We start from the raw sequence: 57,671 nt of genomic DNA, 5'->3' as shown, positions 1-57,671 counted from the left end.
GGCTCCGTCATGCCAAGCAGACGCTTGCCGCGACGGATAAAAATCTCTATTCCCAGTTCTTCTTCCAGCTCGCGGATATGGCGACTGACGCCGGACTGAGAGGTATAAAGCATATTGGCGACCTCGGTCAGGTTGTAGTCCCGCCTGGCCGCCTCACGGATAATTTTAAGTTGCTGGAAATTCACGATTCACTCCGGCGCATCTGACATAACGCTATTGTTAGAGTCAGCCGACCTGCAGAACAAATAATAAAAACCAGCATCTTATGCTTTTATGGAATATCAACTCACCAGCTGCAGCTCACGATTCTCCAGAGACGGTTTGCTGACCAGCGACATCAGAATCTCTTTTACCGCCTGCGCCTGAGGTGACAGCGATCCGCGCGCGGACATATTCAGCGACAGCGGTAAGCTCATGGAAGGCGTGGTGATGCGCGCCATCCAGCCGTTGGCTGCGCTGCACAACGAACGTGCTGCGGATTCTGGCAGAACGGTCACACCCATACCGCTGGCTATAGCGGCGGTTAGCGTGGAGATGGAATCAATTTCACCGATAATCTTTGCCGTCAGGCGGCGCAGGGAGAACGCTTCATCTACACGCACGCGCACCGCGCTGTAGTCACGCGGCAGGAACAGATTCATTTCTGCTACGACCGTCAGATCGACGCTCTGCCCCGGACAGTCGCGGGTGCCCACAAGGTAGAGATCTTCTTTCAGCAGCGGCTGGCTGGTGATCCCGGCCACCGGTGAGCGGTCGTACAGCACCGCCATATCCAGCTGGCCGCTAAGAAGTTTGTCATTCAGCACAGAACCGCTGTTCTCATGCAGGTAAACCAGTACTTCTGGCAGCTCTGCGCGGACGGCCTGCAGCAGCGGCATGGTAATAGAGGACGCGGCCGTTCCCGGAGCCAGCCCAATGGATACGTGGCCGCTCAGCGTCTGGCCCACGTTATTCACCGCCAGCTGCGCCTGTTCGCACTGGCGAAGGATGGTGCGCGCATGGGTATAAAGGATTTTGCCTGCTTCCGTTGGCGTCACGCCACGTTTGGTGCGGATCAACAGCTGTTGATCCATCTCGCCTTCCAGAGTAGCCACCTGCTGGCTCAGCGCAGGCTGCGCGATATGCAGCACTTCCGCCGCTTGAGTCAGGCTGCCGATATCGACGATTTTTACGAAGTATTTCAGTCGTCTTAAGTTCATTTTGCCCCCTGTTCGAAATGCTGTGCCGGTACTGGCTTTTCATTGTTGATAGGGTTTTGCAATATGAATGCCAGTTTTACGAAGAGGTCTGATTTGTCGCTAAGCGGCTGAAAATAAGGAAAGCTAATCATAAGCAGCGGTTTTATTACTGAAACAGCAGTTTATGATCTGCCCCATTAGGGGTATGTGCGCACCATTACGGTGCATTCCGGCGTCAAAAACGCCATTTTGCTGATTTTGTCAGCAAACGATCAAAAGGCGTTGATCCACCCTTTGACAAGGCCGGCTGACGTCGATAATATGCGCCCCGTTCACACGATTCCTCTGTAGTTCAGTCGGTAGAACGGCGGACTGTTAATCCGTATGTCACTGGTTCGAGTCCAGTCAGAGGAGCCAAATTTAAAAAGCCTGCTTTTATAGCAGGCTTTTTGCTTTTCTGCGGCTGGTAAAATTGCCCTCAGTTGCTGAGCTTAACCGGCATCCCTGACCGACGTTCCAGTTCCGCGCCCACCCCCTCGTTGACAAGCTCGGTTCGCAGCGAGGCAGATATCGGCAAAGGCACTTTCCGGGTCGATTCAAATTCCGCCCGGTTCCGTGATAACGGCTCATGCACCTCTACCCAGCGGCTGCCGTCCGGCTCTGTCGTCACTTTAACGGGCTGATCGATAAGCTGCACACGGGTGCCTACCGGGACGTTATCGAAAAGATATTTAATGTCGTTATTGCGCAGACGAATACACCCCTGGCTCACCCGCAGTCCGATGCCAAAATTGGAGTTTGTCCCGTGAATGGCATACAGCCTGCCAATATAAATCGCATACAGTCCCATTGGGTTATCGGGCCCGGCGGGCACGAATGCAGGCAGCGTTTTCCCCTCTGCCGCATAGGCACGGCGCGTATTCGGCGTAGGAGACCAGGTGGGGCCTTCCTGCTTACGTTCTACCGCTGTGACCCAGTTTCGCGGGGTTTCGCGCCCGGCCTGACCAATGCCGATGGGTAACACTTCAACAGTGTTGCTTCCCGGTGGGTAATAGTAGAGGCGCATTTCTGCCGCATTAACGATAATTCCCTCGCGGACGGTGTCAGGCAAAATCAGCTGCTGGGGTATCACCAGTTGCGTACCGGATTTAGGCAAAAAAGGATCCACGCCCGGGTTCGCTTCCAGCATATTGCTCAGACCCTGCCCGTATTGCGCGGCAAACGCTTCGAGCGGTAGCGTATTGTGATCCGGCACGGTAATGGTTTGCGAAGTGCCCACCAGCCGACTGCCTGTCGGCGGTAAAGGATAACTTACCGCCTGAACGCTCTGGCTGATAAGTAATGCAGCAAGACAACTCAACACATTTATACGACACATATTCCCTTCCTCAGTCGCACCTTGATTTGCTAAGCATAGCGTAGCCGCTTTGCATTACCCATCAGGAAATAAAATCAGTTTGCACACGCGCCCTGGCGCGGTAGTCTCATACGTTCCGTTTATATGACGGTGGCTATGTGAGTGACCTTTTCTTATACCAATAATTAGAAATACGTGCAGACAGGACAACTATGGACTCCACTCTCACCTCCACACATCCCAACGAGGAGACACCTTCGCTCAATCGTGCCCGCCGCGCAGCCCTCGGCAGCTTCGCGGGTGCCGTCGTCGACTGGTATGATTTTCTGCTTTACGGCATTACTGCCGCGCTGGTGTTTAACCGCGAATTCTTCCCCCAGATTAGCCCGGCAATGGGTACGCTCGCCGCGTTTGCTACCTTTGGCGTCGGCTTCCTGTTTCGTCCACTGGGCGGAGTGATCTTCGGCCACTTCGGTGACCGTCTCGGTCGCAAACGCATGCTGATGCTCACCGTCTGGATGATGGGCATCGCCACCGCGCTGATTGGCATTCTCCCTTCATTTTCCACCATTGGCTGGTGGGCGCCGGTGCTGCTGGTTACGCTTCGCGCCATTCAGGGCTTCGCGGTAGGCGGCGAATGGGGTGGCGCGGCGCTGTTATCCGTTGAGAGTGCCCCGAAGAACAAGAAAGCGTTTTACAGCAGCGGCGTGCAGGTGGGCTATGGCGTAGGTCTGCTGCTCTCCACCGGGCTGGTATCACTGATGAGCCACTTCACCACCGATGAACAATTCCTGAGCTGGGGCTGGCGTATTCCGTTTATCTTCAGCATCGTGCTGGTTGTCGCCGCCCTGTGGATCCGCAACGGCATGGAAGAATCTGCTGAGTTCGAACAACAGCGGCAAGAACCGCCCGTTGCCAGAAAACGGCTGCCGGTGATGGAGGCGCTTGTCCGGCATCCTGGCGCTTTTCTGAAAATTATCGCCCTGCGCCTGTGCGAACTGCTGACGATGTATATCGTGACCGCGTTTGCCCTCAATTATTCAACGCAAAATCTCGGTCTGCCCCGCGAGCTGTTCCTGAACATTGGCCTGCTGGTCGGCGGGATCAGCTGCCTGACTATCCCCAGCTTCGCCTGGCTGGCGGACAGGTTTGGTCGCCGTCGCGTCTATATCACCGGGGCGCTGATTGGCACCCTCAGCGCCTGGCCGTTCTTCATGGCGCTGGAGGCACAGTCGATCTTCTGGATTGTCTTCTTTGCCATCATGCTCGCTAACATCGCCCACGATATGGTGGTCTGCGTGCAGCAGCCCATGTTTACCGAACTGTTCGGGGCGAGCTATCGCTACAGCGGCGCGGGCGTAGGCTATCAGGTGGCAAGCGTGGTCGGCGGCGGGTTTACGCCATTTATTGCCGCCGCGCTGGTGACCTTCTCCGGCGGCAACTGGCACAGTGTGGCACTTTATCTGCTGGCCGGTTGCCTGCTGTCAGCGGCGACGGCGCTCTTGATGAAAGAGACGAGCCACACCTGATCTCACTTTTGTTTCACAGGCGTGTGACATACTATCGGGTAGAGTCGCACACCTGTGGAACAAGGAGACAGAGATGAATAATAAGGGCTCCAGCCTGACCCCGGCTCAGGCACTGGAAAAACTCGATGCACTGTATGAACAGTCCGTCAACGCGCTGCGCAGCGCCATCAGTGAGTATATCGAAACAGGGAAACTCCCCGACGAAAAGGCCAGAAGTAAGGGCCTTTTTGTTTATCCATCGCTTTCCGTCACCTGGGACGGCAGCGCGACTAACACGCCGAAAACGCGCGCCTACGCACGCTTTACCCACTCCGGCTGCTACAGCACCACCGTCACCCGCCCTGCACTGTTCCGCCCTTATCTTGAAGAGCAACTCACGCTGTTGTATCAGGATTACGGCGCGCACATTGCCGTTGAACCCTCACAGCATGAGATCCCGTATCCGTATGTGATTGACGGTTCGGCATTAACCCTTGACCGCTCCATGAGCGCGGGGCTGACGCGCCATTTCCCGACCACCGAGCTGTCGCAGATTGGCGATGAGACGGCGGATGGTATCTACCACCCGGCAGAATTTTCACCGCTGTCGCACTTTGATGCCCGCCGCGTGGATTTCTCTCTGGCGCGCCTGCGACACTACACCGGGACGCCCGTCGACCATTTCCAGCCCTTTGTACTGTTTACCAACTACACCCGCTATGTCGACGAGTTTGTCCGTTGGGGCTGTAGCCAGATCCTCGACCCGGATAGCCCTTACATCGCGCTGTCCTGCGCCGGCGGGATCTGGATCACCGCGGAAACCGAGGCACCCGAGCAGGCCATCTCCGACCTGGCGTGGAAAAAACACCAGATGCCTGCCTGGCACCTGATCACCGCTGACGGCCAGGGGATCACCTTAATTAACATCGGGGTTGGTCCGTCAAATGCCAAAACCATCTGCGACCATCTGGCGGTATTGCGCCCGGACGTGTGGCTGATGATTGGACACTGCGGCGGCCTGCGTGAAAGCCAGCTGATTGGCGACTACGTGCTGGCCCACGCCTATCTGCGAGATGACCATGTGCTTGACGCTGTGCTTCCACCGGATATTCCTATCCCGAGCATCGCCGAAGTGCAGCGTGCGCTGTATGACGCCACCAAAGAGGTGAGCGGTATGCCGGGTGAAGAGGTTAAACAGCGTCTGCGTACCGGTACGGTAGTGACGACGGATGACCGCAACTGGGAACTGCGTTACTCCGCCTCCGCGCTGCGTTTCAACCTCAGCCGTGCCGTCGCGATTGATATGGAAAGCGCCACCATCGCCGCACAGGGATATCGCTTCCGTGTCCCTTACGGCACGCTGCTGTGCGTTTCCGACAAACCGCTGCATGGCGAAATTAAGCTTCCGGGTCAGGCCAACCGTTTCTATGAAGGGGCAATCTCCGAACATCTGCAAATCGGCATTCGCGCCATTGATTTGCTGCGTGCGGAAGGTGACAGGCTGCATTCCCGTAAATTACGTACCTTCAACGAGCCGCCATTCCGCTAACCAGAACAAGGAATAACCATGCACACCCCATCGCGCTTATCGGCCCTGCGCCGATGGCTACAGGAAAACAATCTTGATGGCATGATCGTGCCGCGCGCGGATGCCTGGCAGAGTGAGTACTGCGCGCCGTACGATGAAAAGCTGGCCTGGCTGACGGGCTTTGATGGCTCCGCAGGTCTGGCGCTGATACTGAAAAACACAGCGCTGCTGTTTGTCGATGGCCGCTATCAGGTTCAGGCTCGCCTTCAGGTCAATATGGATGAAATTGAAATCCACCATCTGCACAATGAACCGCTGGCCGAATGGCTCACAGCCAACGTCGGGTCTGGCATGCGTATTGGGTTTGAAGCACTGCTGATGACCAATACGGAGTTCGGGCAACTGTCTGCAACACCCTGTGAACTGGTTCCGCTCAGTCAGTCGCCGTTTGATACCTTATGGCACGATCGCCCTGCCGCGCCGGCGGGACGTATTCGAGAAATGCCGGTGGAGGTCAGTGGCGAAAGCAGCCTCGCCAAACGCCAGCGCGTTGCCGCCGTGCTGGCCACACACGATGCCGATTATCTGGCCGTGACTCTGCCGGATAACATCGCCTGGCTGTTGAACGTGCGTGGCACTGACATTCCATCCAGTCCTGTTCCCCTCTCCTTTGCCCTTCTTGACCGTGACGGTAGCGTGGAGTGGTTTGTTAACGACAATAAGCTCAGCGAGCTACCCGAGAGCGTGAGAAACGCGTTCAGGATTGCGCCACAGGATGCCTTTATCGAACGCTGCCAGCGCCTGTCACAAGGCAAGCGGGTGATGGTTGATGCCGATTCCGCACCGGTCGCCCTGCGCTTTGCCATTGAGCCAGAGGGCGAAATAGTCTGGCGAACCGATCCCATCACTCTGATGAAATCCACTAAAAACCCGGTCGAACTTGCCGGGTATCGCGAGTGTCATCACCAGGACGGTGCTGCCTGGGTGAATTTCCTGGCCTGGCTAAGCCGTGAAGTCCCCCTGCGTGAGGCGGCGGGAAAACCGCTGACGGAGCTGGAAGCGCAGGCGCAGCAGCTTGCGTTCCGTAAACAGCAGCCTGGATTTATTGAGCAAAGTTTTGCCACCATCTCCGCCTCCTCCAGTAATGCGGCGATGTGCCACTATCACTCAAGCGAAGCCAGCAATAAGCCCATCGGTCATCATCATTTTTACCTTAATGATTCCGGCGGTCAGTACCATAACGGCACCACTGACGCCACGCGTACGCTGGCATGGGGTAGCGTGCCGCCACAGCAGAAGTTGCACTATACCGCCGTACTGAGAGGGTTCCTGTCGTTGATAACCTTACAGTTCCCCTCCGGCAGCCAGGGCCATCAGCTTGATGCCTTCGCGCGTCGCCCGCTGTGGGAAATGGGGCTGGATTACGATCACGGGACAGGGCATGGGGTAGGACATCAGTTGCTTATCCATGAGAACCCGCATCGTCTCGCCAAAAAGGTTAACCCGTGGCCCCTGGTGGCCGGCACCATCATGACTATCGAGCCTGGATATTATCTGGCGGACAGCCATGGGATCCGCATTGAAAACCAGGTGGAGATTGTCGAAAGCCGTCCGGGATTCTGCACGTTTTCCTCACTGACGCTGATCCCGATCGACCTGAGCCAGGTCGAGTTACAGCTGTTGAACGAACAGGAAAAACAGTGGCTGGATGAGTATCATCAGCAGGTGCGTGAGGCCCTGTTACCGTTGGTCGATAGCGACGCGCGGCAATGGTTGCTTGAGGCGACGAAGCCGGTTGGGGTTAACCACTAGAAATATCAGGTGGGTGCCGGGCGGCGGTTTCGCCTGACCCGGCTGTAAGCCCGTCGCATCGGACCTTTTCAGAACGCAGAAAAGCAAAAAGCCTGCTATAAAAGCAGGCTTTTTAAATTTGGCTCCTCTGACTGGACTCGAACCAGTGACATACGGATTAACAGTCCGCCGTTCTACCGACTGAACTACAGAGGAATCGTGTGAACGGGGCGCATATTATCGATGCTCCCCGATGATGTCAAAGGCAGAATGCATATTTCTGACTGTTTGCCGAATTATTCTCCACTTCGCGCATTTGTCAGGCATTCTGTTGATTCTGTGATCGTTGGTTCCTGTTTTATTCGCGGGTATTTCCAGAGCCAGCGCCCACTGACCATACGCCAGTAGAACAACGCCCCACGCACCGCCCAGTCAAGGAACATCCCCAGCCAGACGCCGACTACCCCCATGCCAAGCATGACCCCGAGCGTGTAACCCACCACCACACGGCAACCCCACATGCCGAGCATAGACACCCACATCGCGAAGCGTGCATCGCGTGCCCCTTTCAGTCCGGCAGGCAGAACCCATGAAGCCGCCCAGATGGGCATAAAGGCCGCATTCAGCCAGATCAGGATCTTAACGACCTCTTTGACATCATCTTCGTGGGTATAAAAAGAGGCCATAAGCCCGGCAAAGGGGGCGCTTCCCCAGGCGATCAGCGTCAGGCCAATGGTTGACAGCCAGAAGACGTGCCGCAACTGCCGTTCCGCCTGCCCTATCTGCCCTTTCCCCAGCCGTTTACCGGTGATAATGGTCGACGCCGAACCGAGGGCGTTGCCCGGCAGGTTTATCAGGGAGGCGATGGAGAAGGCAATAAAGTTACCGGCGATAACGTCAGTCCCCATCCCGGCGACAAACATTTGCGTTAGCAGCTTGCCCCCGTTAAACAACACGGATTCAATACTGGCGGGAATACCAATTCCCATCACTTCCCAGATAATGGCGAAGTTAAAGGGGCGGAAATAGCTCTTCAGCGTAAGGCGCAGTGACGGCGTGATCCCCGCCATCAGCACCCCAAGAATGGCGGCCGCACCGATATAACGTGAAATCGTTAACCCCAGCCCGGCACCCACGAACCCGAGCCCGTCCCAGGAGAAGACGCCGTAGATCAGCACGCTGCTGATAATAATATTCAGGATGTTCATCCCGCCGTTTATCAGCAACGGAATTTTGGTGTTGCCCGCCCCGCGCAGCGCGCCGCTACCAATCAGCGCGATGGCTGCAGCCGGATAACTCAGAACCGTCATTTCCAGGTAGGTCAGCGCCAGGTCTTTAACTTCATTTGTGGCCTCACCGGCGACAAAATCGATAATTTCCCTGCCGAAATAGTGGATCACCGCCGCCAGCACGATCGAGAAAATGGTCATGATCATCAGCGACTGTCGGGCAGCCTCGCGCGCACGTTTAGGATCGAGCTTGCCGAGGCTAAAGGCGACGACAACCGTCGTCCCGAGGTCAATGGCGGCAAAAAAAGAAATAACCACCATGTTAAAGCTTTCCGCCAGCCCGACACCGGCCATCGCCTCTTTACCCAGCCAGCTGACCAGGAAGGTACTCAGTACCCCCATCAACAGAACGCAGGTGTTTTCCAGGAAAATAGGCACGGCAAGGGGGGTGATTTCACGCCAGAACAGAACACGATAGCTTTTACGCTTTGCATACCATGGCGTGCGCATAATCGCCTGGCGTAGGGGGGCAGTGACGTTCAAAATGGACCTTAACGAGAAAGTTGAAACTCCATTTCAAATGATGGGGGAGAAATGCTAAACCTGCAAAGTATTTTCCATAAAAAGATGTGTGGATTTACAACAAACTGTCGACAGAATCATCAATCGATCGCCAATCGCTAAGATCAGGTTTGACAAAACTTTTTTCGCCGCTAAGATAAGCCTCCACAACGATTCCTCTGTAGTTCAGTCGGTAGAACGGCGGACTGTTAATCCGTATGTCACTGGTTCGAGTCCAGTCAGAGGAGCCAAATTTAAAAAGCCTGCTTTTATAGCAGGCTTTTTGCTTTGCTGGTGAGGGAAAATGAACGCTCTGTTTGTCTACGGCACGCTACGCCCGGGTCACGCGAATGCACATATTCTTGAAAACATCGGTGGCGAATGGCAGGCCGGTTTTGTCACCGGGACGTTTTACGAACGTGCCTGGGGCGCGGCGGCAGATTTTCCGGGAATAGTGCTGCACCCGGACGGCCCACGCGTGGAGGGCTTTCTGTTTATCTCTGATAGCCTGAGTGCACACTGGCCAATGCTGGACGAATTTGAAGACGGCTACGATCGGGTTGAGGTCAATGTGACCACGCCGGATGGAACACAGGTCAACGCCTGGATTTATCAGCTACAGCCGCGTACTGCGTAATAAAAAAGGCTCTCTGTCACCAGAGAGCCTTTTTTGTATTCATCGGCGATTACTCGCTTTTGGCTTCACCGTTTTTGATTTCGCCCATTACTTTCAGTTTCTTGGAGATATCACGGCGTTCTTTAGACAGCTCAGCGTTTTTGATGATGTAGTCATCAACGCGGTCTTCATAGTCGCTCTTCATGCTGGCGATGATGCCCTGAATAGCCTCAACGCTCATGCCTGGCTTGATGTAGTCGCTCAGGTTATCGAGCAGCAGGACACGTTTCTGGTTGTCACGGATCTTCTTCTCAACGTCCTGGATTTCACGCTGCAGTTTGTTTTTGCGGCGGAACAGGCGGACGAATTCCAGAACATCCTGGAACGAAGGCTTGGTAGTTTCCATTTTTACACCCCTGATAATGTGAGATTCGGATTCGTTAAAGCAACCGTTGTAACAATAACCTTACTGACAGCGGCTGCGAATGACAATGAGTATATCGTTTAAAGCTATCATAACCCCAATTGATGCTGAATCGAAGCAGCAGGCGTCACATATGGAGATAGCTGCTCTTTATTTGCGCAGCGCCCGGCAAATGAGATGCGACAGTAGCTCCAGCTGCCGCGCCAGCTCCATGCTCAGCCAGACATAACCATGAATAGGCGTTTCCGCGACGTTATCGCTCTGACGCTCATTCATTAACTGCTTCAACTCCGCAACGATCTCATTCAGACGTTCACTGTTCGCCAGGATGGGCTGCGGGTTACCTTCATAAAGCGCGTGGGCGATGGTGAGCAGCGTTTGCTGCGTCATCTGCTGCGTCTCTTTTAAGGTATGGGCGTTGAGCATTAAAAGGTGGCTGGGACGAGAAGCCCAGTGCGCGTTGATTTGCAGCTCAAGCATGCATACCAGATTGCGGCTTACCGTCTGAATGGCTTCAAAAATGGATTTCTGGATATGGGTTTCTTTGCTGGCCGGAGTAATCAGCCCGCGCATCCTGACCACATCGTTGAGGATCGTTTGCAGGTGTTTTTCCAGCCGGGGGCGCTCAACCAGGTTAGGGGAAAATCCGGCCTGATAGACGCGGTTGAACGCGGTGACATAGTTAGCCATCTGAATACGCCAGTGCAGAAAAGCACGCTGTGGCCAGATGCCGGTAAAAAGCATAGCCAGCAGTGAGCCGAGGATCACGTCCCCGCTTCGCCACAAGGCGGTCGTCATATCCCCCGCCGGTGCACCGACCACCACCGACAGCGTGATACCAATCAGCAGCGCCTGATAGGGCCTTTTGCCTAATGCCAGCCAGCCGCAAAGGAACATCGCGACACCGCACCAGATCAACATAACCGGAAACGAGATAAGCTCAAGCTTCAGCGCGATAAGCCCCAGGGCAGAGCCTAAAACGGTACCGCCAATGCGCTCGAAGGCGCGTGGAACAACGTTCCCCCAGAACGAAATAGGCCCCATCACGACCACCAGCGTGATAAGCGGCCATGTTCCCTCAGGAACATCCAGCAAACGAACCAGCACAAACGTCAACACAAAGGCCAGCGCGATACGGCACCCATGTACCACGCGGTAGTGTTTGTACAGACGAATTTCAAAAGGGGTTAATGATTTGTCGGGACGCACACCCGCTCTCCAGCTACACGGCAAATCACAATTGTACTGTGTTTTCAGCCGGGCGGATCACACCCGGCTGAAAAACCCTGTAATAACCAGGCTTAACCCGCTTTGTGCTCTACACCAATATACATTTCGATGTCCCAGTAACCGTCCGCGTTACCATCATTAAGGTAGCGCTCGAAGCAGGGTTTAGGGGCCATCTGGTAGCTGTTGTCCTGCAAGAGGGAATTAAAGAACTGGTTCCATGGGGTCGCGAAGTCATGGTTTTCAACGCGCGCCGTCGCCACCGCATACTCTCCAGCGGCGATTTCCGTCATCATGACGCCTTCGCTGTTTTCAGGAATGACAAAATCGTCCGGGACCGTTACGGCCGTATCACAGCGCAATTTTTCTGCCGGGACCTCGTCCGGATTATCGTAGTAAACCGCAACCCACTCCAGCGGCTGAATGTGACGTCCATCCACCCACATGACTAACTGTTCGAAGCCCTGTTTAACCGTTTTGTCCCACGGCCCGACCAGATGAAAGCCGGCGATTTTACGTTTCTGTTGCTGCTTGATGCTGTAGTCCATGCTGCCTCCTTTTATTACTGTATATTTATACACTATAAAGCAGGTTTTAACTGTTCAGCAAACGAGGAGTGTTTATTATGTGAGCAGACTCGCAACCGCGCCAGTCTGCTCATGTGCTTTAACGCAGGCCGTTACAGCGTGTGATGCAGATAATCGCTCAGACGGGAGAAGAGGCCGCCTTTATTTACCGCTTCAAGCGTCACCAGCGGCCAGTGCGCCACGACTTTGTCACGGTCGTAAAGCTGGATCTCCCCTACCCGCTGATGAGCCGCAATCGGCGCTTCCAGCTCTTTTTTATCCAGCACGTACTTGGCTTTGATGTTAGGAACTTCTGTTTTAGGCAAGGCCAGCCAGAAATCCTGGTCGGTGCCCAGTTCAACCTGCTCTTTATCGCCGTACCAGATACGCTCTGTTCCCACTTTTTTGCCGTTATGCAGGATCTGCACCGTATCAAAGTTCTGCTGTCCCCAGTGCAGCAGCTTCCGGGCCTGTTCCTCACGCCCTTTCGGGCTGTCAGCGCCCATCACCACCGCGATTAAACGACGCTGACCGTCAACCGCTGACGCAATCAGGTTAAAGCCCGCTCCCGACGTGTGCCCCGTTTTCAGGCCATCAACGTTCATGGTTTTATCCCACAGCAGGCCGTTACGGTTTTGTTGGGTGATCCCGTTCCAGGTAAGGCTCTTTTCGCTGTACATGTGGTAGAACTCTGGCTCGCCGTGAATGATAGCCCGGGAGAGCACGGCCAGGTCATAGGCAGAGCTGTGCTGGCCCGGCGCGTCCAGACCGTGGACGGTTTCAAAGTGGGTATCGCGCAGATTCAGCTTTTGTACATAGTCGTTCATCATCTTCACAAACTGCGGCTGACCACCCGCTACGTGATCCGCCAGCGCCACGCAGGCGTCGTTACCGGAATCCACAATCAGACCACGGCTCAGGTCGCGCACCGAGACGCGATCGCCCTCTTTCAGGAACATCAGCGACGATCCTTCAAACACCGGGTTCCCTTTTGCCCACGCGTCGCGGCCAACGGTAACGATGTCATCCGGGGTAATGCGGTGGCTGTCGATGGCCCGATCGACAACGTAGCCCGTCATCAGCTTGGTCAGGCTCGCCGGATTACGTTGTTGATGTTCGTTGCCCGCCGTTAAGATCTGACCAGTCGTGTAATCCATTAGCACCCAGGAGCCCGCCTGAATGGCCGGAGGCTGCGGCGAAAAATCCAGCGGATCGGCCGCGAAGGCAGAAGAGACACTCGAAGCGAGTAAAGAAACAGCAATAAACAGACGGCGTTTCAACGGTATATCCTCAGGTCATTAAAAATCGATGACCTTTTTACGGGAGTTCTGTTGTCGTTACCTGGCTTAATTGCAAAAAAATGTGACAGAAAGCAGATTTTACGCTGAAGCGGCCTCGCAAATTTGCACGGTGATGGCGCTTTTTATTCGGACTGACCTGCACGATCGTTTACCATAGAGACGTCATTTTTTAACAGGATGGTATTACTGGTGTCTGATTCAGCCGCGCGCCCTACATTTTTGTTCCACGACTACGAAACCTTTGGCACCCACCCGGCGCTGGACAGACCGGCACAGTTTGCGGCCATCCGTACCGACGACGAATTCAACATCATTGGCGAGCCTGAGGTCTTTTACTGTAAGCCGGCCGATGACTACCTGCCCCAGCCCGGCGCGGTAATGGTCACCGGGATCACCCCACAGGAAGCCCGGGACAAAGGCGTGAACGAGGCCGCATTCGCCCGGCGCATTCACGACCTCTTCACCGTCCCGAATACCTGCGTGGTCGGTTACAACAACATCCGTTTCGATGACGAAGTGACGCGCAATATCTTCTACCGCAACTTCTACGATCCTTATGCCTGGAGCTGGCAGAACCGCAACTCGCGCTGGGATTTGCTCGACATTATGCGTGCCTGCTATGCGCTGCGCCCGGAAGGCATCAACTGGCCTGAGAATGATGAAGGGCTGCCGAGCTTCAGACTGGAACACCTGACGCGTGCAAACGGTATTGAGCACAGCAATGCCCACGATGCGATGGCCGATGTCTACGCCACCATTGCTATGGCAAAGCTGGTAAAAGCCGCTCAGCCACGGCTGTTTGACTATCTGCTGACCCACCGCAGCAAGCACAAACTCACCACGCTGATTGATGTGCCGCAGATGAAACCGCTGGTACATATCTCCGGTATGTTTGGCGCCTGGCGCGGCAATACCAGTTGGATCGCACCGCTGGCCTGGCATCCTGATAACCGTAATGCCGTGATTATGGTGGATTTAGCCGGTGATATTACACCGCTGCTCGATCTCGACAGCGATACGCTGCGCGAACGGCTCTATACCCCGAAAGATGAACTCGGCGATCTGCCCGCGGTGCCGGTCAAACTGGTCCATATCAATAAATGTCCGGTCCTGGCCCAGGCCAATACTCTGCGCGCAGAGGATGCCGACAGGCTGGGGATTAACCGTCAGCGTTGCCTGGATAACCTCAAGGTGCTGCGTGAAAACCCGCAGGTGCGTGAGAAAGCGGTGGCGATCTTTGCCGAAGCCGAACCCTTTGTTCCGTCAGACAACGTCGATGCGCAGCTGTACAACGGCTTTTTCAGCGACGCAGACCGTGCGGCAATGAATATTGTTCTGCAAACCGAACCGCGTAACTTACCCGCGCTGGATATTACCTTCGCGGACGCACGTATCGAAAAACTGATGTTTAATTATCGCGCGCGCAACTATCCTGGCACGCTGGATGAAACCGAACAGGCGCGCTGGCTTCAGCATCGTCGTCATGTGTTTACACCGGAGTTTCTGCAGAGCTACGCGCAGGAGCTGGAGATGCTGTATAGCCAGTATGAAGGAAATGCTGAAAAGCAGGCGCTGTTAAAAGCGCTGTATCAGTATGCGCAGGAAATCGTCTGACAGATTTTGGGCGAAAAAAAACCGGAGGCGATGGTCTCCGGTTTTTTTTTACTGAGTTCTTACGCAACGTCTTCGTACTGAGGAACCGGGTTACGGAAGCTCTTCGTGACGCACGCCAGGTAAACCAGGCCGATACCCGCCCAAATCAGGCCAAGCACCATGGAACTCTCTTCCAGGTTAACCCACAGCGCACCCACGGTCAGCGCACCACACATCGGCAGGAACAGATACTGGAAGTGGTCTTTCAGCGTTTTATTACGCTTTTCACGGATCCAGAACTGAGAAATAACCGACAGGTTAACAAAGGTGAACGCCACCAGCGCACCGAAGTTAATCAGCGCAGTTGCCATCACCAGGTCAAAGTTAATCGCCAGCAGAGCAATAGCGCCGACCAGGATGATGTTCATCGCCGGCGTACGCCAGGTTGGGTGAACGTAGCCGAAGAAGCTTTTCGGGAATACGCCGTCACGACCCATTACATACATCAGACGTGCAACGCCTGCATGCGCGGCCATGCCGGATGCCAGTACCGTGATGGTGGAGAAGATCAACGCGCCAACCTGGAACGCTTTACCCGCCACGTAGAGCATAATTTCTGGCTGAGAGGCATCCGGATCCTTAAAGCGAGAGATATCCGGGAAGTACAGCTGCAGGAAGTAGGTCGCAAAGATAAAGATCAGACCACCAATCAGCGCCGTCAGGAAGATAGCACGCGGGATAACACGCTCTGCGTCCTTGGTCTCTTCAGACAGGTTGCTGATGCCGTCAAAACCGGTAAAGGAGAAGCACAGAATGGTTGCCCCGGTAATCATCGGGATCACATGCGCATCACCAGACCAGAAAGGCTTGCTGCTCGCCAGGGTACCTGCACCTTCACCGTGGAAGACACCAAAGATAACCATGCCCAGAATCACGGCAATCAGGATGACCTGAAGCACAACAATAACGGAGTTAAAGTTCGCAACGGACTTGATGCTGCGCAGGTTGAACGCCGTCATAAAGGCCACCAGCGCCACGACGAACATCCACGAAGGGATCGACGGCACCAGTGCTTCAAAATAAATTTTAGCCAGCAGAATGTTGATCATCGGCGCGAACAGATAGTCGAGCAGCGAAGACCAGCCCACCATAAAGCCAACGGTCGGGCTGATGGATTTCTGGGCATAGGTGTAGGCAGAACCGGCAGACGGATAGCGACGAACCAGTTTACCGTAGCTCAGCGCGGTAAAGAGGATCGCAATCAGCGCGAAGGCGTAAGCCGTCGGCACATGACCGTCTGTGAGGCCTGATACGATACCGAATGTATCGAACAGCGTCATTGGTTGCATATAGGCAAGGCCCATCATAACAACCGGAACTAACGTAAGGGTTTTACGTAATTCCACGCGAGAGGTGTTTGGAGTTGCGTTATGCGACATAGTTATTCTCCTTTACGGTGATAACCGCCACGTAAGCGAAAAATTGCCCCATTTCTGTATTCCTCAGCGACAACAACTGTCGGATTTTAGTAAATATCTATCCGGTACGAAGCCCGGCCTCTTGGTTTTTAGTTTCGTTTCATACGTGCAAAAAAAAATAACCGACGCCTTTTATATCGTCGATTATTCATTTGGTTGCAGCGGCGCATTTTGCCCCACATCGGATACAAAAGGCAATACTTTGCAACGCCCGGGGCGATTTTCTTTTTTCTAACTGGCTGATTTCTCGACGCTGCTTTGCGAGTAAACGGCAGCAATAGCACTATTTGCTAAAATTTCGTCCCGCCACCAGGCACTTGCCAGCCCCGCAGTTTGTTCATTCCAGCCGACCCACACCGATTCATTGCTGCTTTGTGCAAGCACCTGTTTTTCAACAAGCGCACCGCTGTCTAAAAACCGCTGTGCCAGATAGCGGGGTAAATAGCCGCACCCTAGGCCACTGATTTGCAGCTCCAGCTTGGTTTTATAGTCGAACACCGTGATCGCCTCCTGCTCATCAAGCAACTGCGTGGAGGCCGCACAGTCGGGACGCGAGCTGTCACCGACCACAATGGCGCGGTAGCCTTTAATCGTGCGCCGGTTAAGGGGTTCCGGCTCCTGCGCGAGCGGATGGTGTGGCGCGACGGCGAAAACCTGCTCCAGCACACCCAGCCGGGCGAAACCGAAATCGCTTAACTGGGGCGGTTCATGCAGCGCACCGACAAAAATATCTGCCCTGCCCTGAGTTAAGGCATCCCATGAATCGCCCAGCACGCCATTAATGAAGATTAACCGGGTTACGCTGTGGTGCTGATAGAACGCCTCAATCAGCGGCGTCAGAAGAGAAAACGGAAAAGTATCATCAACGCCGATGACCAGTTCGTTCTCCCATCCCTGGTGCAGTTTGACGGCCTGTTTTTCCATTTCGCGAACGGTATGCAGGACGTCGCGCCCCTTCTCCAGCAGCATCTGTCCGGTACGGGTAAAACGGGCGCGGTGGCCAGAGCGATCGAGGATCTGGATATTAAGATCGCTTTCCAGTTTATGAACGGTATAGCTCAGCGCCGACGGGGTTTTGAAGAGCTTTGCCGAAGCAGCGGCAAAGCTCCCCTCTTTTTCCAGTGCATCCAGAATAATAAGAACATCCAGCAGCGGTTTCATGTTCGCCCCCTTCCGGTGTGCGATCGTTTCCGCTGAGAAACTTATTCCATCGGCATCACCAGCGGATCGGGATATTGATACTCAAACCCCAGCTCATGACAAATGCGATTGCCATCAACAATTTTGCCTTTACTTTCGTCCTTTGCTTCACCAAAAACAGGCGGAACCAGACCCAGCTGGCGTGCCATCAGCGGGTAAAACGTGCTACGCGCTGGATGAGAAGGCGCACATATATTATAGATGTGCCCACCTTTTGGAGCCTGTAAGAGTAGTTCTATTGCGGCAATTACGTCATCAAGATGCACAAGATTGACGCCATGTTGTCCGTCTGGCGCGGATTTTCCCGCGAAGAAGCGCCCTGGATGTCGTCCGGGGCCAACCAGACCTGCCAGCCGTACGATATCGACCTGGGTGCCGGGAAGATGATGCAGCCAGTCTTCCAGCTCTTTCAGCACTTTACCGCTCGCGGTAACGGGATGACGCTCAGAGGTCTCTTTCACCACGCCGTCAACATCGCCGTAGACCGAGGTTGAGCTGGTAAAAATAATGCGTGGGATGTGATGCGCCAGCGCGCTGTCGACAATCTCCTGCATCGCCTGCAGATAAAATGATTCGCCCGGGCCACTGCGCCGTGCAGGTAACGTAATCACCAGCGCATCAACGTTCATCAGCGTGTCCAGATCGTCAGCATCACACACCAGTTCAGGTTCCAGACGCAACTCGACGCCGTCAATACCGCACATGCGCGCCGCTTCTACCCCATCCGCCGTGGTTTTGCTTCCGGTCACCTGCCAGCCTTTTGCGGCCAATGACATCGCCAGCGGCATTCCCAGCCAACCTAAACCGACAATCGCGACCTTTTTCATGCGAATTCTCCTGACTTTTACTCGTCTTTCTTAAGGCTACGCCAGCCCGACAGAACACACAATTCATAGCGTCAATATGAAATGAATTAATGATCAAAAAAAGCCCTTGCAATCAGTCATACAACTGGTTTAGGTTAAAAGACATCAAATGAATAAGCATTCATCGAGAATTTTATGACACGCGTTCAATTTAAACACCACCATCATCACCATCATCCTGACTAGTCTTTCAGGCGATGTGTGCTGGAAGACGTTTGGATCTTCCAGTGGTGCATGAACGCATGAAAAAGCCCCCGGAAGATCTTCTTCCGGGGGCTTTTTTTTGGACCAAATTCAGACAGGTTAAAACAGGTTAACGAGGAAAACAGAATGTTAGATAACTCACGTTTACGCATAGCTATTCAAAAATCAGGCCGTTTGAGTGATGATTCACGCGAACTGCTCGCCCGCTGCGGGATTAAAATCAACCTGCACACCCAGCGCCTGATTGCCCTGGCTGAAAATATGCCCATCGACATTCTGCGCGTGCGTGATGACGATATTCCCGGCCTTGTGATGGATGGCGTTGTTGACCTCGGCATCATCGGTGAAAACGTGCTGGAAGAAGAGCTCCTGACCCGCCGTGCTCAGGGTGAAGATCCACGCTATTTTACCCTGCGTCGTCTGGACTTCGGCGGCTGCCGCCTGTCGCTGGCCACGCCTGTCGATGAAGCCTGGGACGGCCCGGCCGCGCTGAACGGCAAACGTATCGCCACCTCCTACCCTCACCTGTTAAAACGTTACCTGGATCAGAAAGGCGTACAGTTTAAATCCTGTCTGCTGAACGGCTCTGTTGAGGTGGCGCCGCGCGCGGGTCTGGCTGACGCCATCTGTGACCTCGTCTCTACGGGCGCCACGCTGGAAGCGAACGGTCTGCGCGAAGTGGAAGTGATTTACCGCTCCAAAGCGTGCCTTATCCAGCGCGACGGCGAAATGGCCGATGCGAAACAGCAGCTGATCGACAAACTGCTGACCCGTATTCAGGGCGTGATTCAGGCCCGTGAATCGAAATACATCATGATGCACGCGCCAACCGAACGTCTTGATGAGGTCATTGCCCTGCTGCCAGGCGCAGAGCGCCCGACCATCCTGCCTCTGGCCGGTGACCAGCAGCGCGTCGCCATGCACATGGTCAGTAGCGAAACCCTGTTCTGGGAGACCATGGAAAAACTGAAGGCGCTGGGCGCAAGCTCAATTCTGGTGCTGCCAATTGAGAAGATGATGGAGTGATGGCCATGAGCTTTAACACAATCATCAACTGGAACGATTGTTCGCAAGAACAACAGCGCGCGCTGCTGATGCGTCCGGCGATTTCCGCCTCAGAAAGCATCACCCGCACCGTGGCCGAGATCCTTGATAACGTCAAGGCCCGTGGCGACGATGCGCTGCGGGAATACAGCGCAAAGTTTGATAAAACCGAGGTTGGCGCTTTAAAGGTAACCGAACAGGAAATCACGGACGCGGAAAGCCGCCTCGGTGACGAGATCAAACAGGCGATGGCCGTCGCGGTGAAAAACATTGATACCTTCCACACCGCGCAGATATTGCAGGCGGTCGATGTGGAAACCGTGCCCGGCGTACGCTGCCAGCAGGTCACGCGTCCGGTTGCGTCGGTGGGGCTTTACATCCCCGGTGGTTCCGCCCCGCTGTTCTCTACCGTATTAATGCTGGCAACCCCGGCACGCATCGCCGGTTGTCAGAAAGTAGTACTGTGCTCGCCGCCTCCGATTGCCGATGAAATTCTCTATGCGGCAAAACTGTGTGGCGTACAGGCGGTGTATAAAGTGGGGGGTGCACAGGCAATTTCCGCACTGGCGTTTGGTACCGAATCCATTCCTAAAGTGGACAAAATTTTTGGCCCGGGCAACGCGTATGTGACCGAAGCAAAGCGTCAGGTCAGCCAGCGTCTGGACGGTGCCGCAATTGATATGCCTGCCGGTCCTTCTGAGGTGCTAGTGATTGCCGACAGCGGTGCAACGCCGGACTTCGTCGCCTCCGATCTGTTATCCCAGGCAGAACATGGCCCGGACTCACAGGTTATTTTGCTGACGCCGGATGCGGATATGGCAAGACGCGTGGGTGAAGCCGTTGAACGTCAGCTTGCCGACCTGCCGCGCGCCGACACGGCACGCCAGGCACTCTCAGCAAGCCGCCTGATTGTGGCGCGCGATCTGGCGCAGTGCATTGCCATCTCCAACCAGTACGGCCCGGAACACCTGATTATCCAGACCCGCAATGCGCGCGATCTGGTTGACAGCATTACCAGCGCAGGTTCGGTCTTCCTTGGCGACTGGTCACCGGAATCCGCCGGCGATTACGCTTCCGGCACCAACCACGTTCTGCCAACCTACGGCTATACATCAACCTGTTCGAGCCTCGGGCTGGCGGATTTCCAGAAACGCATGACCGTACAGGAGCTGTCCCGCGAGGGGTTTGCCTCTCTGGCCTCCACCATTGAGACACTGGCCGCCGCCGAACGTCTGACCGCCCACAAAAACGCCGTTACGCTGCGCGTTGCAGCCCTGAAGGAGCAAGCATGAGCATTGAAGAATTAGCCCGCGAAAATGTCCGTCGCCTGACGCCTTATCAGTCTGCTCGTCGTCTGGGTGGCAATGGTGATGTCTGGCTGAACGCTAACGAATACCCGACGGCCGTACAGTTCGAGCTGTCGCAGCAAACGCTGAACCGCTATCCGGAATGCCAGCCGAAAACGGTTATCGAAAATTACGCCCGGTACGCAGGCGTAAAGCCTGAGCAGGTGCTGGTCAGCCGGGGTGCAGATGAAGGCATTGAACTGCTGATCCGAGCCTTCTGCGAACCGGGTAAAGACGCGGTGATGTACTGCCAGCCAACCTACGGAATGTACAGCGTCAGCGCAGAAACCTTTGGCGTGGCGTGCCGTAACGTGCTTTCGCTGGAAGACTGGCAGCTCGATCTGCAGGGGATTGCCGATAATCTTGACGGAGTGAAAGTGGTGTTCGTCTGCAGTCCAAATAACCCGACCGGGCAGATTATCAACCCGCAGGACATTCGAACCCTGCTGGAGATGACGCGCGGTAAAGCGCTGGTGGTGGCTGACGAAGCCTATATTGAGTTCTGCCCGCAGGCGACGCTGGCTGGCTGGCTCGAGGAGTACCCGCACCTGGTTGTACTGCGTACGCTGTCAAAAGCTTTCGCTCTCGCTGGCCTGCGCTGCGGCTTTACGCTGGCCAATAAAGAAGTCATCGACCTGCTGATGAAAGTGATTGCGCCATATCCACTCTCTACGCCGGTTGCCGACATTGCGGCGCAGGCTTTGGCCCCTCAGGGGATCAAGGCGATGCGCGAACGCGTGGCACAAATTCTTGAAGAACGGCAGTATCTGATCACTGCCCTGAAAGATATTCCCTGCGTGGAGCAGGTATTCGACTCTGAAACCAACTACATCCTGGTACGCTTTACCGCGTCGAGTGCCGTATTTAAATCTTTATGGGATCAGGGCATTATCTTACGAGACCAAAATAAACAACCATCCTTAAGCGGCTGTTTGCGTATTACCGTAGGCACCCGTGCAGAGAGTCAGCGCGTGATTGACGCCCTGAAAGCGGAGAAAGTATGAGCCAGAAGACCCTCTTTATCGATCGTGACGGTACCCTTATTTCGGAGCCGCCAACCGATTTTCAGGTCGATCGTTTCGACAAACTGGCTTTTGAACCCGATGTAATCCCGGTACTGCTCAAGCTGCAGAAAGCTGGCTATAAGCTGGTGATGATCACGAACCAGGACGGGCTGGGTACCGACAGTTTCCCGCAGGCGGATTTTGACGGCCCGCATAACCTGATGATGCAGGTGCTGACCTCTCAGGGCGTTGAATTTGATGAGGTGCTGATCTGCCCACACCTGCCTGCCGATGAATGTGACTGCCGCAAGCCTAAGGTAAAGCTGGTCGAACGCTACCTGGCGGATGACGTGCTGGATAAAGCCAATAGCTATGTCATTGGCGATCGCATGACCGATATTACGCTGGCGGAGAACATGGGTATCTCCGGGCTGCGCTATGACCGTTCCACCCTTAACTGGGCAAAAATTGGTGAGCAGTTGACCCAGCGTGACCGCTACTCGCACGTTGAGCGCAACACCAAAGAGACGCAAATCGACGTTAAGGTCTGGCTGGATCGTGAAGGCGGCAGCAAGATCCACACCGGTGTGGGTTTCTTTGACCATATGCTGGACCAGATCGCGACCCATGGTGGTTTCCGCATGGAGATCGCCGTAAAAGGCGATTTGTATATCGACGATCACCACACCGTGGAAGATACCGGCCTGGCGCTGGGTGAAGCGCTGAAGCTGGCACTCGGCGACAAACGCGGCATCAACCGTTTTGGTTTTGTGCTGCCGATGGACGAGTGCCTGGCGCGCTGCGCCATGGATATCTCCGGGCGCCCACACCTGGAATACAAAGCGGATTTCACCTACCAGCGCGTGGGCGACCTCAGCACCGAAATGGTTGAACACTTCTTCCGTTCATTGTCCTACACCATGGGCCTGACGTTGCACCTCAAGACCAAGGGCAAGAACGACCACCACCGCGTGGAAAGCCTGTTCAAGGCCTTTGGCCGTACCCTTCGCCAGGCGATTCGTGTGGAAGGTGACGCCCTGCCCTCATCGAAAGGAGTGCTGTAATGAATGTGGTGATTCTGGATACCGGATGCGCCAACCTGAACTCCGTAAAATCGGCAATTGCCCGTCACGGCTATGCACCGGACGTGAGTCGCGACCCGGACGTCGTACTGCGCGCCGATAAGCTTTTTCTGCCCGGCGTAGGGACAGCGCAGGCGGCGATGGATCAGATCCACGAGCGTGAGCTGGTGAGTCTCATCAAAGCCTGTACTCAACCGGTGCTGGGAATTTGTCTGGGCATGCAGCTCTTGGGCCGACGCAGTGAAGAGAGTAACGGTGTTGATCTGCTCGGGATTATCGACGAAGACGTGCCGAAAATGACCGATCACGGTCTGCCTCTGCCGCACATGGGCTGGAACCGTGTTTATGCCAAAGCCGGTGACAGACTGTTTCGCGGCATTGAAGACGGGGCCTATTTTTACTTCGTGCACAGCTACGCCATGCCGGTAAATCCGTACACCATTGCCCAGTGCAATTACGGCGAAGCATTTACCGCGGCGGTGCAGAAAGATAACTTCTTCGGCGTGCAGTTTCACCCGGAACGCTCCGGTGCCGCAGGTGCACAGTTGCTGAAAAACTTCCTGGAGATGTAATGATTATTCCCGCTTTAGATTTAATCGACGGCACGGTTGTCCGTCTCCATCAGGGCGATTACGGGCAGCAACGCGACTACGGTAACGACCCCTTGCCACGTCTGCAGGATTATGCCGCCCAGGGCGCGCAGGTGCTGCACCTGGTGGATTTGACTGGCGCAAAAGATCCGACAAAACGTCAAATCCCACTTCTTAAAAAACTGGTGGCCGGCGTAGATGTGCCGGTCCAGGTAGGCGGTGGCGTGCGTACGGAAGATGACGTTGCGGCGCTGCTGGACGCTGGCGTGGCGCGTGTGGTCGTCGGCTCGACTGCCGTTAACGATCCTGAAAAGGTTAAAGCCTGGTTCCGCCGCTTTGGCGCTGACGCGCTGGTGCTGGCGCTGGATGTTCGTATCGACGAGCAGGGTAACAAGCAGGTTGCAGTCAGCGGCTGGCAGGAAAACTCCGGGGTGACGCTGGAAGAGCTGGTTGAGAGGTATCTGCCCGTTGGCCTGAAGCACGTGCTGTGCACCGATATCTCCCGCGACGGCACGCTGGCAGGCTCTAACGTTTCTTTATACCAAGAAGTCTGCGCACGTTATCCGCAGGTGGCCTTCCAGTCGTCGGGCGGTATTGGTGATATCACTGATATTGCCGCGCTGCGCGGAACGGGCGTACAGGGCGTGATTGTGGGCCGAGCCCTGCTGGAAGGTAAATTTACTGTGACGGAGGCGATTCAATGCTGGCAAAACGGATAATCCCTTGCCTGGACGTACGTGACGGCCAGGTAGTGAAAGGCGTGCAATTCCGCAACCATGAAATCATTGGTGATATCGTCCCGCTGGCAAAACGCTACGCTGAAGAAGGCGCAGATGAGCTGGTGTTTTACGATATCACCGCCTCCAGCGATGGCCGCGTTGTGGATAAAAGCTGGGTGGCGCGCGTGGCAGAAGTGATTGATATTCCCTTCTGCGTGGCAGGTGGGATCAAATCTGCGGAAGACGCGGCAAAAATCCTCTCCTTTGGTGCCGATAAGATTTCCATTAACTCCCCTGCTTTGGCAGACCCGGAGCTGATTACCCGTCTGGCCGATCGCTTTGGCGTACAGTGTATTGTCGTGGGGATCGACACCTGGTATGACGCCGCAACGGGTAAATACCATGTCAACCAGTACACCGGCGATGAAAACCGGACCCGCGTAACCCAATGGGAGACGCTGGACTGGGTGCAGGAAGTCCAGAAACGTGGTGCAGGCGAAATTGTGCTGAACATGATGAACCAGGACGGCGTGCGTAACGGCTATGACCTTGAGCAGCTGAAAAAAGTCCGCGCGGTTTGTCATGTCCCGCTGATAGCCTCCGGCGGCGCGGGCACCATGGAACACTTCCTCGAAGCCTTCCGCGATGCAAACGTTGACGGCGCGCTGGCGGCCTCCGTGTTCCACAAACAGATTATTAATATTGGTGAGTTAAAAACGTACCTGGCCGACCAGGGCGTGGAGATCAGGGTATGTTAACAGAGCAACAACAGGCGCAGCTGGACTGGGAAAAAACTGACGGATTACTGCCGGTGGTTGTACAGCATGCCGTCTCAGGTGAAGTGCTGATGCTGGGGTATATGAACCAGGACGCGCTGGCAAAAACGCTCGACAGCGGCAAGGTCACCTTTTTTTCGCGTACCAAACAACGCCTGTGGACCAAAGGGGAAACCTCTGGCCATTTCCTGAATGTGGTCAGCATTACGCCGGACTGCGATAACGATACGCTTCTGGTACTGGCGAATCCGATCGGCCCAACCTGCCACAAGGGCACCAGCAGCTGCTTCGGCGACGCAAGCCACCAGTGGCTGTTCCTGTATCAGCTGGAACAGTTACTCGCTGAGCGTAAAACGGCGGATCCTGAAAGTTCGTATACGGCTAAGCTGTACGCCAGCGGGACTAAACGTATTGCGCAAAAGGTAGGGGAAGAAGGCGTTGAGACAGCACTGGCCGCGACCGTGCATGACCGCGAGGAGCTGACCAACGAGGCGTCGGATTTGATGTATCACTTGCTGGTACTGCTGCAGGATCAGGAGCTGGATTTGACGGCGGTGATTGAGAATCTACGTAAGAGACATAAATAAAAAAACCGGGGAATTTCCCCGGTTTTTTTATCTGATGAGAATCACGCTTTTGGTTTGTAGTTCCGCAATGCGTTGCGACCCAACACCACACCTGAACCGATAATCCCGCCAAGGAGTACGGCAAGGATTAGAGTGATGGCCTTTTTCGGACTGTCACGTTTGATCGGTAAATCTGGCTTCATCACATAACGGTAGACGTGGATAGTGTCAGGGTTAACGTTCAGCTTTTCGATATCCAGCAAGTTCTGCTTGGTCTGGTAGTACGCTCCTGAGAACACCAGCGGACGAGACGCTTCGTTTTCAATCATCGATTTTAACGCTTCGCTGCCCAGCAGGAACATAGTTTCCTGCGTCACGTCCTGAGTTTGCTGAATCTGTGGAGAAGTGATTTTAGCCGCTTCAGCGTTCTTAAGCGCCTCAGTGATCTGTTTGATTCGCAGATCTTTTTGCTCCTGAGAGACTTTCTCCTGGTTTTCCAGGGAGTCGTTCAGGGTTGTGATCTGCTGCTTAATGTTATCTTTTAGGTCAAGCGTCAGTTCTTTCGCCGTCTGTTCATCAACCTGCTGAATATACTGGGCAAGCTGCTTTTGCGCAGCTTCAGCAGTTTCACCAACATAACTGACGGTCAATGGAAATGCTTGTCCCTTAACCGTGGAATCGATGGTTAGCTTTTCCGGGATTTCCTGATTTTCAAGCGCCTGCGCTAATGCAGAAAAGGATGAATTAAAACGACCAATTGCACGGGTCTGGATATCCAAAATTGAAGGAGCGGCACTTCCGTACAGAATATTCAACGCATTTGCATACGTTGCAATCTGTGCGGCATCCGGCTGGGCTATGATAGCGGACGATGTCCATTTCTCTTTTGCTACGGTGATGTAGATCCCAGCCAATATGATAAATACAGCAACAAAAGCTCCAACAACCCACTTTCCACGCCACAGTTGCAGCACTAAATCAAGTAAATCAATTTGCTCCGGGTCATTACTTCTGCTGACCAGGTTATTGTTGTTCTGCGTCATACAATCCCTAACAGATGATAAAGGGCAAAAATAAACATGTTCACATAGTGTATCTGTTGCTATGAATTTTTCTATAAGAATCCGATGAGTTAAATCGGAAAGATGGGTTATGTAACTGGCATCCGCCGCGCTATGATAGACGCAATGTGATGCGTGATGGCATCAGTAAGAACACATGTTTATGAGGGAAGATATGAAATTTCTGGTAACGGGTGCAGCTGGCTTTATCGGCGCAAATGTCAGCAAACGACTCCTGGATGCAGGTCATCAGGTCGTCGGTATTGATAACCTGAATGACTACTATGATGTCAATCTTAAGCTGGCACGTCTGGATCTGCTGACATCTGATAATTTCGCCTTCCACAAGCTGGACCTGGCCGACCGTGAAGGCATGGCCACACTGTTCGCCCGTGAGAAATTTGATCGCGTCATCCACCTGGCCGCACAGGCAGGTGTACGCTACTCGCTTGAAAACCCTCACGCCTATGCAGATGCCAACCTGGTAGGGCACCTCAACGTGCTGGAAGGCTGTCGCCATCACAAGGTACAACATCTTCTGTATGCATCTTCCAGCTCCGTTTACGGTCTGAATCGCAAGATGCCTTTTTCGACTGACGACTCGGTCGATCACCCCGTCTCACTTTATGCCGCGACCAAAAAAGCCAATGAACTGATGTCGCATACCTATTCCCACCTGTACAACCTGCCCACGACGGGCCTGCGTTTCTTTACCGTGTACGGTCCGTGGGGACGTCCGGATATGGCGCTGTTTAAGTTCACCAAAGCGATGATTGAAGGCAAAAGCATTGATGTCTACAACTACGGTAAGATGAAGCGCGACTTCACTTACATTGATGATATCGCCGAAGCCATTATCCGTCTGCAGGATGTTATCCCTCAGGCCGATGCAAACTGGACCGTTGAAACTGGTTCACCGGCAACCAGCTCTGCGCCTTATCGCGTCTATAACATCGGAAACAGCTCTCCGGTTGAACTGATGGATTACATTACGGCTCTTGAAGAGGCGCTCGGGATAGAGGCAGAAAAGAATATGATGCCAATCCAGCCGGGTGACGTACTGGAAACCAGCGCAGATACTAAAGCGCTGTATGACGTTATTGGCTTCAAACCGCAGACTTCCGTTAAAGAAGGCGTGAAGAATTTCGTTGACTGGTATCGCGACTTCTACAAAGTATAAAAACAAAAAAACCGGCAAGTGCCGGTTTTTTTATGCGCCTTAAGCAGAGACTCAGTCGCTACCAAACAGATCGCGGGTATACACTTTATCCGCCACGTCGGCCAGTTCTTCCGCCATACGGTTAGAGATAATCACATCCGCTTCCTGCTTGAACGCATCCAGGTCACGAATCACACGAGAATGGAAGAATTCATCCTCCTGCATCGCTGGCTCATAAATAATTACCTGAACGCCTTTAGCCTTAATACGCTTCATGATCCCCTGAATGGAAGAGGCGCGGAAGTTATCAGAACCGCTCTTCATGATCAGGCGATATACGCCCACCACTTTCGGCTGACGCGCGAGAATGGAATCGGAAATGAAGTCTTTACGCGTACGGTTTGCATCAACAATCGCTGAAATCAAATTGTTTGGCACAGCCTGATAGTTCGCCAGCAACTGTTTGGTATCTTTTGGCAGGCAGTAGCCGCCGTAACCAAACGACGGGTTGTTGTAATGGTTGCCGATACGCGGGTCGAGGCACACCCCTTCGATGATCTGGCGGGTATTCAGGCCCAGACTCTCGGCATAGCTGTCCAGCTCGTTGAAGTAAGCCACGCGCATTGCCAGGTAGGTATTTGCGAACAGCTTGATCGCTTCGGCTTCGGTGGAATCGGTAAACAGCACCGGGATATCTTTCTTGATTGCGCCTTCCTGAAGGAGAGCAGCAAAACGCTCCGCACGCTCAGAGCGCTCACCGATTACGATACGGGATGGGTGCAGGTTATCGTATAACGCCCTGCCCTCGCGCAGAAACTCTGGCGAGAAGAAGACATTATCAATACCCAGCTCTTCTTTGATTGATTTAGTGAAACCGACCGGAATGGTCGACTTAATCACCATCACCGCGTTTGGATTGATTGCGATAACGTCTTTAATAACCGCTTCAACGGTAGAGGTGTTGAAATAGTTCGTTTTTGGGTCGTAATCGGTTGGCGTCGCGATGATGACATAATCCGCATTGCGGTAGGCATCTTCTTTATCCGTCGTTGCACGGAAATTCAGAGGCTTGCTTGAAAGATAATCCTGGATCTCTTTATCCACAATCGGCGATTGTTTCTGATTAAGCATGTCCACTTTGGCCTGCACGATGTCCAGCGCGACCACTTCATGGTTCTGCGCAATCAAGATACCGTTTGAAAGGCCAACATAGCCTGTTCCGGAAATGGTTATTTTCATTCGTTTGGCTTCTTCAGTATGAGTTTCTGGTGACATCTAAGGGTCACCACAATGAATAACTGGTGGTTTTTTATCGCTAATGCTAATTCACTGTCAAGGTGCATGCCTGGCTGAAGAATACGTTGACTCCACAGATATCGTTATCACAACAGAGCATGAAGTACCGGGTTTCCAGCAATAGTGGGGCACTTAACGCTTATAGACCCATAAAATGGATAAATAGCGGACTGACTCAAATCAGACTAATCCCTTGGTAAGGTTAAGCAGATATTGACCATATCCCGTCTTTTTAAGTGGCTCTGCAAGCAGCAGAAGTTGTTCCGCATTAATAAATCCCCTACGAAAAGCGATTTCCTCTGGGCAAGAAACCTTTAGTCCCTGTCGCTCCTCTATCGTTGCGATAAAATTACTCGCCTCAATCATACTTTGGTGTGTTCCGGTGTCCAGCCAGGCGTATCCTCGTCTCATCATTGCGACAGACAATCTGCCCTCTTGCATATAAAGACGGTTGATATCGGTGATTTCCAATTCACCCCTATCCGATGGGCTCAAACTTTTAGCCATCTCAATGACATCATTGTCATAAAAATAAAGACCGGTTATGGCGTAATTACTTTTGGGTTGTTGAGGTTTCTCCTCAAGACCAATTACGGTCCCTTCTTTGTCAAATTCAACAACACCATAACGCTCCGGATCGCTGACATGATAGGCAAAAACGGTCGCCCCTTCTTCCTGACTTGCAGCCCCTTCAAGCAGTCGCGGAAGGTCATGTCCATAGAAAATGTTATCCCCTAACACCAGTGCACAGTTGTCGTTTCCGATAAACTCTTCGCCAAGGATAAAGGCCTGAGCAAGCCCGTCGGGGCTCGGTTGCACTTTATACTGCAGACGCAGCCCCCACTGGCTACCATCACCCAGCAGTTGCTCAAAACGCGGCGTATCCTGTGGCGTGCTGATAATAAGGATGTCCCTGATGCCAGCAAGCATCAGTGTTGATAGCGGATAATAGATCATCGGCTTATCGTAAATCGGCAACAATTGTTTACTTACCGCCATCGTGACGGGGTAAAGACGTGTGCCAGATCCGCCAGCTAAAATGATACCTTTACGCTTAATCATTACTTACGTTCCCCATAATTCTGATCAATCCAGCTTTTATAGGCGCCACTTTTAACATTAGAAACCCATTTCTGATTGTTCAAATACCACTCAACGGTTTTGCGAATACCACTTTCAAAGGTTTCAAGCGGTTTCCAGCCCAGTTCGGCACTGATTTTGTGAGCGTCGATCGCGTAACGGCGGTCGTGCCCTGGACGGTCAGTAACATAAGTAATTTGTTCCCGATAGGAGCGTTCCTTGGGCACGATTTCATCCAGCAGATCGCATATAGTGTGTACAACCTCGATATTTTTCTTCTCGTTGTACCCTCCAATATTATACGTTTGCCCCACGACACCCGTTGTCAGAACGGTATAAAGTGCACGCGCATGATCTTCCACGTATAACCAGTCGCGGATCTGATCGCCCTTACCGTAAATGGGTAAGGGTTTACTTTCCAGAGCATTCAGGATGACAAGTGGAATGAGTTTTTCCGGAAAATGGTAAGGCCCATAGTTATTGGAACAGTTTGTCACAATTCCCGGCAGGCCGTAGGTACGTAGCCACGCGCGCACTAAATGATCGCTGGAAGCTTTTGATGCTGAGTAAGGGCTACTTGGTGCATATGCCGTTTTTTCAGTAAAGAGTGGCAACGGAGTAGCTTCATGATATTCGTCTGGATGAGGCAAATCACCATAGACTTCATCAGTTGAAATGTGATGAAAACGAAATGCAGATCTTGCTGCTCCGTTCAGTGACGACCAGTAAGAACGGCTGACCTCTAACAAAACATAGGTGCCAACAATATTGGTTTCAATGAATTCAGCCGGTCCAGTAATAGAACGGTCAACATGGCTTTCAGCCGCCAAATGCATCACCGCGTCAGGCTGATGAGTGGCAAATATACGTTCTATGGCATTTTTATCGCATATATCAGCATGCTCAAAAACGTAACGTTCACTATCACTTACTTCACGCAAGGATTCCAGGTTACCGGCATAGGTTAATTTATCAACGTTAACAACGCTATCCTGAGTATTGCTAATAATATGTCGTATAACCGCGGAGCCAATAAACCCGGCACCGCCAGTAACTAGAATTTTCACGCAGTCTATTCCGTTAAAGTGAGTTGAGTGGATTTTACAAGATAAAAAAGCCCGGTATCGCTACCGGGCTTTATGGAATGGCAGAATCAGATTAATCCAACCATTCTGTGTGGAACACGCCTTCTTTATCAGTGCGCTTGTAGGTATGCGCGCCAAAATAGTCGCGCTGCGCCTGAATCAGGTTCGCAGGCAGAACGGCAGCGCGGTAGCTGTCGTAGTACGCCACTGCTGCGGAGAAGGTTGGTACTGGAATACCGTTCTGAACGGCATAAGCAACCACATCGCGCAACGCCTGCTGGTATTCGTCGGCAATCTTCTTGAAGTATGGCGCCAGCAGAAGGTTAGCAATACCCGCGTTTTCCGCATAAGCATCGGTGATCTTCTGCAGGAACTGCGCACGAATGATGCAACCTGCGCGGAAGATCTTCGCGATTTCGCCGTAGTTCAGATCCCAGTTGTTCTCGTCTGACGCGGCACGCAGCTGAGAGAAGCCCTGCGCGTAAGAGACGATTTTACCCAGGTACAGAGCGCGGCGAACTTTCTCGACAAATTCAGCTTTGTCACCCGCAGGTTTAGCCTGTGGGCCAGACAGCACTTTGGATGCCGCAACACGCTGCTCTTTCAGGGAAGAAATGTAACGCGCAAATACGGATTCGGTGATCAGAGACAGCGGTTCACCCAGATCCAGAGAGCTCTGGCTGGTCCATTTACCGGTACCTTTGTTCGCAGCTTCGTCCAGAATCACATCAACCAGGTATTTACCCTCTTCATCTTTTTTCGTGAAGATATCTTTGGTGATGTCGATCAGGTAGCTGTTCAGCTCGCCTTTATTCCACTCGGTAAAGGTTTCAGCCAGCTCTTCGTTAGAGAGATTCAGGCCGCCTTTCAGCAGGGAGTATGCCTCTGCAATCAGCTGCATATCGCCGTATTCGATGCCGTTGTGCACCATTTTGACATAGTGACCCGCACCGTCCGGACCGATATAGGTCACACAAGGCTCGCCATCTTCAGCAACGGCTGCAATTTTAGTCAGAATTGGTGCAACCAGCTCGTACGCTTCTTTCTGGCCGCCAGGCATAATAGATGGACCTTTCAGCGCGCCCTCTTCACCACCGGAAACTCCGGTACCGATGAAGTTGAAGCCTTCAGCGGACAGCTCACGGTTACGACGAATGGTGTCCTGGAAGAAGGTGTTACCGCCATCAATGATGATGTCGCCTTTTTCGAGGTAAGGTTTCAGGGAGTCGATGGCTGCATCGGTACCTGCGCCCGCTTTCACCATTAACAGGATACGACGAGGTGTTTCCAGAGACTCAACGAACTCTTTAACCGTATAGAAAGGAACCAGTTTCTTGCCCGGGTTCTCAGCAATCACTTCTTCGGTCTTATCACGGGAGCGGTTGAAAACGGAGACGGTATAACCACGGCTTTCGATGTTGAGCGCCAGGTTGCGCCCCATCACTGCCATACCGACAACGCCGATTTGTTGCTTGGACATTACATACTCCTGTCAGGTGTGGATACCCCGCCGTAAAGATAGCGGCGGGTAAAGTGAATAACATGTTAACTCAGGTTTAAGGCGAGAAGGTAGCAATAGATGTGCTCTTCAGACTCAACTTAAAGGGCATTAAATAGCAGTCTGTGCTGCATTAATATGCGCCATCGCGGTGGAGAACTACCTTTACAGTTTTAAAGAGAATGGCAATGTCATTCCACAGCGACCAGTTTTTAACATACCAGGAATCAAAGTAAACGCGCGTGTCATAATCAACGTCATTACGCCCGCTTACCTGCCACAGCCCCGTCATCCCAGGTTTTGCCATCAGATAATAGTCCACATTATCATCATAGCGAGGCAACTCTTCCGAGATGATTGGTCTCGGGCCAACCAGACTCATCTGTCCTTTTAGTACATTAAATAACTGAGGAAGTTCATCAAGACTGGTCTTACGAATAAAGCGACCTACGGGCGTGATTCGAGGATCATTTTTGAGTTTAAAATCGCGTTCCCATTCTTCACGAGCCTCAGAGTCAGAATCAAGAAGTTGCTGCAATACTTCCTGGGAATTCATCACCATAGAGCGGAATTTATAGCAGGGGAAAAGTTTGCCATGCCTTCCAACGCGCATATGCCCATAGATTGCCGGCCCACCGTCGCGAGTGACTTTGTACCAGAGATAAATAAGCAGTGGCGACGATATGAGGATGATAAGTAAGGAACAAACAATATCGAAAGTGCGTTTTAGGAAGCGCGAGGTTCGCTTTGCAAGATTATTATGTATCCGTAACAGCATTACTTCGTGGCTGAAGATGAATGACATATCGGTGTTATAAAGCGGTAAGCCGCGTAGCGAAGGAATAACCGTTACGGAACGACAGTCTTTTTTAGACAATTCACGTAGCCAGTTCATCGTTTTATCACTATTTTCCATTTCAAAGGCAACAATGAAATGGATATCCCCGGTTTTCTTCATTTCCCAAAGAATATTGGGATCATGCAGAACAGGGAGTCCCTGCAGCATCGTTTCTGAAGACTCTTCATCATAAAATGCAACGACATCAAAGCCTAACATCTCTTCACTTTGTAAGGCGAAATAAGCCTCAACAGCATTACTTCCGCTTCCTATGATGACAGTTTTTTTCTTCCAAATACCAAGTCGATTCAGAAGCTGTTTGGTCATTGCTCTGAAAAATGGAAGCAAGATTAACGCGAAGGTCCAGCAAAAGACCCACACATACCGAGAAAATTGCCATTTAGAAAAGGCCACAAGGGCCAGATCAAATACGGCAAAAATAACGATTGTCCGGATGATTTCCTTTAACTCAAACCAAAATGGTTTGCGATAAGAATAATGGCGTAACCGAATCCAGAACCATCCCACACAGATCACGCTCAAAACGACATGAGAGATGATACGCATCTCCAACTGATTATCCGGTATAAACCGATACAGATCGTTAAAGATCCAGTACACACAACCTATAGAAAGCGCAAGTGAGATATTAAAAAAAATAAAATCCGAGGCTGCCAGAAAAAACTTACATAGCAACGGGTTATATTTATTCAAAAAATTATCCGTATCCATGACAACACCTGAGATTAGCGAGGATTTATATTAAATACAGGCATTGGCTCCTGATTTTTTTGGCATTCGAGATATTTTTTGGCGACGTCAATGGCTTCGCGGATAGTAACGTCCATATCCAAATAGCGATATGTGCCAAGGCGACCAACAAAGGTAGTGTTTTTGAGCGCCTGTGCTTTATCCAGGTAGCGGTTGAGTAACTCTTTTTCCTTTACCATACGAATTGGGTAATAAGGGACGTCTTTTTCAGTACACAAACGGCTGAACTCGCGGTAGCACGTCGTATTTTCGTGTGATTCCCATGGAGAAAAATGCTTATGTTCGGTGATTCGAGTGTAAGGGACGTCTTCCTCACAATAATTGATAACAGCCGTCCCTTGATAGTCGCCTTCAGCAGAAAACTTTTCGAAATCTAGCGTACGATACCCGAGACGCCCTTCGCTAAAGTTAAAGTAACCATCAAGCGCACCTGACCAAAATACATGCTGGTAGGCATCGCCTTCATCCGCAGAAAACTCAGTATCTGTTCTCACTTCGATCAATTCATGATCGAGAATCTTTGCGACCATATCGGTATAGCCTTCTTTAGGCATGCCCTGATACTTGTGGTTGAAGTAATTATCATTGTAGTTAAATCGTAACGGGAGACGTTTCAAAATACTTGCCGGCAATTCTGTCGGTTCAACGCCCCATTGCTTACGCGTATAACCCCGGAAAAAAGCTTCATAAAGCTCACGACCAATCATGCTGATTGCCTGCTCTTCGAAGTTCTGTGGTTCGACAATAGATTTATCTGCTTTAGATTCGATGAAGGCGCGAGCTTCATCAGGGCGCAGCGTTTTATTGAAAAACTGGTTAATCGTGTGAAGATTAACAGGCAACAAATAGACGTTGCCTTTGTAGATAGCCTTTACGCGGTTTGTATAAGGCATAAATTCTGAATAATCATTTACGAAATCCCAGACTTCTTTATCATCCGTATGGAAGATATGGGGTCCGTACACATGTAACATAACATTAGTCTGCGGATCACGTTCAGAATGGCAATTACCTGCAATATGAGAACGCTTATCAAAAACAACGGATGATGTTCCTTGCTCTGCTAACAGCCTGGCGATAACAGCCCCAGAGATTCCTGCACCAACAATAGCAACTGTCATTTTGTTCCCCAAAAATGTCTTTTTAATAATCCAATACCCTTCAGAAGCAAGTTCTCACCATCAATATTGACTACTGGCATATATTTGATGATCAGCCGACCGCGCTGATGATGAAGCCATACATTGAAAAGTCTTTCTGCCATAAAACCAAATACGCGTTTTTGGTACGCATCATAATTTTGGTAGTCGATTTTTTGTTCCAACGCGAACAGCAATGGAAAAAGCCAGGCAAAATACTCATCAATTAATGATTTTTTACAAACGAACATGTTGTAAAGGCTGATCTTAGTCCCCTCCATGACCCGGTCGAAATCAGCGACATAATCAGGCTGCTGCAAAACAATCTCGTCACGCAGCTGAGTATAGTCGGACTCATGGTGAGCGTGGATATAATGGCTTTTGATACTGGTGATGAAATAGTTGCGTGGCTTTGCTACGAGTATATCAGCACTTTTCAGCATCTCGGTCATTTCTTCAGGAGACGCAATACGCTTGCCTTTTACCGTCAGGTTGCTCGTGGAGGAGGCAAAATAGCGACGATAGTGTGCAAGGCCTACAACTTCTTCCTGAACGTTTTTCCAGATCCAGTAGGCAGCAGTGAGTTCACAGAATGATGGATTCAGGAGGGCGATGTTGTCGCCTGTAGAGTCTCTCAACGCTTTTTCAGCAATGGATTCTTTAGATGTTCCCACTTGCAATGGCGTATAAGCATTATGCGAAGGGAATGTATATTCTTTGTGACTAACTGTAAATATTTTAAGAGGCATCAGTGATTCCTTTTATCAGAAAATAAAACAACTGGCCTCAGGATTTTTTCAATAGCATATAAACCAATCGGATATTTTGATACAATAGATAATATTTTAAACTTAAAGTTAGATAAACTCTTTATAATTTCCCAAAAAGTTAATTTATTAAACTCTTGATTAATCACCCTTCTGTATTTTGCTCGTTTAAGATGGTTATTAATACGAACCAGGCTTACAACACACGACTGAGATAAATTTACCAATGCAGTAGAGTAGAAGATAAAATCAATTTCACCACATTCATATCTTTCCTTCAACAAATTTACAGCGTCAAACAATTCGAATTGTTTTTCAGCAGATATAGTTGTAATGGAACCGGATCTTTTCCGATAGCCATATAAAGGAGAGCCAATAAAAGCAACAACACTTGCATGTTGTGTTATGTAAGGAGATGTATATACATCTTCATATATGACACCAACCGGAAACCTATTGTTATCATAAACTTTGCGTTTAGCCACCCGCGCCCACGCAAAATTAGGCATCCGAGCCAAATTTTCGCGACCAGCATACTCAATTGGAACATGTTCGACACATTGAGCGAGTTCTTTCAAATCATTGCTATTAAAAAACTTTATGAAATTAAAATAGACTACATCCGCATCATTCAATTTCAAGGCGTTATTAAGTACTTCAATTAAAACTGGACTGACTACATCGTCGGAGTCTACAAAAATAATATATTCCCCTATGGCATGCTGTAGACCATAATTTCTTGCATCAGAAAGCCCACCATTTTCCTTATTTAGACATTGAAAACCTATATTCGCCCTGCAAAACTGTTCGGCTATATCTTTTGAGTTATCAGTAGAACCATCATTCACCAATATACATTCGCATTGTTCTGTCATTATTTTTTTTATGGAATCAAGGCATTCTTCTAAAAACAATTCAACATTATAAATTGGAACAATAATAGAAAATTTTATGTAGTTATCCATTTCTTGAAATAAACCCTTTGGATTACACAACAGTAGAAAATTATGAATATAGTAAAAATAGTAAATTTAGCCGAGAAGAAATAATACCAATCCGACATAATACTAATTTGAATGATAAAATAGTAATATTTAATCACAATGAAAGCGAACAAAAGGTCTCTCATTATTATTGCATTTCTCATCAACCATGTGCCAAAACCGGCTACAAAGCCGAAAATAATCGCCACAATCGGCCCTAATGCGCTACCAAAGAAAAAGTTATAGTTTGCAGGTGCACCCATTGTAAATCTCACACCATTCTCTAAAAACCTACTAAATACATCCGGTGGAGTAATTTGCTGCATAAGATAATACATACCATAAATATTGTCATTACTACCCACACCAAAAGCGTTACGTAATAGCCACATTAAACTCAGGTCAGGATTTACCGTGTCTGTCACAGAATCGATTGCCCACCAAACCTGTGCTTGTAATGCTATCCTCTCAAGTAAATAGCGAATCCCATCTGAAGGGTTACCATAAATTGCGGCATAACTTAGATATGTGGAGAGAATAAAAATAATTAATACTATTAATACAAAGATAAAAATTTTTGGTTTAAATAACATTGTGATCAAATCATTTCTTGAATAATACATTATAGGTATCATAAAAAACAATATTGATAACGAAGGCCCCGTAAATTTCTCACCACCTATGAATTGCATAAATATTGAGGCAATAAGTAATGCCAGGTATTTTTTATGTTTTGTTTCCGTGTATTTAATACCTAAAAGAAAAGAAAACTGGAGTAACATAAATTGTAGATATCGGCCCCAGGATGGGGCTACTGTATTCCAATATTCGAAACGATCAATACTATTCGAGTTTGGAGTTCCATATTTTAAATATAAAAATGCAAGACCTATAAAAGAACCAAACATTATAAATTGAATCGCGGAATTTAGCGTTTTATTTATTATAAAATCCATTGTGAAGGTAGGCTGGAGTATTTTATTAAGCGCTCCTGTAAACATTATCGCACTTAATAAGAAAGTTAACGCTGTAAATCCCACACGAACTGTTGCTCCACTTAACTTTCCAAACATTCGAATTTCAGAAAGATATGCTCCACTTTCAACAATTGCGCAACAAATAATCCCTACACTCATACTGTATATCATTATGATATTAAGGACTGATTCTTCTTTTTTATTTCTTATAAATAATGAGACAATCAATAACCATGAAATTATGAATGTAATATTCAAAAACCATGATTCAATACCTATTATATTTAAACACCATATTAAAAAGGCAAAAATAAAAACAATAAAAATGGGCATATTAGCGCTCACTTACAAAACATTTATAATCTCGGCTAGGCTCATGCGAGGACTTGAATACTTATCGAATAACGACTCCTGCAAAGCTGAACAGCTCACCTTAGTATCTAGTTTGTCAAATCTTAGTCTGAATGTTGGAACTTGATAAATTATATTTAGCAAAATAAGAGATGTGCTGTTGAAGCCAAGCACGGCGCGGCAATTGCGATAGTCAAAACAAAGTTCTACCGGTGTCAATGTGTCAACTAGTTTAACGCCAATATTTTTATAGAAATGCAAATCTTCTGAAGGATGTGCTTTTACTATAACTTTAGCCCCTAAGGCATTTAAAAAATTTATTTGTTGCTTTAGAAAATCCTCGTATTCTTTATTATTCAGAACACCAAGTTTGACCCAAGGCTGCGTTAACAAAAGGAAATATCCATTCGTAGCCATCTCTTTTGGCTCGCAGTGATCTTTGATAAAGTCAATAATATCTTTATTTGGTTCTTGACCATAGAAGAGTTTCCATATTTTGTTAGCAAGAAACCCTCTTTTAACGAATGTGTAGATAAATGCGTATAGATAAGCTTTGATCAGATTAGGGCTTCGTTCACGCATGTAAACTTTTGCCATTGCATCAACGCTATTTACCGAACCGATCCCTTCATCAATAACAACATTAGAAATAGACGAGGTAATATTGTGTAAACGCATTAATATAGCTGGTTTAATACCTACAGAACCGATGAATATATGAATAATTTTTTTGTAAGAACCAGCACGTACAATTTCACCCTGTTCAACAAACTCAACCTTTCCTAACCATTTCTCAATAACAGCAGGATCAATTTTACTACTAGACAAGAATCTCTTATTATTTTCGTAGCATAGTTTGAAATGTTCAGCATGCTCTGTTTTTAACTTATGGATATATGAGGATACGTAAACCAAATGACTTTCATTCAGCACTCCAGAAATAAATATTAAATCGGCCATTTCACCCTGTCTTGCAAAATTTAAATTTTGCCAAGAATAGTATTATTATGCCTATAAGTTGACTTATAGCTATTCCAAGCGATGAATAAAGAGAACCTAAAGTAAACATTAAAATAACTGAAATGAAAAATGCGATCACACTAGAAGTGATTATGGCCTTATCATTATTTTTTGCATATAATTCAAAATGATAGACTAGAGATATACAATAAATCACCGCCCCCGATAAGAGCACATAAAATAAAGGTAAAGAATTTAAAAAATCTTTTTTCCCAGAGTACTTAGAAAGTAACGGCACACACAAAATTAGAATAAATGATATAATAACACTAGTTAAAATCAAATATTTAAGGAATTTTCTTTTTGTATTAATAAACTTTTCGTTCTTTCCCTCTTTAGCATATTTTACTAATTTCGGATAGAAAAGCATAACAACACCGGCATCGACGAATGCCATTATTGATGACGAAAAACTGGAGAAATAGGAATAAATCCCAACTATCTCTTTACTACTGTATAAGCCAAGAATATATCTATCAGCAGTAAATATACCTCGTAGCGATAGCGTGGAAATTAGTAATGGTAAACAAACTTTCATGCCTTCAATAATCCACTTCCAATCAATTTCGGATTTGAGTATCAATGGCAAAGGAGTTTTTTTTAATATTATGCTAATAAAAAGCAAACTTATGATTTCTGCTGCTATCCAAAAAAACCATATATAATCAAAATCAACATGATCATTGATGAAAACAAAAATTATATAAATATATACCCAAAGTCCATTGCGAATAAAGAATTGAATATTTGCGCTCAATGGATGTTCATATATTACCAATAATCGCATAACTTCTTGCGAGCAATGTTCTAAGATAATTAGCGTGACAAAGATGATAGCTAAGTTTATCCATGGTGGAGAAATAATAAGACCTATCAATAAACATGAAATAACTAAGAGATAGTGTAAAAAATAAAGAGAGAACTGATTTTTTAAGTATGAAGCTTGTTTTGTCTCTGGTGCACCAATTATTTTCCGTGAAGAATAAGTATAAAAATCAAATCCCAATAAGTAGCCAACATAGCTCACCCCAGCAACCACTAAGGCATATTCGCCCAAGTTTGACAAGTCATAATAATGGCTAATAAATATTATGAGGATAAACTTACTGGCTAATGCCCCCCCTCTTAAAGAGAGAGGGAAAAGTTTATTAAAAATAGCTCTCATAAAAAATGATTCTAATTTTCAATAAATTTGAATTGAAGTGGAGTCCCTATTTTAAGATCTTGATTTGCAACTTTTCCAAGCACCTCTTCATAGTGCTTTGGCGCTAAACCAAATCCAGGACGAATGCTCTTAACATTTTCACTGGTTAGTTTTTCACCTTTTTTTACATCCTTAACCACATAAAGTGATCGACGGAATTTAACATTCCCTTTTTCACTTTCTTTACGTTCGTAGTTAACGCGTCCCAGTGCTTTCCAGGCTGTTTTTGCATCTCGGCACAGCGCTGTTAATTCTGCAGGCTCTAATGAAAAACTATCATCAGGTCCGCCGCCGTTACGATCGAGCGTGACATGCTTTTCAATCACACATGCACCAAGTACGACTGAAGCTACTGCTGTCGTGTTATCTATAGTGTGATCGGATAGACCGGCAATAACACCAAACCGTTCAGCCATATCGGGTATCGTTGCAAGATTGTATTCTTCAGCTGGAGCAGGATAACCACTTACACACTGCAGCACGACTAATTCTTTACAGCCCCCTTCTCGTGCAGCGGTTATCGCTTCAAGTATTTCTTGTTCGTCGGCCATTCCAGTTGAGATTATCATCGGTTTACCTGTCTTTGCGACATACTTTATAAGCGGTATATCAATAGCTTCAAAGGAGGCTATTTTATATGCAGGTGCACCCAAATCCTCGAGCAGATCGACGGCGGTAAAATCAAATGGACTACTGAAAATTGTTATGCCTAATTCTTTAGCTTTTTCGAACAGTGGCTTATGCCATTCCCATGGCATTTGGGCACCTTTGTATAAATTGAATAGCGTTTGGCCATCCCATAAACCGCCATGGATTTGGAAGTCTTCTGTATCACAATCGATGGTGATGGTATCCGCGCGATAAGTCTGTAATTTTATCGCATCCGCACCTGCAGCTTTTGCCTCTTCCATAATCTTAAATGCGCGATTAATATCACCATTATGGTTCGCAGAAAGTTCTGCAATAATATACGGTGGAAAGTCTTTCCCAATCTGGCGGCCGTCAATAGAAATGCTACTCATTTTTTACCTCAAAATACATTTTAATTAAAACGTTCAGATAATAACTTCATATTGGGAGAAGATCTTCGAATACTTATCTTTCAAAGCCTGACGGATAGCTTCCCATCCTTCTTTCGTCAACCCCAGATAATGAACACCGAGCCTTTCGCCATTTTTTAAAATGTTCGATTCTCTGAAACCTTCTTTTTTAAAACCAAACTTCTCATGTAACCGAACAACTGCATCATTGTGCTCAATAACTTCACAGTTCAATTTACTGAGGTTGAGTTCATTGAAAACATAGTCAATAACAAAAAATTCAAGCACTGCGCCAACACCTGACCGCGCAGTTGCAGTAAGATAGTACGCCCAATCGGCTTTTTGATGTGTATTATCAATGGCATTTACACTCACAACACCTACGGGCTCTTCGTTTTCGATAACCACAAAAACAATATTTCTATTATCCGTATTCAAGCGTGTAAGCCAGTTGCCATGTTCTTCTGTCGAAATGACGTGATCGGTATACATCCATTTTCTTACCTGATCTTCATTCCTGATAAGACGAACGCTTTCCTGGACACCTTTGGAGGTATGAACAATATTAACTAAATTTAATTTTTTAACGTTCGGATTAGTCATAGTTCTTCCTTAGATATTAACCTGCATTTTACATAAAGACGTAACTACGCGCTGCAATCCTGCGCCGTCGCACAACGCGAAAGACCTGGCTACCAGTTCCTGATATTCATCCTGCAACTTATGCCAGGCGCACGATAAATCCTCTTCAGAAAAATCAGTATCGCTGAATACAATGAAGCCTTTATCGATGAGCTTTTCAACTATAACTAATTGATTTTCAGCAATGGCCAAGTTGATTGTAGGTAGTCCTAAAACAGCTCTTTCCCAAGTGGTACTGCCTAAAGCTCCAATTGCGATATCATTTTCAAGCATTACCTGAGGCATGTTATTAATATTTATTAATACCTCAACATTAAACTTACACTCTTTAGCGATACGTATTATTTCATCTTTATGGGGACAGCTTACGCCCAGGACTACCGTAATCAGATCTATTTGCGTATCTATATTATTAGAAATCTTTTTAAGAAGCGCACCAGTGATATTATTTATATCAACGCCGCCCATAGTAATTAATACCTTCCGGGGGGAAGCAATATTTTTGCGTTTTTCATAGGCTAGAGAACGCAATTGAGCAAAATCTTCTCTAAGCAACGCGTAGTCAGTACCCATTAATAAAATACATTCTGATGAAACAAAGGGTTTATATTCAACGCTTTGTCTCTCCAGCGTTGAATCAATCAAAAGATAACATTCATGTTTCCTGTTACATAAATCATCAATTACAATTATTTTTGCTTCAGGGAAATGAGATTGGAAAATTTTTTCCCACGAATCATCCAAGGAGTAATGATCCGTTATCATAGCATCCGGAGTAAAGTTATTAGACTTACAAAGGTCGATGGACTTGATTGCATCATCGCGTTGCGTTCCACCCAGCCAAAATTTTTCATTTTGGATATATTCTTCACCGGAATCAGGTCCTGTGGGAATAATAAACACGTCGAACGATCGTGATTTAATAAGTTCTATTAGATTCCCAGGATGTGCTTTCGTGATGAAGACACAATGTGCCCCTTTTTTTCTTAAAGCATCCGCGAGGGTAAGGCAACGAACAACATGTCCTGAGCCAATGGAAAGAGAAGCATCGACCCTAAAAGCGATTTTCATCTTTGACTCTGTTAATCTCAAACATCATTTCGGCCAAACGCCAGTCTTCCAAAGTATCGATGTCCTGTACCCGTTCTCTAGGTAAGAGCAGTGGAGTTGCATGCGATTTGAAAACAGCTTTCTCCATCAACCACGCCTCAATGTTTCCCCAGTAGAATTGGCCAGCATCATGCCATGCCTCAACTAAATCCTGAGATCGGACATTGAATTGTTCAGGGTCGAACATGCTGATTTCGTAATCAGTACTAATTTTCAACGCGCGCTGAATGGGATAAGGAAAACTCGTGACAGAAAAACAATAATCACTATTCTTTTTCTTGATAAGTTCTAAACCTTTTTCTAAATCTTCAGGTTGTATAAAAGGCGCTGTTGCATATATACAACAAACATAATCCGGCTTAATACCCTGAGATAAGATCCAGTCAGCGGCATGATGAATAACTGGGATGGTTCCCGCATAGTCATTTGATAACTCGGCAGGGCGCATAAACGGCACTTCCGCACCATATTCACGTGCAACCTTAGCAATCTCTTCATCATCTGTTGAAACAATGATTCGATCAAAGACGCCGCTCTTTTGAGCGGCTTCAATGGACCAGGCAATCATTGGTTTCCCACAAAATTCTTTAATATTTTTGCGTGGAATACGCTTACTGCCACCACGCGCAGGAATGATTGCCACGTTCATTTAAAAGAACTCCCGAATGCACTGGATGACGTAATCCTGCTCTTCATCAGTTAAGGTGGAGTACATAGGGATGCTAATCGCACGCGCGTAATAGTCCTCCGCGACCGGGTAATCTCCTGCTTTATGCCCTAACTGCTCATAATAAGGTTGAGTATGAACGGGGATATAGTGAACGTTAACACCAATACCTTTGTCACGCAGGTGATCAAACAATGGCTTGCGCATTGCAGGATCCTTTACCGTTAACGGGTAAAGATGTAACGCACTGTAACCACTCTCTGATTGCAGAGGTGTAGATACGGGAATGCCCCCAAACGCAGTATGATAACGTTTTGCGATTTCATGGCGACGCGCCACAAATTCGTCGATACGCTTAAGCTGGGTAACACCCAGTGCTGCCTGCAGTTCGGTCATGCGGTAGTTCAAACCAAGATCAACCTGCTGGTAGTACCAAGCACCTTCAGACGCTTTGGTCATTTTATCGCCGTCACGCGTAATGCCGTGGCTGCGGAAAAGCTGCATGCTTTCAGCCAGTGCTTCATTGTTCGTCAGCGCCATACCGCCTTCCGCCGTGGTGATGATCTTAACGGGGTGGAAACTCAGAATGGTGATATCAGCAAAACAGGAGTTACCAATTTTGGCCCCCTGGTAGTTGCCGCCGATAGCATGGGATGCATCTTCAATAATGGCAAAACCATACTCTTTCGAAAGCTGGTAAATCGCTTCCATATCGCATGACTGTCCAGCAAACGCCACTGGCACAACGATTTTGGGTAATTTGCCTTCAACTTTCGCCGCAATGAGTTTGGTTTCTAGCGCTGCAACGCTCATGTTGTAAGTCTGCGGATCGATATCCACAAAGCTTACATTTGCATCGCAATAGAGCCCACAGTTTGCCGAAGCTACGAAGGTGTTAGGCGATGTCCAAAGCCAGTCACCTTTTTTCAGCCCCAGTGCCAGGCATGCAATATGAAGTGCAGATGTCGCACTGTTTACCGCAACAGCGTGTTTAACGCCGACGTAATCAGCAATGGCCTGCTCGAACTGTGGAACACATGGCCCCTGAGTCAAGAAATCAGACTTCAGTACGCCCACTACTGCATTGATATCTTCATCAGAGATATCCTGCCGTCCATAGGGGATAAATTTCATTAGATATTGCCTACTTTTTCACGATTATCATCAATCCATTGACGCAGCTCTTCAATGCTCATCCATTCTGCATTGCTATCACTTTCGTAAACAAAGCCTTCTGGAACGCGCTTGCCATCTTTAATACGTTCAGGAGAATCGCACCAGTTATGGATTGCAGGCAGGATTTTGAAGTGTTCAGGATACTCATAGGTGTAGTGAGCATCTTCAGCGCTAATCATCTGCTCATGCAATTTTTCACCAGGACGAATACCAATCACTTTCTGAGCAGCATCTGGCGCAACGGCTGTTGCGACATCCGTCACTTTCATTGAAGGGATTTTCTTAACGTAGATCTCACCGCCTTCCATATCATTAAAGGCATGCCACACCAGCTCAACGCCCTGTTCCAGGGTGATCATAAAGCGGGTCATACGGTCATCAGTGATTGGCAGTTCGCCCTTGTCTTTAATGGACAGGAAGAAAGGAATAACGGAACCGCGGGAACCCATAACATTACCGTAACGAACTACAGCAAAGCGGGTTTTGGTGGCACCAGAATAAGAATTGCCGGCGACAAACAGCTTGTCAGAGGCCAGTTTAGTCGCACCATACAGGTTCGCTGGGCTACTTGCCTTGTCAGTCGATAGTGCAACTACACGCTCGATACCTTTATCAATACACGCATCAATAACATTCATCGCGCCATTGATGTTGGTTTTTACACATTCGAATGGGTTGTATTCTGCTGTGGGTACGATTTTCGTGGCTGCGGCATGGACCACGTAATCAACACCATCCAGCGCACGGTACAGGCGATCTTTATCACGCACATCACCAATGAAGAAGCGGATACGACTTTCATCTTTGAAATGTTTAGCCATTTCCCACTGTTTCATTTCATCTCGGGAATAAATAATAATTTTCTTAGGATTATATTTTTCCAAAGTCATGCGGACAAATTTATTACCGAAAGAACCTGTACCGCCAGTTACCAGAATCGTTTTATTATCAAACATGTTTTTCACCAGAAAATATCAACATATAGGTTGCTACAATTGAACAGATTGTAACCCAGACCCGCAAAGGCATTTTCCCACGCTACCGCCCCTGGCTTTACAGCTACCAGTGCACTGAGAATAATCAAGACGTGTGAGTCTTTACGATCAAAACCAGAAAGATCGCTTACCGGACCAATCGCAAATGTGATGACAATTGTCGTCCTAATTGACTGGAGAAACAAGCAAAAATCGTTAAGTAAAGAAACAAAACGACAACCTATAACTGTCTGTAATATATCATCATTTGTAAAAAAAACGACAGCACCCACTCACCAGGACTTTACCGTCCATATGAGGGATTGCTGTCGTTCATCGACATTTGGCCCACGCAATATAATGCGTATCAGTCGTTAGCCAGCAACTTCTCAATCCGGCTTCTGAACTTCTGACCTTCCTTCAGGTTACGCAGGCCATACTTCACAAATGCCTGCATATAGCCCAGTTTCTTACCGCAGTCGTAGCTGTCACCGGTCATCAGCATCGCATCAACAGACTGCTTCTTAGCCAGTTCAGCAATCGCATCGGTCAACTGGATACGGTCCCAGGCACCCGGCTCGGTTTTTTCCAGCTCGGCCCAGATATCCGCGTTGAGAACATAACGGCCAACGGCCATCAGGTCAGAATCCAGCGTCTGCGGCTGATCCGGTTTCTCGATAAACTCAACGATGCGGCTCACCTGCCCTTCCGTCTCCAGCGCTTCTTTAGTCTGGATAACAGAGTACTCAGAGAGATCGCCTTTCATGCGCTTAGCAAGTACCTGGCTACGGCCCGTTTCGTTGAAGCGCGCCACCATTGCCGCCAGGTTGTAACGCAGCGGATCGGCAGATGCGCTGTCGATAATGATATCCGGCAGTACAACGATGAACGGGTTGTCACCCACGACCGGGCGCGCGCAAAGAATGGAGTGGCCCAGACCCAGCGGCTGCGCCTGACGCACGTTCATGATGGTTACGCCAGGAGGACAGATAGACTGCACTTCAGCCAGCAGCTGGCGTTTTACGCGCTGCTCAAGCAACGCTTCGAGTTCGTAAGAGGTGTCGAAGTGGTTTTCTACCGCATTCTTGGAGGAGTGCGTAACCAGGACGATTTCTTTGATCCCTGCAGCAACAATTTCATCGACAATGTATTGAATCATCGGTTTGTCGACAATCGGCAGCATCTCTTTAGGAATGGCTTTTGTGGCTGGCAACATATGCATGCCCAGGCCTGCTACCGGAATGACTGCTTTCAAATTAATCATTATTTCTTCCACCTTAAAATGGTTGACGAATTATAGCTCTTTAACCTGTTTTCGCCAGCATGATTTGCCGTGATTCTTATATGATGTTAGGGGACCACATCACAAAAAACAGTAGTTGTAATCTGAATAGATCGCGTTTCTGTGCCAGGAATAGTCGCAAAAAAAGACAATTGTCGATTATCTGTGCGGGAGCGCAAAATTCAGCCGCTCCGTATTCACCACCTGCTGGTCCACGCGGTCAATATCCACGGAGCTCTGCCCTTTCTCATTCACAGCCTTGATGTTCGCCAGCGACAGTAAGGTCTCATCTTTAGCCATAAACTTGCCTCGGACATCCTTACGCAGGTCGAAATTCATCTTCAGCGCCGGGCCGACGGCAGCTTCCTGCATCACGTTGATATTACGCAAGAAGAGGTGCTGCGGTTTGTTGTGCAACTCAAGCGTAGCCCGCTGCATCTCAACGTTGGTGATGGCCACAAAGGAGGTGGCGTTGCCGGAGGAAATTTGTATTCCGCGCAGTTTGTACGCAAGCTGGCGATTATCCAGGCGAATGTCGTTCAGCTTAAAGTTCTGAGGTATCGAGAGATAGTCGCCCTTTATTACACCGTAGCCGATCAGCATGCCGGCACTATTGACCATATCGACATTATCAATTATGAAATTATCACAGCCATAAATGGCTACCGTGGCGTTGTCTATTCCCGCCTTCTTGCTGAAGTCAGGAGTGATATTCTTGGCCTTAATATTGCGAATAATAAAGTGCTTACCGTTTTCGACGTGGACTAACTGACGACAGTTGCTGCCGGTGATATTTGCCACCACGAAGTTCTTCACGGTTTGCTTTTCCGGATAATCGTTGTCGTAGGTGCTGCCGGCGAGACCAATGCCGATGCCCCAGTTGATCTTGCCGTTCGTACAGTTAATGTTGTCAATCACATGATCGGAGATCAGGATGTTACGGTCATTAATGGCGACGTTCCACTCAATCGCGTCGCCCTGGAGATGGCTGAATTTACTGTTAGTGATGCGCGCGCCATCTATCTGATTATGGAATCCCTGGCGCAGGATGGCGTAGTTCGCCTGGCTTACGCTGATGTTATCAATCAGCAGGTTGCGCATGACGCGCGGCTTTTTGCCGCCAATGTAGATCTGCGTCACCGGTCCAAAGCCGCTCATTGCCAGCCCTTTAATCACACAGTCTGAACCGCGAATGTCCAGCGTAATGTTCTCCGTGCGGCCGTCACCTTCACCAATCACTTTACTGCCTTCCTGCAGCACGAAGCGTCCGCGACCATTGCCCGTTAACGCACCGCGGATCAGCAGCGTTTTACCGTCAGGAATGAAAATGCCCGTATTGATGTTTTTACAGGTGAGCCCGGCAGGGACAACAACGGTGTCGCCTTCGTTAAACGCCTGCTTAAAGGCGGCGATCCAGTCGTTGTTATTGTACTGGTTAACAGAGACCGTCTTTCCGGTTGCCGCCCGCGCAATGCGGGACGACAGCAGCGGCGTAGCCGCCAGGACGGATAAAGAAGAGACAAAGGTGCGTCGGGTAATCTTTTTCAGCATACAACCTCGGCGTTACAACGTTTGCAGCAGGCTCGCTAACTGGCGATTAATCACCTGCTGGTTAAAATCTGCTTCAACTTTTTGTCGGGCGTTGTGGATAACGGGCTCCAGCGCCTGTTGGTCGATGCCGCTAAATTCGGCTAAACGATCCGCAAGGGCCATCGCATTATTCTCCGGTACCAGCCAGCCGGAGTAATCAGACTTGATTAACTCCGGGATCCCGCTGTGCAGGGTCGACACCACCGGAATACCGACGGCCATCGCCTCCATTAACGCAACCGGGATCCCCTCCATATCGCCATCGGCGCCGGTCACGGAAGGCAGCAGGAATACATCCGCCTCATCCAGCATGGCCTTCACCTCGTGGCTTGGCTTAAAACCTGGCATCTCCACGTAATCTTCCAGCTGATACTGTTCGATAAGCGTGCGAAGACGACGCTCCCACGGGCCAATACCGAGAATGCGATAGCGGAAATCCACGCCGCGCGCTCGCAGCTGGCGGCAGGCTTCGATGGCGACGTGCAGACCTTTTTTCTCCGTCAGACGCGCAACAGAGATTATCTGCAGCGGTTTTCCCGGCACCTTGACCGGGCGGCGGGTAAAGCGCTCTAAATCCACGCCCATACGCGAAACGGTGATTTTTTCCTGCGGACAGCCCATGTTTTTCAGACGCCCGGCCCACAGGTCGCTGATGGGCAGCATCATGTCGCCACGGCGGAAAAGCTGCTGATACTCCGGCGTGTAGTGGTTCAATACTTCGCGGCTGGAGATGTCGATACCGTGGAAGATGGTCGCAATCTTACCGTCAATCACCCCCAGCTCACGCAGTTTGGCGGCGGTCACGCCCGCCGGGCCAAAGTGAGCAATAAACACATCGGCGCGGTACGGCTGCGCCGTTTGACCACAAATGGCGGACAGGATCAGGTTGCGAGATTCCGCGCCATAGCGGGAAACATTCAGCGCGCGCCAGGTCGACGCACGATGGATCCCGCGTAAGGTCTGGCTGGCCCGGTGGCGCAGCTTATTTACTCTTCCTGAGGGCTCGTCCTGCAGCCAGCGGGTTTTCGCCTCCAGTCCATACTGCGTATACGCCGCATGGGTATTTTGTGTATCGCCCTTTTGCAGGGCGATGATCTCCACGTCGTATCCCATATCGATAAACGCGGTGATTTGGTTCAGCACAAAGGTTTCAGACGACAGCGGAAATTTCAGTAAGAAGAAACCAACCTTCATTTCCCCTCCCGGACGCGGTCGAGCACCGATTTCACCATCCCAATTCCCTTCTCGCGCTCGGCTTTCACCGCGACGGCCAGGCGTTCATTGATGGCAGGCAGTTGCCCCAGGGTATCGCCCACCATCGCGCCAAGCGAACCATCCAGCAGATGACGAATATCAACGGCCATTTCAGGCATGCCAAGCTGCTGCATAATGCCGGCTGACTTGTGCTCGTAGTTAATCGCAATGGCCGGCGTGCCAAAGTTCATCGAAATGATCGCCGAGTGCAGACGCGTGCCCACGGTGAGGTCACAGGCTGAGAGCAATTTGCCCATCTCGAGGTCGTTCAGTTCGTCCATCACCACGTGATAACGGGACGGATCGTTTACCAGGTTGCGCAGGTTCAGCGCCACCATGCGGTCATCTTTGTTATAGCTGTCGATGCCGGTACAGGTTGAAAGCGCCAGCACCTGGTATCCGCTGTCCAGCACGCGGTTAACCACGTCAGCAAACGCTTTCTCATACGCCGCCTGGGTGGTGCCTAAACGTTTATCAAACGGCGCGAGTTCGCGCAGGGTGATGGCGACCGTTTTCTGTTTCGCCGCCACGTCCAGCCAGTGCTGCACTGCGTAGCTCGCCTGGAAACTGTCGTCCTGATGATCCACCAGCCAGGCGGTGTCCACCCCGTGTTCCACTTTAGAGGTGTCAATCTCACTGCGTTTCATCATATCGAGGCTTACCGACTCACGCAGGATCAGAGCATCGCAGTGGCCGAAGACATAGTTTGCCAGCTGGTTAAACTGCGGATCCTGAAACGGCCCGACGCTGTGACCAATCATAAACAGCGGTTTTTTCGCCATGAATGTGCAAAGTGCGTGCTCAAACTGCGGCACACCGTAAAGATCGACGAAGAACGATCCGCCGACCTGAATAATGGCGTCGTAGCCCGACAGCAGTCGAACGAAATCCGTGAAGCCCTGAGCAATGGCGATGTTACGCAGCTTGCCGGTATCAGTTACACGGGACAGCAACACCTGGTGCTGATAGCGACGGCGCAGAACTTTCTTCACGCGTCCCATCACGCCGGCGGCGTTGTTGTGCTGCTTCATCTGGCTGTAGAGCGGGTCGCCCATTACCGGGCGGTTCAATAACCAGGAAGAGCTGACCGGATAACGGCTCATCACGTCCACTTCAGTCTCAGGCTTAAGGGTGTTAATCGCATCCAATAAACCGCGCAGAATGGCGCTGTCGCCACGGTTGCCGCAGGTATGGTTGCCAAGAATAAGTAATTTCATAATGGCCTCTTAAATAACTAGCCTGCGCGAAGCAGCGTTTTCATTTTTTCGTTACGGCAAAACTGGCGCTTCATCTCCACCACCAGCGCATTACGTGACAGCACAATCATCACGCCAAACGCCAGTGCACCTACTGCGACCTGTATTGCCAGCATGGCCGCGAGCGGCAGATGGCCAGTGAGCACGATGCCCAGCCCATAGCTCACCGCAAGGGTAGGCAATGACAGATAAAACGGCAGCCACAGGCTCAGAATGTACTGCCGGTAGCTGGAGCCCAGCACCGGCTTGATCATCACGAAGTAGCTCAGAACGGTGTTGATGATCTGCACCAGCAGAAAACCAAGCGTGACCCCAATGGCGCCGGCCATATGTCCACCGACGATAATCGCCGGAATAAACAAGAACGTTTTAAACACGTTGAATTTGAAGCTGATATCAACCCGCGCTTTAGCCATCAGCAGTGAGCCAATCGGGTTTCCAACGGATCGCAGCAGCCCCACCACGCACAGCAGCTGCAGGATCGGGATAATGCTGTTCCACTTCTCGCCAAACACCAGCGGCACGAAGTTGCTCGAGACCACCATCAGCCCCAGCAAAACCGGGAAATTGATAATGCCCACCACAGAGAGCAGCTTGTAAAAATTGACGCGCAGCTTCTCGGTGTCGTCCTGAATTTTGGCGAACGCCGGGAACAGTACGCGGGTGATAATCGGGTTGAGCTTCATTGGTGGTACTACCGCGACGTTGTACGCCAGGTTGTACCCCCCCGCGACGCTCGCGCCGAGGATGCGTGCCAGCACCAGCGTGGAGAGGTTGGTGTTGACATAGTTGATGATGCTGTCGGCGGTGAGCCACGCACCAAAACGCAGGTTGGATGACACCGAAGCGAGAGAGAAATGCAGCCCAGGACGGTAAATCTTGCGACCAAAGTAGCCGAACAGCAGCGTACGCACGGCAGAGTTAACCAGATACCCGAGGATAGCGGTCATGGCCAGCGGCCAGAAATGGGCGCTGACCACGGTAAAGGTAAACCCTGCGAGAACGGCGCTGGTCTCGATCATCCCAATCTTGTTGAATTCCAGCTCTTTCTGCATCAGCGCGCGGAACTGTTGCCCGTGCGGGATCACCACAAAAGCAAACGAGAGCGTACGCATCAGCGGTGCCAGATCGGGGTTGTGCAGCACGCTGGCGATGGTATCGCTCAACAGGAACACCAGCACGAAAACGAACACCCCCAGCCCAACGTTCAGCCAGTAGAGCGTGGTCAGTTCCAGATGGCTGATCTCTTTGCGCTGGATAATCGAGTTAGCAATGCCGAAGTCAGACAACGTATCGGCCAGCGCGATAATCACCAGCGAGACGGTCAGCAGACCGAACTGGTGGTTATCGATAATGCGCGCCAGCACCGTCATCTGCACCAGGCCGAGGCCAATGATGACAATGGTCGCCATCGCTGACCATTTGGCGCCGCTGATGGTTTTTTCACGTAAGCTCATCTTAGTACGCCGCTTTGTTCACGAAACCTTTGAAGATGGTCAGAAAGACGATCTTGATATCGAACCAGAGGCTCCATTCACGGATGTACTCCAGGTCGAATTCGATGCGTTTTTCCATTTTTTCCAGCGTGTCGGTCTCGCCGCGCCAGCCGTTGATCTGCGCCCAGCCGGTAATGCCTGGCTTCACTTTATGGCGCAACATGTAGCCTTCAATCAGCGAGCGGTACTGTTCGTTGTGAGCCACGGCATGGGGACGGGGGCCGACAATCGACATGCCACCGGTAAAGACGTTGATAAACTGCGGCAGCTCATCCAGCGAGGTACGGCGCAGGAAGTTCCCCACCCGCGTAACACGAGGATCGTTCTGCGTCGCCTGGGTCACGACCTTGTCGTTCTCCATCACCTTCATTGAGCGGAATTTCCACACCATGATAGGCTTACCGTCCATGCCGTAGCGGGTCTGACGGAAGATAACCGGGCCCGGGGAGCTCAGCTTCACCGCCAGAGCAATGCAGCACAGCACCGGGGAGATCAGCAGTAAGATCAGTGAAGAGAGCACGATATCTTCCAGGCGCTTGAGCACGCGATTGATACCCGACAGCGGGGTGTCATACAGCGGCACGACCGGCACGCCGTTCACTTCTTCAATACGGGAGTGGAGGATGTTAAAGGTAAAGACGTCCGGGATCAGGATCACCGAACAGGTGGTATCGGCCAGTTCACGCATCAGTTTCTTAATGCGGGATTCATCTTTCATCTGCATCGCGATGTAGACGTTATGAATTTTGCCGGCTTTCGCGTCCTCAATAAGCTGTTCGTAATTACCGGCCCAGTCTGAAGGCACGCCGCCAGGCTTCGCGTCGTGATAAATCCCGACCACTTCAAAACCTAACCATGGTTCTTTGCGGAAGCTATCGAGAAGCACCTTCCCTACCGGCAAATCCCCCGCCACGGCGACAAAGCGACGGTTATAACCGCGGTTACGCAGCCAGCCGGCGCCAAAACGGATCAGGGTGCGGCATACCACCATGCCGACGCTGGTAATCAGATACCAGCACAGATATGTCACCAGGCGATTATCAAAATCATGGCTGAATGCCACCAGCCCTGCGCTGAAGATCAGGCTTAATGTCCAGTTCTGCAGCAACAGCATCAGTTCGGTGGTCATTTTCACACCACGCCACGAACGGTAGAAGTCGGTCATCCCCCCGATCATCTGGAACACAACCAGCGCAATCAGCGCCATGAGCAGATGCATGTAGAAGAAGGATTGCCCGCTTACCCAACTCACCACCCATAATCCGCCGACCATGATGGTGATATCAGAAAAACGCTGCACCATGGAGATTAACGATGCATTCGTTCTCGCTCGTTCGCGTTTTTTTAGATTCGTCATCGTTGTTCCTTTAGTTCAACACCTGCCCCCTCACCCCACATCAGGATGAGGGGGAAAGCTATTTACTGATTCAACAGCGCCAGAATGTCCTTCGTTCGCGCTTCCATCAGCGCGGTATCCGCGCGGGATTCCACGTTCAGGCGCACCACCGGCTCGGTATTTGAAGAGCGCAGGTTAAAACGCCACTGCGGGAACGCCATGCTGATGCCGTCGGTACGGTCAATTTCCAGCGCATGGAGGGCAAAATGCTGCTCCACGCGGGCAATGGCCTCGGCCGGCTGCGCCAGTTTGCTGTTGATTTCGCCACTTGCCGGGAAGGCCGCCATGCGGTCGCGTACCAGCTCGCCAAGGGTCTGCCCTTTCAGACACAGCAGCTCGGTCACCAGCAGCCACGGGATCATCCCGCTGTCGCAGTAGGCAAAATCACGGAAATAGTGGTGGGCGCTCATCTCGCCGCCATAAATGGCGTCTTCTTCGCGCATACGCTCTTTAATGAAGGCATGACCGGTTTTGGACATCACCGGCTGGCCGCCCGCGGCGTTCACCACATCCACGGTGTTCCAGGACAGACGCGGATCGTGAATGATCTTCGCGCCCGGGTTCTTCTCGAGGAACGCTTCCGCCAGCAGGCCGACAATGTAGTAGCCTTCGATGAACTGGCCTTTTTCGTCGAACAGGAAGCAGCGGTCGAAATCGCCGTCAAAGGCGATACCCATATCGGCACCGTGTTCGATGACCGCGTTACGGGTGTCGTCGCGGCACTCCGGCAGCAGCGGGTTCGGGATACCGTTCGGGAAGTTGCCGTCCGGGGTGTTATGGACCTTAACGAAGGTTACCGGGACGTTCAGGGCCTTAAAGCGGGCTTCGAGCGCATCCACCACCGGGCCGGCCGCGCCGTTACCGGAGTTGATCACTAGCTTCAGCGGTTTCAGGTTTGCAACGTTGATGTAGCCCAGCAGATGGTCGATGTACGCTTTACGCAGGTCGATCTGCTTATAGCTGCCGCGTTTCGCTTCATTCACCGGCGGGAAATCGTTAGCTTCGGCGAGACGCTGCACGTCACGCAGACCGGTATCGCCGCTGATTGGACGCGCGCCCTTGCGCACCAGCTTCATACCGTTGTAGTCCATTGGGTTATGGCTGGCTGTCACTTCGATACCGCCGTCCACGCCGAGGTGGAAGGTGGCAAAGTAAATCTCTTCGGTGCCGGACAAGCCGATATCCAGCACGTCCACTCCCGCATCCTGCAGCCCTTTTGCCAGCGCCAGCTTCAGGGACTCACTGGTCAGGCGCACATCGCCGCCCAGGACAATCGTTTGTGGCTTAAGATATTCGCCGTATGCGCGGCCAATGCGCCACGCAATGTCTTCATTCAGCTCTTCGCCCAGCTTGCCGCGAATATCGTAGGCTTTAAAACAGGTTAATTTTTCCATGATGACCCCTTTTTCAGGCAACAGTTGGCCCGCCCGATTAACAGGCAAATTTGTTTTTATTCATTCGCAGGCCGGATGCGCGAAACGCTATCCGGCTTTAGAGACGGCGCTATACCCGCCCGTAACGGTCCTGGAAACGGACAATATCGTCTTCTTCCAGGTACGAACCGGAGCGCACTTCAATTAAGTCGAGAGGAATTTTCCCCGGGTTTTCCAGACAGTGCGTGGCTCCCAGCGGAATATAGATTGACTCGTTTTCGCCCAGCAGTTTCACTTCGCCATCAATCGTGACTTTGGCGGTACCCGCCACCACGACCCAGTGCTCGGCACGGTGGTGGTGCATCTGTACCGACAGCCCCTCCCCCGGTTTAACGGTGATGCGTTTCACCTGGTAACGTTCACCGGCATCGATGGAGTCATATTTGCCCCACGGACGATACACTTCGCGGTGGATATGGTGTTCATGGCGACCATCGGCCTTGATCTTCTCCACCACTTTTTTAACGTCCTGCACGGCATTACGGTCAGCAATCAGCACGGCGTCTTTCGTCTGTACGACCACCAGATCCTTCACGCCGACTGTGGTCACCAGACCGGACTCGGCGTAGATATAGCTGTTTTCCGTTTTGTGGCTGATAACATCACCGTGATGGACGTTACCCTCCGGGGTATGAGCGCTGATCTCCCACAGGGAGGACCAGGAACCAACATCGCTCCAGCCCGCATCCATCGGTACCACAACGGCATCGGCCGTGCGTTCCATTACCGCATAGTCAATTGACTCTTCCGGGCAGGCGAGGAAAGACGCTTCGTCAACACGGATAAAATCGAGATCCGGATCCACTACCGCCATCGCTTTCTCGCAGGCGTCCAGAATATCCGGGCGATATTTGCGCAGCTCTTCCAGGTAGCGGCCAGCGCGGAACAGGAACATCCCGCTGTTCCAGTAATATTCACCGCTGGCCACATACGCCTGCGCGGTTTCCAGATTCGGTTTTTCGACAAACTGCGCCACGTCAAACGCTACGCTGTCGCCTTCGCCAGGGGTCACATTGCCACGACGAATATACCCGTAGCCGGTTTCCGGCAGGTCCGGCACGATGCCGAAAGTCACCAGTTTGCCGTTTTCGGCGTAAGGAATAGCCGCGCGTACCGCCTCGCGGAACGACTCTTCCTGTTGAATAACATGGTCTGCCGCCAGAACCAGCATCAGCGGATCGCAATCCGGGCTGCTGCGTTTGGCCGCCAGCGCCGCCAGCGCAATCGCGGGGGCGGTGTTACGTCCGGCAGGCTCCAGAATGATATTTTCTGTGAGTTTGTTCAGCTGGCGCAGCTGCTCGGCGACAATAAAGCGGTGTTGTTCGTTACAAATCACCACCGGGCTTTCACACTCCACACCCTGCAGGCGGTT

Annotated in this window: 53 protein-coding genes, 3 tRNA genes and 1 other annotated feature (2 of these 57 only partly in view); of the genes, 17 read left to right on the top strand and 39 right to left on the bottom strand. The window is 50.4% G+C overall.

Features of this window, described 5'->3' with window-relative positions:
• Both cbl and nac read right to left on the bottom strand, forming a co-directional pair.
• Window positions 1-185, bottom strand: partial view of an HTH-type transcriptional regulator Cbl gene (gene cbl, locus AB6731_RS01530; RefSeq protein WP_371005803.1) — the 5' end (the start) only. The gene continues 766 nt to the left of window position 1, outside the view; 185 of the gene's 951 nt are visible here — the first part of the coding sequence; its start codon is at window positions 183-185; the stop codon falls past the left edge of the window.
• A gap of 96 nt (window positions 186-281) precedes the next feature.
• Window positions 282-1,199 (bottom strand): nitrogen assimilation transcriptional regulator NAC, encoded by a 918-nt coding sequence (gene nac / locus AB6731_RS01525; protein WP_284942594.1) that lies wholly within the window; start codon window positions 1,197-1,199, stop codon window positions 282-284.
• A 320-nt stretch (window positions 1,200-1,519) separates the two neighbouring features.
• On the opposite strand from nac, the gene AB6731_RS01520 reads away from it, so the two are divergent.
• Window positions 1,520-1,595: transfer RNA gene (locus tag AB6731_RS01520), tRNA-Asn, on the top strand.
• 61 nt (window positions 1,596-1,656) lie between these two features.
• Here the strand turns inward: AB6731_RS01520 and ldtA are convergent.
• A complete protein-coding gene (gene ldtA / locus AB6731_RS01515; RefSeq protein ID WP_371005802.1) occupies window positions 1,657-2,556 on the bottom strand; it encodes a L,D-transpeptidase in 900 nt (299 codons plus the stop codon).
• 191 nt (window positions 2,557-2,747) lie between these two features.
• Between ldtA and shiA the strand changes: the two genes are divergently transcribed.
• The 3 genes from shiA to AB6731_RS01500 all read left to right on the top strand — a co-directional run bounded on the left by shiA (window position 2,748) and on the right by AB6731_RS01500 (window position 7,383).
• A complete protein-coding gene (gene shiA, locus AB6731_RS01510) occupies window positions 2,748-4,064 on the top strand; it encodes a shikimate transporter (protein WP_185791105.1) in 1,317 nt (438 codons plus the stop codon).
• Window positions 4,065-4,137: 73 nt separating this feature from the next.
• The gene (locus AB6731_RS01505) at window positions 4,138-5,592 is read left to right on the top strand and encodes an AMP nucleosidase (RefSeq protein ID WP_014170778.1); all 1,455 of its coding nucleotides are present in this window, start codon (window positions 4,138-4,140) and stop codon (window positions 5,590-5,592) included.
• 18 nt (window positions 5,593-5,610) lie between these two features.
• The gene (locus AB6731_RS01500; protein WP_371005801.1) at window positions 5,611-7,383 is read left to right on the top strand and encodes an aminopeptidase P family protein; all 1,773 of its coding nucleotides are present in this window, start codon (window positions 5,611-5,613) and stop codon (window positions 7,381-7,383) included.
• Between the two features lie 119 nt (window positions 7,384-7,502).
• Here AB6731_RS01500 and AB6731_RS01495 read toward each other — a convergent pair.
• Both AB6731_RS01495 and emmdR read right to left on the bottom strand, forming a co-directional pair.
• Window positions 7,503-7,578: transfer RNA gene (locus tag AB6731_RS01495), tRNA-Asn, on the bottom strand.
• Window positions 7,579-7,658: 80 nt separating this feature from the next.
• Window positions 7,659-9,101 carry a multidrug efflux MATE transporter EmmdR gene (gene emmdR / locus AB6731_RS01490; RefSeq protein ID WP_371005800.1) on the bottom strand — a complete coding sequence of 481 codons (1,443 nt, stop codon included), beginning with the start codon at window positions 9,099-9,101 and terminating at the stop codon, window positions 7,659-7,661.
• Between the two features lie 226 nt (window positions 9,102-9,327).
• Between emmdR and AB6731_RS01485 the strand changes: the two genes are divergently transcribed.
• Window positions 9,328-9,403 (top strand) — tRNA-Asn (locus AB6731_RS01485).
• A gap of 53 nt (window positions 9,404-9,456) precedes the next feature.
• A complete protein-coding gene (locus tag AB6731_RS01480; RefSeq protein ID WP_371005798.1) occupies window positions 9,457-9,789 on the top strand; it encodes a gamma-glutamylcyclotransferase family protein in 333 nt (110 codons plus the stop codon).
• Between the two features lie 49 nt (window positions 9,790-9,838).
• On the opposite strand, the gene AB6731_RS01475 is transcribed toward AB6731_RS01480, so the two are convergent.
• From AB6731_RS01475 to dacD, 4 genes are all read right to left on the bottom strand, one after another.
• Window positions 9,839-10,174, bottom strand: a complete 336-nt coding sequence (locus AB6731_RS01475) for a DUF496 family protein (protein ID WP_008499467.1) — start codon at window positions 10,172-10,174, stop codon at window positions 9,839-9,841.
• A 168-nt stretch (window positions 10,175-10,342) separates the two neighbouring features.
• On the bottom strand, window positions 10,343-11,401 hold the full coding sequence (locus AB6731_RS01470; RefSeq protein WP_032678500.1) for an FUSC family protein: 1,059 nt from the start codon (window positions 11,399-11,401) through the stop codon (window positions 10,343-10,345).
• Window positions 11,402-11,493: 92 nt separating this feature from the next.
• The gene (gene sbmC, locus AB6731_RS01465; RefSeq protein ID WP_032678501.1) at window positions 11,494-11,967 is read right to left on the bottom strand and encodes a DNA gyrase inhibitor SbmC; all 474 of its coding nucleotides are present in this window, start codon (window positions 11,965-11,967) and stop codon (window positions 11,494-11,496) included.
• A 131-nt stretch (window positions 11,968-12,098) separates the two neighbouring features.
• Window positions 12,099-13,265, bottom strand: coding sequence for a serine-type D-Ala-D-Ala carboxypeptidase DacD (dacD, locus tag AB6731_RS01460; RefSeq protein ID WP_014170783.1), 1,167 nt, complete (start codon window positions 13,263-13,265; stop codon window positions 12,099-12,101).
• 198 nt (window positions 13,266-13,463) lie between these two features.
• Here dacD and sbcB point away from each other — a divergent pair, with 198 nt between their 5' ends.
• Complete coding sequence (gene sbcB, locus AB6731_RS01455) at window positions 13,464-14,900, top strand: exodeoxyribonuclease I (protein WP_371005797.1); 1,437 nt, start codon at window positions 13,464-13,466, stop codon at window positions 14,898-14,900.
• Between the two features lie 59 nt (window positions 14,901-14,959).
• Here the strand turns inward: sbcB and plaP are convergent, their stop codons facing one another.
• The 4 genes from plaP to AB6731_RS01435 form a co-directional block, all read right to left on the bottom strand.
• Window positions 14,960-16,318 (bottom strand): putrescine/proton symporter PlaP, encoded by a 1,359-nt coding sequence (gene plaP / locus AB6731_RS01450; RefSeq protein ID WP_014170786.1) that lies wholly within the window; start codon window positions 16,316-16,318, stop codon window positions 14,960-14,962.
• Window positions 16,308-16,370 carry a membrane protein YoeI gene (gene yoeI / locus AB6731_RS01445; RefSeq protein WP_099458931.1) on the bottom strand — a complete coding sequence of 21 codons (63 nt, stop codon included), beginning with the start codon at window positions 16,368-16,370 and terminating at the stop codon, window positions 16,308-16,310. The genes plaP and yoeI overlap by 11 nt, the downstream gene beginning before the upstream one ends.
• A gap of 218 nt (window positions 16,371-16,588) precedes the next feature.
• Window positions 16,589-17,518 carry a LysR substrate-binding domain-containing protein gene (locus tag AB6731_RS01440; RefSeq protein ID WP_371005796.1) on the bottom strand — a complete coding sequence of 310 codons (930 nt, stop codon included), beginning with the start codon at window positions 17,516-17,518 and terminating at the stop codon, window positions 16,589-16,591.
• A gap of 41 nt (window positions 17,519-17,559) precedes the next feature.
• Window positions 17,560-18,384, bottom strand: coding sequence for an SDR family oxidoreductase (locus tag AB6731_RS01435; protein WP_063215330.1), 825 nt, complete (start codon window positions 18,382-18,384; stop codon window positions 17,560-17,562).
• Window positions 18,385-18,558: 174 nt separating this feature from the next.
• Here AB6731_RS01435 and hisL point away from each other — a divergent pair, with 174 nt between their 5' ends.
• From hisL to hisIE, 9 genes are all read left to right on the top strand, one after another.
• A complete protein-coding gene (hisL, locus tag AB6731_RS01430; RefSeq protein WP_001364200.1) occupies window positions 18,559-18,609 on the top strand; it encodes a his operon leader peptide in 51 nt (16 codons plus the stop codon).
• Window positions 18,585-18,708, top strand: a sequence feature (His leader region). (Overlaps the previous gene by 25 nt.)
• 45 nt (window positions 18,709-18,753) lie before the next feature.
• On the top strand, window positions 18,754-19,653 hold the full coding sequence (gene hisG, locus AB6731_RS01425; RefSeq protein WP_000886595.1) for an ATP phosphoribosyltransferase: 900 nt from the start codon (window positions 18,754-18,756) through the stop codon (window positions 19,651-19,653).
• Window positions 19,654-19,658: 5 nt separating this feature from the next.
• Window positions 19,659-20,963, top strand: coding sequence for a histidinol dehydrogenase (hisD, locus tag AB6731_RS01420; RefSeq protein ID WP_025203710.1), 1,305 nt, complete (start codon window positions 19,659-19,661; stop codon window positions 20,961-20,963).
• Complete coding sequence (gene hisC, locus AB6731_RS01415) at window positions 20,960-22,021, top strand: histidinol-phosphate transaminase (protein ID WP_182268994.1); 1,062 nt, start codon at window positions 20,960-20,962, stop codon at window positions 22,019-22,021. The genes hisD and hisC overlap by 4 nt, the downstream gene beginning before the upstream one ends.
• Window positions 22,018-23,085 carry a bifunctional histidinol-phosphatase/imidazoleglycerol-phosphate dehydratase HisB gene (hisB, locus tag AB6731_RS01410; RefSeq protein ID WP_032678505.1) on the top strand — a complete coding sequence of 356 codons (1,068 nt, stop codon included), beginning with the start codon at window positions 22,018-22,020 and terminating at the stop codon, window positions 23,083-23,085. The genes hisC and hisB overlap by 4 nt, the downstream gene beginning before the upstream one ends.
• Window positions 23,085-23,675, top strand: a complete 591-nt coding sequence (gene hisH / locus AB6731_RS01405; protein ID WP_020883288.1) for an imidazole glycerol phosphate synthase subunit HisH — start codon at window positions 23,085-23,087, stop codon at window positions 23,673-23,675. Before hisB ends, hisH begins: the two co-directional genes overlap by 1 nt.
• A complete protein-coding gene (gene hisA, locus AB6731_RS01400; protein WP_025203708.1) occupies window positions 23,675-24,412 on the top strand; it encodes a 1-(5-phosphoribosyl)-5-[(5-phosphoribosylamino)methylideneamino]imidazole-4-carboxamide isomerase in 738 nt (245 codons plus the stop codon). Before hisH ends, hisA begins: the two co-directional genes overlap by 1 nt.
• Entirely contained in the window at window positions 24,394-25,170 is a 777-nt protein-coding gene (gene hisF, locus AB6731_RS01395; protein WP_032680652.1) for an imidazole glycerol phosphate synthase subunit HisF, read from the top strand. Before hisA ends, hisF begins: the two co-directional genes overlap by 19 nt.
• On the top strand, window positions 25,164-25,775 hold the full coding sequence (hisIE, locus tag AB6731_RS01390) for a bifunctional phosphoribosyl-AMP cyclohydrolase/phosphoribosyl-ATP diphosphatase HisIE (RefSeq protein WP_032680651.1): 612 nt from the start codon (window positions 25,164-25,166) through the stop codon (window positions 25,773-25,775). Before hisF ends, hisIE begins: the two co-directional genes overlap by 7 nt.
• 41 nt (window positions 25,776-25,816) lie before the next feature.
• On the opposite strand, the gene wzzB is transcribed toward hisIE, so the two are convergent.
• Window positions 25,817-26,797 (bottom strand): LPS O-antigen chain length determinant protein WzzB, encoded by a 981-nt coding sequence (gene wzzB, locus AB6731_RS01385; RefSeq protein WP_371005795.1) that lies wholly within the window; start codon window positions 26,795-26,797, stop codon window positions 25,817-25,819.
• 193 nt (window positions 26,798-26,990) lie between these two features.
• Here wzzB and AB6731_RS01380 point away from each other — a divergent pair, with 193 nt between their 5' ends.
• Window positions 26,991-27,995 carry an NAD-dependent epimerase gene (locus AB6731_RS01380; protein WP_337275665.1) on the top strand — a complete coding sequence of 335 codons (1,005 nt, stop codon included), beginning with the start codon at window positions 26,991-26,993 and terminating at the stop codon, window positions 27,993-27,995.
• A gap of 51 nt (window positions 27,996-28,046) precedes the next feature.
• On the opposite strand, the gene ugd is transcribed toward AB6731_RS01380, so the two are convergent.
• From ugd to cpsB, 25 genes are all read right to left on the bottom strand, one after another.
• A complete protein-coding gene (ugd, locus tag AB6731_RS01375; RefSeq protein WP_032680648.1) occupies window positions 28,047-29,213 on the bottom strand; it encodes a UDP-glucose 6-dehydrogenase in 1,167 nt (388 codons plus the stop codon).
• A 237-nt stretch (window positions 29,214-29,450) separates the two neighbouring features.
• Window positions 29,451-30,332, bottom strand: a complete 882-nt coding sequence (gene rfbA, locus AB6731_RS01370; protein ID WP_059305481.1) for a glucose-1-phosphate thymidylyltransferase RfbA — start codon at window positions 30,330-30,332, stop codon at window positions 29,451-29,453.
• Complete coding sequence (rfbB, locus tag AB6731_RS01365) at window positions 30,332-31,417, bottom strand: dTDP-glucose 4,6-dehydratase (protein WP_371005794.1); 1,086 nt, start codon at window positions 31,415-31,417, stop codon at window positions 30,332-30,334. Before rfbB ends, rfbA begins: the two co-directional genes overlap by 1 nt.
• 91 nt (window positions 31,418-31,508) lie before the next feature.
• Window positions 31,509-32,915: an NADP-dependent phosphogluconate dehydrogenase gene (gene gndA, locus AB6731_RS01360; protein ID WP_023325612.1), complete on the bottom strand. Its 1,407-nt coding sequence runs from the start codon at window positions 32,913-32,915 to the stop codon at window positions 31,509-31,511.
• Window positions 32,916-33,066: 151 nt separating this feature from the next.
• Complete coding sequence (locus AB6731_RS01355; protein WP_371005793.1) at window positions 33,067-34,503, bottom strand: undecaprenyl-phosphate galactose phosphotransferase; 1,437 nt, start codon at window positions 34,501-34,503, stop codon at window positions 33,067-33,069.
• Window positions 34,504-34,517: 14 nt separating this feature from the next.
• Complete coding sequence (glf, locus tag AB6731_RS01350) at window positions 34,518-35,663, bottom strand: UDP-galactopyranose mutase (RefSeq protein WP_044858457.1); 1,146 nt, start codon at window positions 35,661-35,663, stop codon at window positions 34,518-34,520.
• Window positions 35,660-36,430 carry a DUF4422 domain-containing protein gene (locus AB6731_RS01345; protein WP_371005792.1) on the bottom strand — a complete coding sequence of 257 codons (771 nt, stop codon included), beginning with the start codon at window positions 36,428-36,430 and terminating at the stop codon, window positions 35,660-35,662. The genes glf and AB6731_RS01345 overlap by 4 nt, the downstream gene beginning before the upstream one ends.
• Window positions 36,430-37,413, bottom strand: coding sequence for a glycosyltransferase family 2 protein (locus AB6731_RS01340; protein ID WP_371005791.1), 984 nt, complete (start codon window positions 37,411-37,413; stop codon window positions 36,430-36,432). Before AB6731_RS01340 ends, AB6731_RS01345 begins: the two co-directional genes overlap by 1 nt.
• On the bottom strand, window positions 37,398-38,567 hold the full coding sequence (locus AB6731_RS01335; RefSeq protein WP_371005790.1) for a DUF6418 domain-containing protein: 1,170 nt from the start codon (window positions 38,565-38,567) through the stop codon (window positions 37,398-37,400). The genes AB6731_RS01340 and AB6731_RS01335 overlap by 16 nt, the downstream gene beginning before the upstream one ends.
• A 186-nt stretch (window positions 38,568-38,753) precedes the next feature.
• On the bottom strand, window positions 38,754-39,719 hold the full coding sequence (locus tag AB6731_RS01330; protein ID WP_371005789.1) for a polysialyltransferase family glycosyltransferase: 966 nt from the start codon (window positions 39,717-39,719) through the stop codon (window positions 38,754-38,756).
• Between the two features lies 1 nt (window position 39,720).
• On the bottom strand, window positions 39,721-40,944 hold the full coding sequence (locus AB6731_RS01325) for a lipopolysaccharide biosynthesis protein (RefSeq protein WP_371005788.1): 1,224 nt from the start codon (window positions 40,942-40,944) through the stop codon (window positions 39,721-39,723).
• A gap of 11 nt (window positions 40,945-40,955) precedes the next feature.
• Entirely contained in the window at window positions 40,956-42,005 is a 1,050-nt protein-coding gene (pseI, locus tag AB6731_RS01320) for a pseudaminic acid synthase (protein WP_371005787.1), read from the bottom strand.
• Between the two features lie 33 nt (window positions 42,006-42,038).
• Window positions 42,039-42,626 carry a UDP-4-amino-4,6-dideoxy-N-acetyl-beta-L-altrosamine N-acetyltransferase gene (gene pseH, locus AB6731_RS01315; protein WP_371005786.1) on the bottom strand — a complete coding sequence of 196 codons (588 nt, stop codon included), beginning with the start codon at window positions 42,624-42,626 and terminating at the stop codon, window positions 42,039-42,041.
• 9 nt (window positions 42,627-42,635) lie between these two features.
• Entirely contained in the window at window positions 42,636-43,736 is a 1,101-nt protein-coding gene (pseG, locus tag AB6731_RS01310; RefSeq protein ID WP_371005785.1) for a UDP-2,4-diacetamido-2,4,6-trideoxy-beta-L-altropyranose hydrolase, read from the bottom strand.
• Entirely contained in the window at window positions 43,720-44,424 is a 705-nt protein-coding gene (pseF, locus tag AB6731_RS01305) for a pseudaminic acid cytidylyltransferase (RefSeq protein WP_371005784.1), read from the bottom strand. The genes pseG and pseF overlap by 17 nt, the downstream gene beginning before the upstream one ends.
• The gene (gene pseC, locus AB6731_RS01300) at window positions 44,425-45,576 is read right to left on the bottom strand and encodes a UDP-4-amino-4,6-dideoxy-N-acetyl-beta-L-altrosamine transaminase (protein WP_371005783.1); all 1,152 of its coding nucleotides are present in this window, start codon (window positions 45,574-45,576) and stop codon (window positions 44,425-44,427) included.
• Window positions 45,576-46,574: a UDP-N-acetylglucosamine 4,6-dehydratase (inverting) gene (gene pseB, locus AB6731_RS01295; RefSeq protein ID WP_044857605.1), complete on the bottom strand. Its 999-nt coding sequence runs from the start codon at window positions 46,572-46,574 to the stop codon at window positions 45,576-45,578. The genes pseC and pseB overlap by 1 nt, the downstream gene beginning before the upstream one ends.
• 385 nt (window positions 46,575-46,959) lie before the next feature.
• Window positions 46,960-47,856 (bottom strand): GalU regulator GalF, encoded by an 897-nt coding sequence (gene galF / locus AB6731_RS01290; protein ID WP_020883269.1) that lies wholly within the window; start codon window positions 47,854-47,856, stop codon window positions 46,960-46,962.
• A 177-nt stretch (window positions 47,857-48,033) separates the two neighbouring features.
• Window positions 48,034-49,425: a colanic acid biosynthesis protein WcaM gene (wcaM, locus tag AB6731_RS01285; RefSeq protein WP_025203690.1), complete on the bottom strand. Its 1,392-nt coding sequence runs from the start codon at window positions 49,423-49,425 to the stop codon at window positions 48,034-48,036.
• Between the two features lie 12 nt (window positions 49,426-49,437).
• The gene (gene wcaL / locus AB6731_RS01280; RefSeq protein ID WP_014170810.1) at window positions 49,438-50,658 is read right to left on the bottom strand and encodes a colanic acid biosynthesis glycosyltransferase WcaL; all 1,221 of its coding nucleotides are present in this window, start codon (window positions 50,656-50,658) and stop codon (window positions 49,438-49,440) included.
• Window positions 50,655-51,935 (bottom strand): colanic acid biosynthesis pyruvyl transferase WcaK, encoded by a 1,281-nt coding sequence (gene wcaK, locus AB6731_RS01275; RefSeq protein ID WP_024908095.1) that lies wholly within the window; start codon window positions 51,933-51,935, stop codon window positions 50,655-50,657. Before wcaK ends, wcaL begins: the two co-directional genes overlap by 4 nt.
• Before the next feature lie 17 nt (window positions 51,936-51,952).
• Window positions 51,953-53,431 (bottom strand): colanic acid undecaprenyl disphosphate flippase WzxC, encoded by a 1,479-nt coding sequence (wzxC, locus tag AB6731_RS01270; protein WP_047355745.1) that lies wholly within the window; start codon window positions 53,429-53,431, stop codon window positions 51,953-51,955.
• Between the two features lies 1 nt (window position 53,432).
• Window positions 53,433-54,827 carry an undecaprenyl-phosphate glucose phosphotransferase gene (wcaJ, locus tag AB6731_RS01265; RefSeq protein ID WP_014170813.1) on the bottom strand — a complete coding sequence of 465 codons (1,395 nt, stop codon included), beginning with the start codon at window positions 54,825-54,827 and terminating at the stop codon, window positions 53,433-53,435.
• 62 nt (window positions 54,828-54,889) lie between these two features.
• Window positions 54,890-56,260 carry a colanic acid biosynthesis phosphomannomutase CpsG gene (gene cpsG / locus AB6731_RS01260; protein WP_032680630.1) on the bottom strand — a complete coding sequence of 457 codons (1,371 nt, stop codon included), beginning with the start codon at window positions 56,258-56,260 and terminating at the stop codon, window positions 54,890-54,892.
• Between the two features lie 109 nt (window positions 56,261-56,369).
• Window positions 56,370-57,671: the 3' portion of a mannose-1-phosphate guanyltransferase gene (gene cpsB / locus AB6731_RS01255; RefSeq protein WP_113656053.1), read on the bottom strand. It continues 135 nt past the right edge of the window; the window shows 1,302 of its 1,437 coding nt (coding positions 136-1,437); its start codon lies beyond the right edge, outside the window; the stop codon is at window positions 56,370-56,372.

The sequence above is a fragment of the Enterobacter sp. RCC_40 genome (genome assembly GCF_041360735.1).
GTDB lineage: Bacteria > Pseudomonadota > Gammaproteobacteria > Enterobacterales > Enterobacteriaceae > Enterobacter > Enterobacter ludwigii.
Note: the sequence above shows the minus strand (reverse complement) of the source record. Positions and strands in the feature narration are given on the sequence as shown.

What these genes read in the sequence shown, in the direction of transcription:
- sbcB (WP_371005797.1), top strand. Translation starts at nt 13,464, where the DNA reads ATGGTATTACTGGTGTCTGATTCAGCCGCGCGCCCTACATTTTTGTTC.
- wcaK (WP_024908095.1), bottom strand. Translation starts at nt 51,935, where the DNA reads ATGAAATTACTTATTCTTGGCAACCATACCTGCGGCAACCGTGGCGAC.
- AB6731_RS01330 (WP_371005789.1), bottom strand. Translation starts at nt 39,719, where the DNA reads ATGGCCGATTTAATATTTATTTCTGGAGTGCTGAATGAAAGTCATTTG.
- ldtA (WP_371005802.1), bottom strand. Translation starts at nt 2,556, where the DNA reads ATGTGTCGTATAAATGTGTTGAGTTGTCTTGCTGCATTACTTATCAGC.
- pseG (WP_371005785.1), bottom strand. Translation starts at nt 43,736, where the DNA reads ATGAAAATCGCTTTTAGGGTCGATGCTTCTCTTTCCATTGGCTCAGGA.
- pseI (WP_371005787.1), bottom strand. Translation starts at nt 42,005, where the DNA reads ATGAGTAGCATTTCTATTGACGGCCGCCAGATTGGGAAAGACTTTCCA.
- cpsG (WP_032680630.1), bottom strand. Translation starts at nt 56,260, where the DNA reads ATGGAAAAATTAACCTGTTTTAAAGCCTACGATATTCGCGGCAAGCTG.
- pseB (WP_044857605.1), bottom strand. Translation starts at nt 46,574, where the DNA reads ATGTTTGATAATAAAACGATTCTGGTAACTGGCGGTACAGGTTCTTTC.
- hisG (WP_000886595.1), top strand. Translation starts at nt 18,754, where the DNA reads ATGTTAGATAACTCACGTTTACGCATAGCTATTCAAAAATCAGGCCGT.
- hisIE (WP_032680651.1), top strand. Translation starts at nt 25,164, where the DNA reads ATGTTAACAGAGCAACAACAGGCGCAGCTGGACTGGGAAAAAACTGAC.
- pseF (WP_371005784.1), bottom strand. Translation starts at nt 44,424, where the DNA reads ATGAACGTGGCAATCATTCCTGCGCGTGGTGGCAGTAAGCGTATTCCA.
- hisF (WP_032680652.1), top strand. Translation starts at nt 24,394, where the DNA reads ATGCTGGCAAAACGGATAATCCCTTGCCTGGACGTACGTGACGGCCAG.
- wzzB (WP_371005795.1), bottom strand. Translation starts at nt 26,797, where the DNA reads ATGACGCAGAACAACAATAACCTGGTCAGCAGAAGTAATGACCCGGAG.
- AB6731_RS01505 (WP_014170778.1), top strand. Translation starts at nt 4,138, where the DNA reads ATGAATAATAAGGGCTCCAGCCTGACCCCGGCTCAGGCACTGGAAAAA.
- AB6731_RS01480 (WP_371005798.1), top strand. Translation starts at nt 9,457, where the DNA reads ATGAACGCTCTGTTTGTCTACGGCACGCTACGCCCGGGTCACGCGAAT.
- galF (WP_020883269.1), bottom strand. Translation starts at nt 47,856, where the DNA reads ATGATTAATTTGAAAGCAGTCATTCCGGTAGCAGGCCTGGGCATGCAT.
- AB6731_RS01440 (WP_371005796.1), bottom strand. Translation starts at nt 17,518, where the DNA reads ATGAAACCGCTGCTGGATGTTCTTATTATTCTGGATGCACTGGAAAAA.
- AB6731_RS01340 (WP_371005791.1), bottom strand. Translation starts at nt 37,413, where the DNA reads ATGGATAACTACATAAAATTTTCTATTATTGTTCCAATTTATAATGTT.
- shiA (WP_185791105.1), top strand. Translation starts at nt 2,748, where the DNA reads ATGGACTCCACTCTCACCTCCACACATCCCAACGAGGAGACACCTTCG.
- AB6731_RS01380 (WP_337275665.1), top strand. Translation starts at nt 26,991, where the DNA reads ATGAAATTTCTGGTAACGGGTGCAGCTGGCTTTATCGGCGCAAATGTC.
- AB6731_RS01345 (WP_371005792.1), bottom strand. Translation starts at nt 36,430, where the DNA reads ATGCCTCTTAAAATATTTACAGTTAGTCACAAAGAATATACATTCCCT.
- hisA (WP_025203708.1), top strand. Translation starts at nt 23,675, where the DNA reads ATGATTATTCCCGCTTTAGATTTAATCGACGGCACGGTTGTCCGTCTC.
- hisH (WP_020883288.1), top strand. Translation starts at nt 23,085, where the DNA reads ATGAATGTGGTGATTCTGGATACCGGATGCGCCAACCTGAACTCCGTA.
- AB6731_RS01355 (WP_371005793.1), bottom strand. Translation starts at nt 34,503, where the DNA reads ATGGATACGGATAATTTTTTGAATAAATATAACCCGTTGCTATGTAAG.
- AB6731_RS01500 (WP_371005801.1), top strand. Translation starts at nt 5,611, where the DNA reads ATGCACACCCCATCGCGCTTATCGGCCCTGCGCCGATGGCTACAGGAA.
- glf (WP_044858457.1), bottom strand. Translation starts at nt 35,663, where the DNA reads ATGACAGTTGCTATTGTTGGTGCAGGAATCTCTGGGGCTGTTATCGCC.
- pseC (WP_371005783.1), bottom strand. Translation starts at nt 45,576, where the DNA reads ATGAAATTTATCCCCTATGGACGGCAGGATATCTCTGATGAAGATATC.
- AB6731_RS01335 (WP_371005790.1), bottom strand. Translation starts at nt 38,567, where the DNA reads ATGAGTGTAGGGATTATTTGTTGCGCAATTGTTGAAAGTGGAGCATAT.
- ugd (WP_032680648.1), bottom strand. Translation starts at nt 29,213, where the DNA reads ATGAAAATAACCATTTCCGGAACAGGCTATGTTGGCCTTTCAAACGGT.
- hisD (WP_025203710.1), top strand. Translation starts at nt 19,659, where the DNA reads ATGAGCTTTAACACAATCATCAACTGGAACGATTGTTCGCAAGAACAA.
- wcaJ (WP_014170813.1), bottom strand. Translation starts at nt 54,827, where the DNA reads ATGACGAATCTAAAAAAACGCGAACGAGCGAGAACGAATGCATCGTTA.
- AB6731_RS01475 (WP_008499467.1), bottom strand. Translation starts at nt 10,174, where the DNA reads ATGGAAACTACCAAGCCTTCGTTCCAGGATGTTCTGGAATTCGTCCGC.
- emmdR (WP_371005800.1), bottom strand. Translation starts at nt 9,101, where the DNA reads ATGCGCACGCCATGGTATGCAAAGCGTAAAAGCTATCGTGTTCTGTTC.
- AB6731_RS01435 (WP_063215330.1), bottom strand. Translation starts at nt 18,384, where the DNA reads ATGAAAAAGGTCGCGATTGTCGGTTTAGGTTGGCTGGGAATGCCGCTG.
- plaP (WP_014170786.1), bottom strand. Translation starts at nt 16,318, where the DNA reads ATGTCGCATAACGCAACTCCAAACACCTCTCGCGTGGAATTACGTAAA.
- hisB (WP_032678505.1), top strand. Translation starts at nt 22,018, where the DNA reads ATGAGCCAGAAGACCCTCTTTATCGATCGTGACGGTACCCTTATTTCG.
- hisC (WP_182268994.1), top strand. Translation starts at nt 20,960, where the DNA reads ATGAGCATTGAAGAATTAGCCCGCGAAAATGTCCGTCGCCTGACGCCT.
- sbmC (WP_032678501.1), bottom strand. Translation starts at nt 11,967, where the DNA reads ATGGACTACAGCATCAAGCAGCAACAGAAACGTAAAATCGCCGGCTTT.
- nac (WP_284942594.1), bottom strand. Translation starts at nt 1,199, where the DNA reads ATGAACTTAAGACGACTGAAATACTTCGTAAAAATCGTCGATATCGGC.
- wzxC (WP_047355745.1), bottom strand. Translation starts at nt 53,431, where the DNA reads ATGAGCTTACGTGAAAAAACCATCAGCGGCGCCAAATGGTCAGCGATG.
- wcaL (WP_014170810.1), bottom strand. Translation starts at nt 50,658, where the DNA reads ATGAAGGTTGGTTTCTTCTTACTGAAATTTCCGCTGTCGTCTGAAACC.
- rfbA (WP_059305481.1), bottom strand. Translation starts at nt 30,332, where the DNA reads ATGATTAAGCGTAAAGGTATCATTTTAGCTGGCGGATCTGGCACACGT.
- pseH (WP_371005786.1), bottom strand. Translation starts at nt 42,626, where the DNA reads ATGACTAATCCGAACGTTAAAAAATTAAATTTAGTTAATATTGTTCAT.
- wcaM (WP_025203690.1), bottom strand. Translation starts at nt 49,425, where the DNA reads ATGCTGAAAAAGATTACCCGACGCACCTTTGTCTCTTCTTTATCCGTC.
- gndA (WP_023325612.1), bottom strand. Translation starts at nt 32,915, where the DNA reads ATGTCCAAGCAACAAATCGGCGTTGTCGGTATGGCAGTGATGGGGCGC.
- AB6731_RS01325 (WP_371005788.1), bottom strand. Translation starts at nt 40,944, where the DNA reads ATGAGAGCTATTTTTAATAAACTTTTCCCTCTCTCTTTAAGAGGGGGG.